Raw genomic sequence first — 57,671 nt, forward strand, 5'->3', positions numbered from 1 at the left:
GTCAAGGCCCTGCGCTCCCTGCTGCTCTGGCGCGGCGGCGGGCGCTGCGCGGGGGACGGTCTCTACGGCCAGCTCGGCGACGTGCCGGCCCTGCGGGGAGCGCACGTGCAGGGCGTCCTCGCCGGGCAGCATCTCCTCGAAGACGACCCGGCCCGCGCCCGCGGCGAGCAGGCCGTCCAGTGCCATCAGTGACAGCGGGCCGGCGAAGTCGACGTACTGGGGCTTGGACGAGCCCTGCCAGCCGCCGGCCGCGCCGTCGGCGGGCCGGGCGTGCACCCGGGCGAAGACCTGCTCGGGCAGCGCGTGCCGGCGCCGCCAGCGCTGCCAGTCCAGGTAGCGTTCGGGCTCGCCGGCCCCGGGCCGCGGCTCGGGCAGCGCGCCGGGCTCGGCCGTCCAGGAGCGCCGGTGCAGGACGAGGCTGCCGTGGCGCAGACGCGGCCGGTGGCTGACACCGTCCGTCGCCGGGCCGGCCGGCACTCCGCGCCAGACCTCGGGGGTGACCCGCGAGGTGGGGGACAACAGCAGCAGGGTCCGGGGGATCTCCGGCAGCACCATCGGGACGAGGTAGCCCAGGTAGAGCGGGACGACCTCGCGGCCGAGCCGTCGTGAGCGCAGGAGCAGCCGGTCCGCCACCGGGTCGTGCTCCACGGAGAGGTCGTCGAGGCTGATCCGGGCGGACTCGGGCGCGGTGCTGGTCTCACCGGGGCAGACGATCTCGTAGTCGGTCAGCCGGGCGTGGAGGTTGAGGTTGGTGGTGGCCGCGCCGGCGGTGACCTCGGCGAAGACGGCGCCGGGCGGGAGCAGGCCGCGCAGCGTCTCCCGGAGCCCGCCGGACAGGCCGGTCGCCGCCGCTGCCCGCACCGCGCCCGCCGCGCCGTCGGGGTGGTCGGGCCCGCCGTCCCCGTCCTGGTCGAAGCAGTGGGTGAAGCGGGTGAAGGGGAAGCAGAGGCCGCCGTACGAGTTGTTGAGGACGAGCAGCGGGTCGGTGTCCCGGCGGGCCAGTTGCAGGAAGTGACTGTACGGCTCGAACCCCCGTGGGAGCGGAGCCAGTTCGGCGGCGACGGCGCGCACCGCGGCGGCGTCCAGTTCGAGCTCCTCGGCGCCCGGGGGCCGGGCGTCCCACAGGGTGTTCATCCGGCGGGTGAGTTCGGCCCGGGCCCGGTCCAGCGCGGTGATCTCCGGCATCCCCAGCCAGTTCTCCTCCGGCGGGTGGGCCTCGCCCGGGCCGGCGGCCGGCCGGGCCGAGGTGAACTGCAGGTACTGGTGGAAGATGTCCTCGTGGAAGTCGTGGACCAGCTTGAGGAGGTCCTCGCAGCGCCCGCCCCGGCCGTACCGGACCAGGAAGAACCCCTTGAGGGTCAGCCGTTGGGCCAGCGCCACGTCGAAGACCGGCAGGATCCCGGTCAGCGACTCCAGGGGGTCGGCCGCCAGCCTCGCCCATTCGGCGGCGTCCGCCTCGACCGGCGGGCCGGTCACGTCCTCGTAGAGCAGGGTCTGCGGGAGCGAGGGCGCCGCCGCTCCCAACTCGCTCTGGACGGCGAGCAGATCGCGGCGCAGGGCGGCGAGCAGGGCGCGCCGGGTGGCGGCGTCGGCCGCCGGGTAGCGGGCCAGGTGCTCGGCGGGGCCGTCCAGCCGGTCGGCGATCGCGGCGGCCCACGGGCGGTCCAAGCCCCGCAGCCCGGCCTGGAACGAGCGCAGCGGGTCGTGGCTGTGCACATCGGTTGCCAGCCAGGGCAGTTGGAGGATGCCGAGGTCCAGCAGCGCGGTCAGGTAGTGCTCGGACTCCGCCGGCTCGGCGCCGGTCCGCGCGGACAGCAGATCGGCGAGCTCCCGGTACCGGATCAGCGGCCTGCTGCGCAGCAGCTCCAGCAGCTGTTCCAGGGCGCCGCTGAGCCGCAGGAAGAACAGGCGGTCCTGGGCGGCGTCGAAGCTGACCGCGGCGCTGTCGTCGCCGGCCGTCACCGAGCGGCGGACGTAGCGGACGCGGTCCTCGTCCAGTGCCCAGCCGGAGGCCAGGGTGACCGGCAGGTCGGGGCGGCGCCGCGGGTCGGCGGCGATCAGCTCGGCCAGTCGGCTCAGGGCGACCACGTTGAGCCGGACGTGGCCGGTCGGCTCACCGCCGAGCCACAGGTCGGCGCCGCTCGGCGAGTCCCCGGCCGCAGCGGGCCGCGGGCCGTCCGCGACCGGCCCGCCGGCCGGTTCGGGCGGACCCGCTACCGGCGGACTCTCCGGGGCGGGCCGGAAGGTGCCCGGGGCCACGGTCGTGAGGGTGCTGAACGGGCTGGTCTTGCAGGCGGTGCGGTAGAGGTAGGAGAGCAGCGAGCGCTCCATCCGTCGGCTGCGCTTGTCGGCGCCGGCGGCGGGGCTCGCGATGAAGGCGTCCAGTCTGCCCTCCAGGGTCGGCGAGGCCAGCAGCAGGCCGAGCCGGAGTACCGGGAGCCGGGCGAGGCGGCGCAACTCGGCCCGGCTGCGGGTGAGTTCGTCCTGGAGGACGGCTCCCCCCAGGGCGTGCAGGTCGGTCAGTCGGTGCCGTGCGCCGAGCCAGTCGGTGAGCAGTTCCCCGGTGGGGGCGTCCACCCGCGCCGCCAGGTCCAGGACGTCGGAGAGGTCGCCGGGGGGCCGGTTGTTGAACACCTCCCGGCGGACGGCCAGTACCCGGCGGCGCAGCCGCTCGTCGGGGGCGGCCCGGACGAGGGCGGCCAGCGGCTCGCTCAGCCGGGCGCCGAGGCCGGCCAGGTGTTCCTCCTCGGCCAGCAGCCGGTCCGCCCACCGGTGGGTGGCCGGGCCGCGCAGGCCGTGCACGGCCTCGACCGGGAGGCCCGCCGCGCGCAGCATGAAGCGGGGGCTCAGGGTGGCCCGGCGCGGGCCGTCCACCGCTGTTCGCTCGTTCACCCGTTCCTCCACCGGCTCAGGCGATCGCATGGCTGAAGTCGGCCGGCTGCGGCCGCTCGTGGCCGATCATCATGATCAGTAAGGGGGTCTCGCCCGGGCCGTCGAGCCCGAGCTCCTCGGCGTAGGAGACGCAGTCGAAGCCGAGTGCGACGCCGCAGGCGAGGCCGAGCGCGGCCGAGGCGGTGTAGACCGCCTGCGAGATCGCGCCGACCGCGGCGTTGACCAGCCGCAGCCCGCGGTCCCCGACGGCGTCCAGCACGGCCGCGGTGGGCACGGCCGGCACGATCACGGCGCCGGCCTGCTCCAGGTTGTAGTTGGACAGGAAGTAGTTGCTCTGCAGGAACGCGCCCGGCGGGCCGGGCTTCAACGGCCGCAGCGAGCCGCTCGGGGCGTCGTACCCGTAGGTTCCGGCGGGGACGCCCTCCACCCGGTTGACGAAGACGTACAGCCCGGCCAGCGGCGGTCCGCCGCTCGGCCGCGGATCGGGTCCGTCGCCGCCGAGGTCGGCGCCGGCCGCGGCGGCGGCCAGGGTCGCCGCGAGGTCCTCCGCGGCGACGGGCCGGGTGCCGGTGAAGCGGCCGAAGCTGCTGCGGCGGGCCCGCAGCGCCTCGCGCACGCCGAGCGCGAGCGGCCGGGCGGGCGGGAGCGGCAGCGGTGCACCGGTGGTCGGGAGGGCCGGGCGCTCCAGGGCTCCGGCGAGTGCGGCGGGGGTCGGGCGGTCGGTCGCGCGCTCCAGGGTGGCCGCGTGGATGCGCCGGACGGTCTCGAAGCCGAACACCCGCCGGGACCGTTCGCGGTCGGTGAGCCGTACCCGGGCGGGCACCGGACTCCCCGAGGGGGCGGCTGCCGGCACGGCGTCCGGTCCGGCGGTCGGCGGCGGGGCGTCGAGCCGGGACTGCCAGCGGAGCGGGACGACGGCGAACACGCCCTCCTCCTCGGGGGAGAACCCCAGCAGGCGTCCGATCCGGGCCTCGTCGAACCAGAGGAGGGGGCCGATCCGCAGGCCCCGGGCGCGCGCCCACAGCCGCCAGGTGCCCAGCAGGGCGCCGATGTCCATCGCCACCACGTGGTAGGAGAAGCTGTTGTACTTGAAGGCGTTCTGCCAGAACTTCACGCCGAGCACCAGGAACTGGTCGCTCTCGGCGGCCACGCCCGGCCGCTCGCCGAGGGCGGCGCGGATCTCGGGGGTGAGGTCGCCGGTGAGCAGCCGCTGCATGGAGTGGTGCGGTGTGGCGTAGTGGTAGATCCCGGGGGTGAGCGGGCCGCTCGGCCCCGCCACCCAGTGGATGCCGATCGGGTAGAGCCCGCCGCCGGACGCGGTGCCGCGCGACCAGTTGGCGTGGGTGTAGTGCGGCAGTGTGCCGAGGTCCGAGTTGGCGTGCACGGCCAGCCGGCGGCCGGTCAGCCCGTAGGAGTCCTGGAGCATCCCGCCGAGCAGGGAGAGGGTGAACCCGCCGTCCGCGGCGGGCCCGAAGAGGCCCTGCTCGACGGTCGCGGTGGGCGGCGCGTCGCTGTCGGGCAGCGGGAAGTCCTCGGCCTGCGGGAAGAACTTGCCCTTGCGCGGGCGGTCGGCCCAGTCGGGCACGAAGTCCGCCGGTTCCATGGGGACTCGGCCCCGCTGCATCACCGCGTTCGCGTAACCGTGGGCGTATCCCATGGCGGTCCTCTCGGGGTCGGGTCCGGAAGGGTCGTGCTCGGGGCCTGGGCCCCGCGCACCGGTCGGGTGCCGGGCCGGTGCGGGCCGGGCGCCCGGGGCGGGGCCGGTCGGCGGCGGGGTCATGGGAACGGGTGCGGCGCCGGGTTGAGCTCGTCCGTCCGCAGGTCCCGGGAGCGCAGCCCGGCCTTCCGCGGCGCCGTGCGCAACCGGGGCATGGTCAGGGCGCGTTGGCGGCTGCGGCCGAAGTCGATCGGCAGCAGGCCCGGCACCAGGACGCTCGCCGTGCACAGGCCGAGGTCCTGTTGTTCGGGCATGGTCTGGTCGACCACGACGACGTCGAACCCGGCGGCGGCCACCGCCTCGACGCAGGCGGAGAGATCCGCCCGCAGGTCGCCGCCGGGCCGGATCATCGGGAGCCCCGACGGGCCGGCGGCGCGCAGGCTGTCGATCCCGGCCGGGCTCCGTCGACCGGCCCCGGGCGCGAGCAGGAAGTCGGCGTACTGCGCCATCTGCGGCATCCCGTACACCAGCGGATGGTCGTGCAGGACCTGGATCCGGTCGAAGTCCTCGGCCATCGCCCGCAGTCGGGGCTCCTCGCGGGCGGTGCGCCGGCGCAGGTTGACGGCGTCGGTGGCGATCTCGCACAGGCCCGCCCAGAGCGCCGCCTCGGGATCGAGGCTCGCGCCCGCGCCGAAGCAGAGCCGGCCGAGACCGCCGTCGATCCGTTCGGCGACCGCGGTGACCACCGGGACGGGGAGGGTGATCCGGGTGTCGAAGAACCGGGCCCGGTAGCCGTACATCTCCAACCGGTCGACCATGGCGAGGATCTCGGGCCGGGCGGCGGTCCGAGGGTCGAGCTCGGGCAGCTCCAGCCGGCCGTACCAGGCCAGCAGGAAGGCGTCGCGCTCGACGGCCTCCATCAGCCCGAAGTAGACGGCCTCCTCCAGGCAGCCGCCGGAGGCGCAGCCATTGGAGCTCTCCTGGACGAACCGGTTCGCCAGCCCGCCGGGTGCGTGGTAGTAGGTGAGGATCTCCGGTACCAGCAGCGGGCGCCGGTCGCGCAGCGAGTACCCCCACACCCACGGGATCGGACGGTCCGGGGCGAACGGTCGCACGCCCGGTTCGCCGTGGTGGAACTCCGGCGGGTAGAGGCCGCAGGTGCGCGGGTCGAGGGCCTGGTCGCCCAGGTCGTCGAAGGCGGCGACCACGGTGGTGCGCCTGCCGCGGGCCCGCATCCCGGCGAACCGCTCCAGGCCCTCCAGCAGGCCGACCCGGGTGCTGGCCCGGTAACCGGCGGTGTGGCCGCCCCAGAAGCACTCGCGCAGGTAGTCGCCGGAGCGCATGGTGAAGCAGCCGACCGTGGCCGAGGTCGAGGCCGACACCAGGTCGGGGACGACCGAGGGCCCGAGCATCCCGGCGACCGGGTTGACGAACGCCTCCAGCGGCAGCTCGTACGCGTCGGCGTCGCGCACCCGGAACACGTCCGGCGCGGGCTTCGGCCGGCTCCGCAGCTCGATCCGGGCACCCTCGGCGGTGTCGTCGGTCCGCCGGTCGCAGCGCGGGCACTCGGCGTCGGGCACCAGCGGGAACCCGCTGACCCGCAGCGTCTCCAGGTCCAGCAGGTCGACCGCGGGGAAGCGCCCGCCCGACCGGCCGGCCGGTGGCCGCTCGCGGCGGGCGGCGACCAGCGCCGCGATGGCGTCGGCGACGAAGGGCAGCGCCCACGGCGGGTTGCCCGCGCCCCGAGTCTCACCGCCCAGCTCCAACGCCTCCCGCAGCGGGCCGGAGCGGACGGCCTGCCAGCGTCGGGCCAGGCAGAGCGGACAGGGCGCCGCCGCCGCGCCGCTCGCCGGGGCGGCGCCGGCCGGGGCGTCCGGGGTGTACGGGGCGTCCGGGGCGTCCGGGGTGTAGGGGCCGATGATCGCGTGGTGCCCGTACAGGTACACCGGGGTGGCCGTCCCGTCCGGGGGCGTGGTCACGGCCAGCTCGTCCCTGGTACCGAGGACGCAGACCTGAAGGCGCAGTTCGGGCGCCAGCCGGGTCAGGGCCTCGGTGAGGCCGGCCGCCAGGGCCTCGCAGAGCTCGGCCCACGGGCCGGTGTACCCCGTCCGCGCGAGCGGCCCCGCCGGGGCGGCCGGGCGGACGAGCAGGTCACCGGGCACCGGTCGGCCCGTCCGTGAGCAGCACCCGGGCGACGGTGATGCCGCCCGCCCGCAGGTCGGCGGCGGCCACCGGCGCGACCAGGGCGTCCCGGCCCCGGGTCCGGAGCCGGTCGAGCACCTGGGGCAGGGTCAGCGCCGTGGCCGGGTCGGTCGGCGCGCCGGTGCCCAGCGGCAGCGCGCCGGCGGCCAGTTCGCGGACCAGCGGGTCGCCGGTGTCGGGCTGCCCGGCCGCCGTGTTCCGGCCGAGCTGGACCGTGCCGAGCAGGTCGCGGGCCGCCTCCAGGGCCGCGCCGCGCAGCCGCAGGCCGGCGGCGACGGCCCAGTCGGTGTGGCCGGTCCCCGGATCGACGGCGCGGGCCAGCGCCACCGGGAGCACCTGGCCGTCGCCGGCGCCGAGTTCGAGGAGTTCGAGCTCCAGCCCGAGGTTCTTCGCGGACCGGGCGAGGAAGACGAGTTCGGCGTCGTCCTGGAACGCGTCCAACCCGATCCGGGCCGCCGGTGCGCCGCGCAGAGTCCGGCGCAGGGCGTCGTGCGCCAGCGCGGAGAGCAGTCCGCGCGCGGTCGCCCCGGCCGGTGAGCCGGCCGCGCCCGTCCCGGCGCCGGTCGACTCGAAGGCCCGGTCGCGGTTGTACGGGCCGAAGGTGCGCAGCGCGGCGGCGGGCACCAGGGCCGGCCCGCCGCCGACCAGCGAGCGGGCGGGGGCCCAGAGCGGGACGTCCTCGGTGCCGGCGCCGGTGCCGGCACCGATGGCCAACTCCCGCGGCCCGACCAGGGGGGACCCTGCGGCCCGGGCGGCCGCGGCCCCCAGCAGCCCGGTCGGGGGCACGACGTGCTCGGCGTAGACCTCCGCCGCCCGGTACAGCGCGCGCAGCCGGGCACCCGCGACGTGGTGCACGTCGAAGGCGGAGATCTCGCGGCGGGCGCCGTGGCCGAGGGAGAGGCCCACCGTGCCGACCTTCAGCGGCGTCTGCTCCCAGCCGTCGTCGGCGTAGGCGGTGAAGACGCCGGCGTTCGGCCGGAGCAGGACGGCGCGGCTGTCGAGCTCGGCGAGCGCGGCCTGGGCGGCGGCCTCCTCGGCGGCGCCGTCGGCGGGCAGCGGTCCGCTCTCCGGGTCGGCCCCGGGAGCGGTCAGGTCGGCGAAGGCCTCGGCGGCGGTGAGCGTTTCCGTGCCGAGCGCGGCGGTGCTGAGCGTTTCCGTGCCGCGCGCGTCGGTGTCCCGGGTGCCGGCCGCCGCTGCGCTGCGGGCGCCCTCGGCGGCGGCGACCGCGGTGTCGCCGCAGCGCGGACAGCGCGGGTGGGGGAGCAGCGGCTCGGCGACCACGTCGAGGGAGTCGAGGTCCTGGATGATCAGCCGGCCGTCGGTCTCGGCGGGCAGCGCCCCGGTGGTGAGGCGGAACACCTCGTAGCCGAGCAGGTTGCCGATCATCGCGGCGAGCGGTCGCCCGATCCGCGGGCCGCCGGGGCTCAGCGGTGCGAGCGGGCCGACCGCGCTCCAGAGGTCCGCGGCGGCGCCCGGGTCGGTGTTCGCGCCCAGCCGCAGGGCCGCGCACGTCCAGCACCCGGTGGTGTCCGCCGACATCAGCGGACCGATGACGGCCCGCTCGCCGATGGTCCAGGCCCCGAGCAGCCGGCGGCCGGCGGGAATCCCGGCCGCGAGCAGGCGGGCGAGGTGGCCGGTCCGGTCCGGTCCGCCGGTGACGACCACCAGGTCGTAGCCGTCCAGGTCGGCCCAGCCGAGCTCGGCCGGGCCGACCCGGTCGGGGCCCTGCGGGTCCGGTCCGGCCGGGCCCTCGGCGCGGCCCAGCCGGGTGATCGAGACCGGGCAGCCGGCCGCGGTGAGGGCGGCCGCCTCCTCCTCGACCTCGCCGAACCCGTTGCCGGGCCGGTCCACCCCGGCCGCGACGCCGATCTCCGCGCAGCCGTTGCGGACCAGGCTGAGCACGCACCAGCGCGCGATCGGATCGTCGCCCAGCACCGCCACCCGGGTCTCCCGGAACCGCTGGAACCGGCTCGCGGCCTCGCCCACGTAGTGGTCGACGTAGTCGATCTGCGCGGCGAACCGGGAGGCGACCTCGGGGGCCGGGCCCGGCGAGCCGGCCGGCACGGCCGGGCCGGCGTCCCGGGCGAAGTCGCGCTTGTAGAGGGCCCGGACGAGTTCGACGACCATGCTCCGCTGGGTGTCACCCAGCCCCTGGCAGATCTCGGCCACGCTGTTGCGGCCGTTCAGGTGCGGCACGATCAGCGAGGCGAAGCGGTACGCCTGCTTCGTGGTGAGGCTGAAACCGCCGTGTGCGTTGTGGAACAGCACGCCGGTCGGCGTTCGGCTGAAGAGCACGTCACGGCGGATCCGTGGACGGGTGTCGGTGATCTCCTCGTACGCGGCCATGGGCCCTCACACCTCTGTCGGACGCAGCGGAGCGGCAGGCTGCCGCGGGGATTCGGTCGGCTCCGGGGCGCCGGCGGGGCGCTCCACGGAATGCTCTGCGGAGTGGTCTGAGCGGTTGGGGTGCTCCGAGTGGTCGGAGCGTTCGGTGCGATGGCCGGGCGGGCGCTCGGCGCGGTGGGGCGGTGGGGCGGGCCGGCGGCCGAGGGTGGCCGCCCGGGTGAAGGTCCGCAGGAGTTCGTGCATCCGGTACCGGCCCTGCGGCCACTCCTCCAGCAGCCCGGCCCGCACCAGGCTGGCCAGCACCAGCTCCCCGCTGGCGGGGGCGCACATCCCGGGGCCGGCTCCCCGGTCGGCGCCGCGCTGGTCGAGCTGGTCGACGCCGTCGAGTCGGTCGAGCTGGTCCGGGAGGCCGGGAGCCTCGGCCGGCTCCGGCCGTCGCGGGTGTGCGGCGGGGCCGAGGAGGGTGAACGCGCCGGGGTCGGCGGACCGGTCGGGGAGGCGGCCGGCCGGCCAGGGTTCGCCGCTCAGCACGATCCCTTCGAGGTGCCGCAGGGCGGGTCCGGGGCCGACCCCGAGTTCGGCCCGCAGGTGCTCCTCGACCCTGCGGTACTCGGCGAGGGCCTCCGCCCGGCGCCCGGTGCGGTGGAGCGCCTCGACCAGCTGCTCCCAGAAGCGCTCGTGCAGCGGGTGGGAGTGGGCCACCGGCCGGAGCTCGGCCAGCGCCTCGCGACATCGCCCCAGCGCGAGTTGGATCTCGAAGATCCGCTCGGTGGTGCGCACCCACTCCTCGGTCAGTCGCGGGACCTCGTCGAGGTGCAGCACGTCGGAGTGCACGTTGCCGAGCACCGGCAGCTGCCAGAGGGCGAGGGCCGAGCGGAGCAGGTCGAGTTCGGCGCCGGGATCGGTCAGCGCGGCGGCCCGGGCGAGCAGCGCGCGGAACTGCAGCAGGTCGAGGGTCCCGGTGTCGGCGGCCATCCGGTAGCCGCCGGGCACCGCCTCGATGGTGTTGCCGGAGATGCCGTACTTGCCGAACAGCCGGCGCAGTCGCAGGACGCAGGTCTGCAGGGCGGCCTTCGCGGTCGCGGGCGTCTCCTCGCCCCAGATCACCCGCTGTAACGACTCGACCGACACGACGGTGTTGGGGCGGACCAGCAGTGCCGCCAGCAGGGCGGCGGGTTTGGAGGGCTGCAGTACCGCGACCTCACGGCTGTCCGCGATGGCCAGCAGCCCGAGGACGGTGAAGCGGGTCGGTCTCTCCCCGTCGGGTACCGGGTCGCCACCGTGTGCTGGTCTCTTCTCGCTGTCGCCCACGGGTCCCCCCACCACGTTGCGTGTGCGCTGCAGAGATACGGGTCCGGTCCATGGTCGGACCGCACCGTCGAGCGAGGGCGAGGCACTGTTTTGACTGAACGGTGCCAACCCCGGGGCCCGAAGTTACGGTGTGACGCTCGGTCAAGTCAACGATGCATTTGGCGATTTGAGCGAACATTGAGGAAAGGGTTGTCTCGCCCCGGCGGCTGCCGACCGCCCCGGGGGGAGCGGTCCGCCGCCGCTGCGGTCGAGGGTGAACGGCCGCACCGGCCCCGTGTCCACGGGGCCGGTGCGGGATGGATCGGTTCACGGGTTCAGGGGGTGGTGTGCCCGCCCGGACCACGTCGGCGGGGTCCGGGCGGGGGTCGGTGGAGGTCAGACGCAGACGACGTCGCTGCCGGGCAGGTCCTGGATGGTCGACTCGGTCAGGGCGCCGCTCTGGTACTCGTAGTAGAGGTACGTGTAAAGGTCGATCCGCACGCCGCAGGCGGAGTCGGCGGCGACCTGGTAGGAGAGCGTCACCGTGGTGCTCGCCCCGGGGGCGACCGGAGCGGTGTAGCCGACGGTGTTGCTGCTCAGCGTGAAGTTCAGGCCGGCGACCTGGGTGGTCTGCCAGGTCGGCTGGACGGACTGGTAGATGAACTGGACGGGCGTGTCGTGGACGTTGGTGAACGTCAGGGAGAGGCTCACCGAGCCGCCGGGCGACACCGTCGAGGCGCTCGCGCTGACCGACAGGGCGGGGGAGTCCGCGTGCGCCGGGGCGGCCATGAACACCAGGCCGAGGACGAGGGACAGGATCGCGGACAGGCCGAAGCGCCTGAAAGTTGTAGTGGGCATGACCTGGAGCCTAGGTGCTGCTCCCGGGCCCGGGCCGGTCCTCCTGTCAGGACCCGTCAGATGACGGATCCGCGCTCGCCGAGCGTGTACGTATAGCCGGTCAGAAAATGCCGGTGGCACAGGATTAACCCGGCCCGGGGTGGTTCCGGAATCGCCCTCGCCGGGCGCCGCACCACTGGCCGCCGGTTGCCGGACCCTACCGTCGCAGGCCCGCTGACCTGCTCCTCTCCGGCCGGGGGCGGCCACGCGGGCCGTGTGGCCACCACGCCGCCGCCCGTCCGGTCGGGTGGGCCGCGGGCCGTCGCGGAGGCACCGCGGTGGGGTCGGACCGCCTCGCATCGGCGCGATCGGTCGGTGGGACCGGTCGGTGGGACCGGTCGGTGGGATCAGTCGTCCGCCGGGAGCTCGGCGAGGGTGGCGATCACGTCGACGAGGGCTTCGCCGCGCAGGGCGGTGAGCGCCAGCGGGCGCCCGATCGCGTCGGCCAGCATGAGCCGTTGCAGCGCCTGGGCGTCGGCGACCGGCTGGCCGGCGGCGGTCAGCAGCAGGTCGCCCGCCCGCAGTCCGGCCCGGGCGGCGGGCGCCCCGGGCACGACCTCCACGACACGCATCCCGTCCTTCCGCCCGGTCCGCGCCCGCAGAGCGGGCGGCAGCGCGGCGGGTACGCCGGCGAGTCCGAGGTAGGCGCGGCGGATGCGCCCGTCGGACAGCAGGGTGGTGATGATCCGACGGCTGGTGGCGTTGATCGGGACGGCCAGGCCGAGTCCGTTTCCGGCCACCGCCGTGGTGATGGCCACCACCTCGCCGGCGGCCGTGGCGAGGGCTCCGCCGGAGTTCCCCGGGTTCAGCGCGGCGTCCGTCTGGATCACGTCGTCGATGATCCGGGTGGCCGTCCCGGTCCGGGCCGGCAGCGAGCGGCCGAGGGCGCTCACCACGCCCGCGGTGACGGTGCCCGCGAGCCCCAGCGGATTGCCCACGGCGACCACGAGCTGTCCCACCAGCAGTGCGGCGGCATCGCCGAGGCGCACCGGCGGCGGGGTCGCCGCGTCCGCCCGGAGCACGGCGAGGTCCGACAGCGGATCGGCGCCGATGGTGTGGAACGGGGCCGTCGTGCCGTCGCCGAAGGCGAGCGTTCCGGCGTCGGCGTGCCCGACCACATGGGCGTTGGTGAGCAGGAACCCGTCCTCGGTGAACACCACGGCCGAGCCCGTCCCGGACGCGAACCAGCCACCCCGGCCGCGCCGCAGGACCTGCAGGGCCGCCACGCGCGGGGTCAGCTCGGCGGCGACCTCGGTCACCGTCCGCGAGTACGGGTCGAGCTCCGGCTGCCCCGCGGCGGAGCGGTCGGGCTCGGGAGGAGTACCGGACACGGCTCGGCCCTTCTGACGTCCCGCGGCGGCCCCGAGGCCCCCGGAGTGCGCTCCGGTCCTCCCCGCTGCCCCGCGCGCCGACGCGCCTTCCTCGCCGCCCCTACCCTGGACAACGCCGCGCCGGCCGGGCTGCTTCCGCGGCCTGCCCGAGGGGCCGCGGCCGCTCGCAGCGGCCGGCACCGGTTCACGGCCGGCCGTCCGCCGGGCCCTCCGGGCCCGCCTCGGGGAGCCACCGGACCTCGCCCGTCCCCAGCGTGATCGTCGCCCGCGGCAGCATCGGCCGCTCGCCCCGGCGCGCGAGCAGCGTCAGCTCCCCGACCGTCGCCGACCGCCCGCCGAGCCTGGCCTCGCACTCCGCCGACAACCGCCGCGGATCGCCGGTCCGGCCCAGCGACAGGTGCGGGGTGAACCCGTGCCCGTGACCGGTGCACCGCGGGAACCGCCCGACCAGCGCCCGGTACAGCGCCGTCCACGGCCGCGGTCCTGCGGCGGCCGGATCCAGCCAGACCGTGGCGTACCGGTGGTGCCGGAAGCTGCGCACCCCCTGCAGCCGCGCGGTGAACGGCGGCGTGCCGGCCGCCACGGCGGCGAGCAGCGGCGCCGCCCGGGCGAAGTCGGACTCGGGCACGAAGCCGAAGAGCAGGTTGACGTGCGGCGGCCAGCGGCGGATCTGCGGGTCGTGCTCCCAGCGGATGTCCTGGATCGGCGGCCAGAGCTCCGCCGGCGGTACCCACGCCACGGCGGTGCGGGGGGTCGGCGCCAGGTCGAGCACCCCGGGGGTGTCGACCGCGCCGCCACCCGCGACTTCCGGCCACCGCTCCACCCGGCCATGGTCCGCGCCACCCGCCGTCGCCGCCACCCCCGCGGCCGGTCCGGACGGCCACGACCGGTCCGGACGGAGCGGGGCCGCGCGACCGTCCGTCCGAGACCGCCGGCGTGCCCGCGGCGTCAGGCCTTCGCCGCCGCCACCGGGAAGTACGCCCCCGTCCAGCGGTCCAGCTCCGCGAAGACCTGGCCGCGCGCCTGCTCGCCGGAGAGCACCAGGTCGTGCATGCCGCCCTCGATCCGGACGGTGGTCACGTGGCGACCCAGCCGCGGGGCGAGGGCGGCGATGTCGTCGGCGCGCAGCACGGCGTCCGTGTGCAGGAGCGCCGGATCCCACCCGGTGGTGACGGTGGAGGCGGTGGACGCCATCAGCAGGACCGGGCAGTCGACGTGCAGGCCGCGGCGGACCTCGCGCTGCCCGCGGTGGATGGCGGCGAGCCAGCCGGCGTACAGCGGGAAGCCCTCGGCCGGCTTCAGGGTGAGGTCGAAGTCCCAGCTGCCCCGGTGGTCGCGGTGCAGGCTGTGCACGTAGTGCGGGTTCAGCGGGGCCGGCAGCTTGCGCAGGGCGGCCAGCCGCCCGAGGGCGTCGATGGCAGGCCCGCCCAGGGTGCGCACGGCGGCGCCGGCCGGCATGGAGAGGAAGGGGCTGTTCAGGAAGAGCCCGTCCACCAGGCCGCGGCCGGCCCGTCGCGAGGCCCAGAGCGCGGCCACCAGGCCACCGGTCGAGTGGCCGTTGACCAGCAGCCGGGTGTGGCCGTCCTGCTCGCGGACGATCCGGACGGCCTCGTCGATCTCCTCGTCGTAGGCGGCCAGGTCGCGGACGAAGTTCGGCGACTGGTGCGGCCGCAGCGAGCGCCCGTACTTGCGCAGGTCCAGGGCGTAGAAGGAGAACCCGGCCGCCGCGAAGTGGTCGGCGAGGTTGGTCTGGAAGAAGTAGTCCGTGTAGCCGTGCAGGTACAGCACGGCCTGCCGGGCCCCCGGAACCAGCCGCCGGACCAGGGTCGCGGTGACCGCGCCCTCCTCGTCGGACTTCAGCGGCAGCTCGGCCGCCTCGTACGGGGCACCCAGGATGTCTTCTCGGAACTCCACGTCGGACCCACCCATCCTCTGCTCTGACCTGCCGCCACGGGATCCACCGATCCGGGGAGCACCGACGATACCGGCCGGTAGCCTCGGGCGCGGCACCGCCTCCGCGGCGGGCGCGGCGCCGCCCGCACCAGGGCGCCTATGCTGCCGTCATGCCGAGAAACAACGACACCGACGGGCTCGCGGAGCCCGTCCCGGTGCAGCGCGCGGTCGACCTCGGCCTCGCCAGACTGATGCCGGACCTCGACCAGGACGGCGGCTGGCTGCTCACCCTCGACGAGACCCCGCAGTCCTACGTCGACCTCGGCGACCCGACCCACCTGGAGTTCGAGTACACCCGGCGGCTCGGCCACCTGGTGGACGCGATCGCCCCGGCCGGCGTGCCGCTGGACGCGCTGCACCTCGGCGGCGGCGCGCTCACCGTGCCCCGCTACCTGGCCGCCACCCGGCCCGGCTCCCGCCAGCGGGTGGCCGAGATCGACGGCCCGCTGCTCGCCCTGGTCGAGGAGCGGCTGCCCTGGCAGGGCCCGGGGGTCGACATCACCACCACCGTCGCGGACGCCCGCACGGCCCTGGCCGCCACCCCGGCGGCCTCGGCCGACCTGGTGATCGCCGACGTCTTCCACGGCTCGCGGACGCCCGCCCACCTCACCTCCGTCGAGTTCCTGCGGCACGCCGCCGCGGCGCTGCGCCCCGGCGGCTGCTACGCCGCCAACCTCGCGGACGGCCCGCCGCTGGCCTTCGCCCGCGCCCAGGCGGCGACCCTGCGGGCGGTGTTCCCGCACACCTGCCTGATCGCCGAGCCCCCGGTGCTGCGCGGGCGCCGCTACGGAAACATCCTGCTGGTCGGCTCCGACCGGCCGCTCCCCGTGCGCGAGCTCAGCCGGCTGCTGGCCGCCGACCCGTTCCCGGCCCGGCTGTGCGACGGGGACGACCTGACGTCCCTGGTCGGCCGCGCCCGGCCGGTCCTGGACGAGCACGCCGAACCGTCCCCGCCGCCGCCCGCCGGCGCGTTCAGCGTGGGCTGACGGCGACCGGCGGGGTCTGCCCGCCGCCCGCGCGCCGCGCCGGGGCCGGGGCCGGCGGCGGTGCAGAATCGGCGGGTCCAGCCACGACGTCCCGAGGAGCGTGACCATGACCGCCCGCCACCCGGCACCGACCGACCGAGCGCCGTCCGACACCGGGCGGTCCGAACCGACGCCGTCCTCGCCGGTCGGGGCCGATCTGACCGGTCTGCCCGAGACCGCCCTGTGGACGCTCCACCAGCGTGCCGTCGAGGCCCGTCGGCCGGATGCCGTGCTCCGCGACCCCAAGGCGGTCGAGCTGGTCGAGCGGATCGACTATCCGTTCGCCGACCGGTTCGGCACGAGCGGCCTCCAGTCCCAGCTGCAGGCGTTGAGGGTGGGGTGCTTCGACCGGGAGGTGGCGGACTTCCTGGCCCGGGAGCCGCGCGGCACGGTGGTCTCTCTGGGGGAGGGGCTGGAGACCACGTTCTGGCGGGTGGACAACGGACGGGCGGAGTGGCTCTCGGTCGACCTGCCGGAGGCGATCGCCCTGCGGGAGCGGCTGCTCCCGGCCGAGCGCCGGCAGCGGCTGCTCGCCTGTTCGGTCACCGATCCGCGCTGGATGGACGAGGTCGACCCGGCCCAGGGTGTCCTGATCACCGCCCAGGGTCTGCTGATGTACCTGCGCCCGCCGGAGGTCCGCGACCTGATCGCCGGCTGCGCCGAGCGGTTCCCGGGGGGCTCCCTGGTGCTGGACGCCGTGCCGCGCTGGTTCGGTCGACTCACCCTGAACGGAAAGGTGCGTACTCGCGGTTACCAGGCGCCCCCGATGCCGTGGGCGATGGACGCGGGCGAGCGGGACAAGCTCCGCACCGCCGGCCCGGCGGTGGCTGCGGTGCGGGACGTCCGGCCGACCGGCGGACGCGGGCTGGTGGGCGCCCTGCTGCCGTTCGCGCTGACCGTCCCACCGCTGTCCACCCGTCGCCCCTCGGTCACCGTCCTGGACTTCACCGAGCGGCCCGAGCGGTCGTGACGGACGAAATGGTGGGACCCACCCCGTGAAGTCCGCCCTGCGGGTGGACACCTGGATACCTGGACACGGGGACTCGGGGACACGGGGACAGGTGAGCCCGGCGGGGTCGCGGGACCGGGTGAAGCGGGACCGCGCCGATCGGGGTGAGAGCGGTCCCGGCGAGCCGACCGGCGCCGAGCGCGGGGAGCTCATTCCGCTGCGTCGGCACAATCCCGCGCGGCGGAGGACGATCGAGATCCTCCGCGCGGCGGCCGCCTACTTGGCGGCCGGGACGACACGGTGATCCGCATCCGTTGCGTCGATTACCACCACGGCGGTTTGACGCCGGGTCACCTGGAGCGAACCTTCCTGCCGGGGGTGTGCCGACGCGCGACGGTGGCGCCGACGGGCCGCGCCCCGACGGGCGGCCACCGGGCCGCGCAGCACCGGGTGGCCGCCGCTCGCCCGTGAAACCGCCGGCGGCGGCCGGGGCGTTCCCGTCCGATCGGGCCCGCCCGGCCGCCGGGGTGGCCGGAATTGAACGTTCCATTCGAATTGACGGCGTACTGGCGTATGGTCTGAGCGCCGCGGGAAATCGAACCCTTGATCCCGCCGACAGCGCCGCCCTATGATCCACATGAAATGTCATCATGAAATGTCATATGGCAATGGAGCCGTCGTGGGGGATCGCACCGTTCCGAACCGGGGTACCGCCACACGCGGCCTGCCCAGGCCGTTCTACTGGCTCGCCGTCGGGGACGCCGTCTCCAGCTACGGCAGCCAGCTCAACATGGTCGCGCTCAGCCTGTTCGCCTACGAGGCCGCGGGCAACGCCCTCGGCACGGCCGGGTATCTGACGCTACGTCTTCTCGGCGGCTTCGGTGCCGGCATGCTCGCCGGGCGCGTCGTCGGCCGCCTCGACCGCCGCCTCCTGATGGTCGGCTGCGCCTTCGCCCAGGCCACCGGCCTGGTGGCACTCGCGATCGTCCCCGACCACCTGCGGATCCCGGTGCTCTACCCGCTGGCCCTGCTCTTCGGCGCGGCCGGCACGCTCAGCGGCGTCGCCCTGCGCAGCAGCGTGCCCGAGATGGTCGGCCCGGACCACAGGGCTCGAGCCAACGGCGTTCTGGTGACCGGGCGTTCGACGGCGATGGTGCTCGGGTTCGCCTCCGCCGGGGTGCTGGTGGCCTGGGCCGGCTTCCACGCCGCGCTGCTCACCGACGCGGCCAGCTTCGTCGTGTTCGGCACAGTCGTGCTGCGGCTGCCGCTGCGCACCCGGGCCGCGCGCGACGCCGGCCCCGGGCAGGCTGCGGCGGAGCCGGGTGGGCGCCTCGCCGGGTTGGTGCTGCTGCGCTCCCTGCCGGTGATCGGTGCGATGGTCGCCATCCGGCTGGTCGACGCCTTCGGCTCGGCCGCGCACAACATCGGCCTGCCGGTGTTCGCCACCCGGACGTCGCCGGACAACCCGGCCGCGGTGCTGGGCCTGTTCTGGGCCACCTGGGCGGTCGGCAGTCTGGGGGCCCACCAGCTCGTCTCCCGACTGTTGGTCAAACGCGGCCGGGAGCCCGGCGAACGGGCCTTCGCGGTGGGCACCGCGCTGATGTCGGCCTGCTTCATCCTCGCCTTCACCGGGCTGCCGACCCCCCTCTTCCTCGTCGTCGCACTCGGTGCCGGGCTCGCGGACGGCTTCACCGAGATCTCCTACACCACCCGGATCCAGGCGGTCGACGACGACCGGCGCGGCCAGGCGTTCGGGCTGGTGGCCAGTGCCGAGAGCCTCGGCATGGGCGTCGGCATGCTTCTCAGCGCCGGGCTGCTGGAGCGGTTCAGCCCGCTCACCGTGGTCGGCTTCTCGCACGCCGTACCGATCGCGCTGGCCGCCGGGTTCCTGCTGACGGTGGGGATCGGTGCCCGCCGGCGGCGCGGGCCGGCCGCCGTCCCCGTGCCCACGGACTGTTAGCCGGCACCGTCTCCGGCACCCCTGCCCCACTCCCTGCGGCGCGCCCACCGCCGGCGCGCCCCGGCCCGCCGGCAGCGCCTCCGCTCCCGCCCGTCGTACCTCGTTCCCGCCCGCAGAGCCCAGGAAGGTACCGTATGAGCGTCCACGGCCCCGCCCGCCCCCGACTCGACGTGGTGGAGGGCCGCCTGCTGCACCACGCCGGTCTGGCCGACTGTGCCCTCGTCCCCGGCGGCGCACAGGGCGGCGCCGAGCTGGTCGCCTATCTGGTGCCCGCCGACGACCGGGACCGGGCCGGGCTGCGCCGCTGGGCCGCGGCGCAGCTGCTGGAGGACGCCCCCGGTGCCGAGATCCGTCTGGTGGACGGCATACCGCGCACCGCCGACGGCAGGCCGGACACCGCGGCCCTGGCCGCCGCCCGCGATCCGCAGGAGCACCCCCGGCCCACCCGGCAGCATCTGAGCCAACTCTCCGGCCGGTGGCGCCCGTTCGGTGCTGCTGCTGCCACTGCTGGTGCCGCCCCCGCCCCCGGGCCCGCGGCGCAGCCGGAGCCGCTCTCCGGCGCCCCGGCCGTCGCCGCCGGGCCGCCCCTGCTGGCGCTGCCCGACGGCCCCGCCGACCTGCCCGACGCGCTGCTGCGCGCCGCCCGGCTCCACCCCGAGCGCGGTCTGCACCTGGTGCGCGCCGACGGCGGCACCACCACCCTGCGCTACCCCGAACTGCTGGACCGGGCGCTGCGCGTGCTCGGCACCCTCACCGCGGCGGGCCTGCGCCCCGGCGATCGAGCGATCCTCCAAGTACCCGACCTGGAGCATTACTTCCCAGCTCTGTGGGCCTGCCTGCTGGGCGGCGTGCTGCCCGTCACGGTGGCCCGCCCGCCCGGCTACGACCACCCGGGCCCGGTGCTGGAGAAGCTGGTCAACGCGTGGGAGACACTGGAGCACCCGCCCGTGCTGGCCGCCGGTGAGGCGGTGTCCGGGCTCGCGGGCATCGGCGCGCTCCACCCGCAGGCGGCCGGGCTGCGGGTGGTCCCGGTCGACCGCTCCGCCGCGCAGCCGCCCGCCACGCCGCACGGCGCGAGCGGGGACGTCGCGATCCTGCAGCTGTCCTCCGGCTCCACCGGGCGGTCCAAGGCGATCCAGGTCAGCCACCGGGGCATCCTGGAGTACGTCGCGGGGGCGTGCGAAGAGGGCTACACGCCCGGCGACGCGACCGTGAACTGGCTGCCGCTCGACCATGTCGCGGGCCTGCTGATGTTCCACCTGCGGGACGTCGTGGCGGCCTGCGACCAGACCCACATCCCCACCGAACTCGTCCTCGCCGAGCCGCTGTTGTGGCTGGACACCCTGGAGCGCCGGCGCGCCGCGCACTCCTGGTCGCCCAACTTCGGCTACCGCCTGGTCGCCGAGGCACTGCGGGTCGCCCCCGAGCGGCGCTGGGACCTCTCGGCCGTCAAGTCCCTGATCAACGCGGGCGAGCAGTGCACCGAGACCGTCGCCGACGAGTTCCTGGCCCGGTTGGCCCCCTCCGGGCTGCGGCCCGAACACCTGCTGCTCGGCTGGGGCATGGCCGAGACCTGCACCATCGTCACCTACAAGCGCTACGGGGAGGCCGGCGCCGTCCAGGTCCTGGCCACCGACTCGCTCACCGGAGACCTCCGGCCGCTGCCCGAGGGCTCGGCCGAGCCCGCCACCCGCTTCCTCTCGATGGGCCGCCCGGCCGCCGGGGCTCGGCTGCGAGTCGCCGACGACGGGGGCACCGTGCTGCCCGAACTGCGGATCGGGCGTCTGCAGGTCTCCTCCGGCCGGGTCACCCCCGGCTATCTCAACAACCCGCAGGCGGACCGCGAATCCGCCACCGCCGACGGCTGGTTCGACACCGGGGACCTCGCCTACCTGCGTGGCGGGGAGGTGATCCTCACCGGGCGCCGCAAGGAGATCATCATCATCAACGGCGTCCACCACTTCTGCCACGACCTGGAGGACGTGGTCTCCGCCGTCGACGGGGTGCTCTCCGGTCACGTCGCCGCGTGCGGCGTGCCCGACGAGCGCAGCGGCAGCGAGCAGTTGGCGGTCTTCTTCGTGCCCGCCCCGGAGACGGGCGAGCCGCACCGGGTGGCCGGCGCCGTGCGGGCCGCGCTGGCCGAACGCTTCGCTCTCTCGGCCGCGCTGGTGCTCCCGGTGCCGGCCGCCGAGTTCCCCCGCACCACCAGCGGCAAGATCCAACGCACCGCGATCCGCGCCCGGTTACTCGACGGGGGCTTCGACGCGCTGGTCGCCCGGCTGGACCTCGCCGAGGGCAACGCCCGCACGCTGCCGGACATCGTGCGCCGCCCGGCCTGGGAGCCCAGGCCCGCCCCGGCCCTCCCCGCCCCGGCACCGCCGGAGAGCGTCCTGCTGCTCGGTCCCGTCGGGCCCGGCACCCTGTCGGACGCGCTGACCGCCCTGCTGCCGGGCGCCGTCCAGGTGTCGCAGGCGGACTCCCACACCCGGCTCGGCGACGGCTACGCACTCGACCAGCGGCGCTCCGAGAGCTGGCCACGGTTGCTGGACGACCTGGAGGCCGCCGGCCGCCGCCCGCAGCGGGTGCTGCACCTGTGGGCGCAGGCCGCCGAGACCGACGAGGTGCTGTGCGGCGAGGCCCTGCTCGGCCTGGTCCGCACGCTCACCCACCGCTACGGCAGCAGCGGTCCGGGGGCCGTCGAGCTCACCACCGTCAGCGCCGGGCTGCACGCTCTCGCCGACGGTGACGTACCGCGCCCGGTCGCCGCGCTGACCGCAGCCCTGACCGCCGGGGTCCGGGCCGAGCAACTGCTCGCCGGTGCCCGCCACCTCGACCTGCCCGCCGGGGCACCGCCCGACCCGCAGGCCGTGCTGGCCTTCCTCGCCGACCCGCGGCGCGAACCGGAGGCCGCCTGGCGCGACGGACGCGCGTACGTGCCCCGGCTCGGCCCGCTCGCCCCGCCCGACGACACCGCACCGGCCTGCACCCTGCTCTCCCCCGGGGCCCGCTGGCTGGTGACCGGTGGGCTGGGCGGGCTCGCAGGCGAGCTGCTCCCGGAGCTGCTCCGCCGGTACGGCCCGCACCTGCTGCTCGTCGGGCGCACCGACCCGTACGCGGACGGGCCGGTGCCGGCCCTGCGGCGCGCCGCGCTGGAACGGCTGGTGCGGGCCGGCGGCCGGGTCGAGTACCGGACGGCGGACGTCACGGACCGCCGGGCCCTGGCAGCTGCCGTCGCCGAGGCCGAGCAGGCGTGGGGCGCACCGCTGGACGGTGTCCTGCACCTCGCCGGCGACTACCGGATCGGCCTGCTGGAGGAGTTGGGCCCCGAGCGGTGGGAACAGGCCGTCCGGGCCAAGACCGCGGGCACCGACGCGCTGGCCGAGCTGGTGGCGGCCCGCCCCGGCGCCCAGTTCGTCGGCTACTCCTCGATGATCGGCTTTCAGGAGGTGGTCGGCTCGGCCGGGTACGCGGCCGCCAACCGCTACCTGGAGGCGGCCGTCGAGCGGCTGCGCCGGGAGCACCGGGTGCCCGCCTGGACGGTCTCCTGGGGCCTGTGGCGCGGGGTCGGGATGAACCGGGAGACCTCCCACCACGAGGCCGCCGCCGAGCGCGGGATCGCCGTGCTCGACGCCGCGCAGGGCCGGCAGCTGGCCACCGCGCTGCTGGCGGCTCCGCCCGGTCACTACTACGCCGGTCCCGACACCACCCGCGCCGCCGCCCGGCGCCGGCTGCTGGCGGGCGAGCCGCGGCTGGTCGCCGAGGCGGAGGAACCGCCCGCCGCCGAGGCCGCCCGCCGACCCGTCGCGGCGGAGTCCGCGCCCACCGAGCTGCGCCGCGCCGTACTGGACACCTTCGAAGCCGTCCTCGGCGAGCCGGTCGACCCCGGCCGGGCGTTCCACGAACTCGGCCTCGGGTCCGTTCAGTTGATGCGGGTCCAGGCCGCGCTGGCGGCCGGCCCCGCGCCCGGGCTGGGGCCGATCGCACTGTTCCGCCATCCCACCGTGGACGCACTGGTGGCCCACCTGGCCGGCGATCCCCGGGAGCAGGTACGGGCCGCCCCCGACGCGGCGCAGGTGGTGCCCGCCGACCGGCGGGTGGCGGTGATCGGCCTGGCGCTGCGCCTGCCCGGCGCGGACACCCCCGAGCAGTACTGGCGCAACATCGTGGACGGCGTGGTCAGCACCACCCGGTACACCCCCGAGCAGCTCGCCGCCGCCGGCATCCGACCCGAGGAGTACGACCACCCCGACTTCGTCCCGGTCACCGCGCCGATCGCCGACATCGGCCACTTCGACGCCGAGGCCTTCGGGATCAGCGCCGCCGAGGCCGCCCTGATGGACCCCCAGCAACGGCTGCTGCTGGAGACCTGCGCCCGGGCCCTGGACGACGGCGGCTACGGCGACAACGCGCCCGACACCCGGATCGGCGTCTTCGCCGGCACCGGAATGACGCTGTACTCGCTGCGCACCTACCTCCAGCACGCCGTCGGCACGGCCGTCGACCCGGCGCGGCCGGTCGAGGCGCTGCAGGTCGCGATCGGCAACCAGGCCGACTTCGCCGCCACCCGGGTCGCCTACCGGCTCGGCCTCACCGGGCCCGCCGTCGGTGTGCAGACGGCCTGCTCCACCTCGTTGGTCGCCGTCCACCTGGCCGTCCAGTCACTGCTGACCGGCGACAGCGACCTCGCCCTCGCGGGAGCCGCCGCCCTGCACATCCCGCAGGCTGCCGGCTACCGCTACCAGGAGGGCTCGATCCTGGCGCCCGACGGCGTCTGCCGGGCCTTCGACGAGCGGGCCGGCGGCACCGTCGGCGGCAACGGCGTCGCCGCCGTCCTGCTCAAGCGCCTCGACCGGGCGCTGGCCGACGGCGACACCGTGCACGCGGTCATCCTCGGCTCGGCCGTCAACAACGACGGCGCGGGCAAGGTCGGTTACACCGCGCCCAGCGTGGACGGCCAGGCCGCCGTGGTCGGCCGGGCCCTCGACGTGGCGGGCGTGCCGGCGAGAAGCATCGGCTACATCGAGGCGCACGGCACCGGCACCCCGCTCGGCGACCCGATCGAGGTCCAGGCCCTCACCCGGGCCTACCGGGCCCGTACCGAGGCGGTGGGCTTCTGCGCCCTCGGCTCGGTCAAGCCGAACATCGGCCACCTGGACACCTGCGCCGGAATGGCGGGTCTGATCAAGGCCGTCCTCGCGCTGCGCCACCGGGCGATCCCGCCGGTGGCGCACCTGACCCGGCCCAACCCGGCCCTGGGACTGGCCGGCAGTCCCTTCGTCCTCCCCACCGGGGTCATGGACTGGCCCGCCGGGGACGCCCCGCGTCGGGCCGGGGTCAGCGCGCTGGGCGTCGGCGGCACCAACGCCCACCTGATCCTGGAGGAGGCACCGGCGGCCCTGGCGGCAGCGCCGGCCACCGCCGACGCCGCCGGGCCGCCCGTCGCCCTGCTACCGCTGTCCGCCCGGAGCCCGCAGGCGCTGACCGAGCTCGCGGCCACCGTGCTCGACCGGCTGCGCGACGACGACGCGCCGCGCCCGGCCGACCTGCTGCTCACCCTCGGCGCGGGGCGTCGCCCGCTGCGCCACCGGTTCACCGCCACCGGCGCCGGTCCCGCCGAACTCGCCGAGACGCTCGCCGCGTTCGTCGGCGGACGCGCCACCGGACCGGCGCACTCGGCTCGGGACGCCGGGCGCGGCGCACCGGCGCCCGTCCTGCTGTACACCGGGCAGGGCGCACAGTACCGGGGCATGGCCGCCGGGCTGTACCAGGCGTACCCGGTGTTCCGGGACGTGCTGGACACCTGCGACCGGCTGCACCGCGAGGCCTGGGGCGAGGCGCTGCTGCCCCTGCTGCTGGAGCCGGCCCCCGACGGCGAGGCGCAGGCCTGGAGCACGGAGGCCGCGCAGCCGGCGCTGTTCGCCGTGCAGGCCGCGTACACCGCGCTCTGGGAGGAGTTCGGGCTGCGGCCGGCGGCGGTGGCCGGGCACAGTGCGGGCGAGTACGCGGCGGCGTACGCGGCCGGGGCGTACTCGCTGGCCGACGGGCTCTTCCTGGCGGGGGTGCGCGGACGGCTGATGCACCGTTCGACCGAGCCCGGTGCGATGACGGTGGCCGGCGCGTCCGCCGAACGGCTGGGTGCGCTCGCCGAGCGGCTTCCCGGAGTCGACCTGGCCGTGGTGAACGGCACCGGGCAGTGCGTGCTGGCCGGGCGGCCGGGGGACGTGGCCGCGGCGGAGGCGGTGCTGGCCCTGGAGGGGGTGGAGACCGAGCGGCTGGCCGCCGACCGGGCGTTCCACTCCCGGCTGATGGAACCGGTGCTGGAACCCTTCCGGGGCCGGCTGGAACAGCTCGCCCTCCGCCCGCTGCGGGTACCGCTGGTGAGCAACCTCGACGGTGCGGTGCTGGCACCCGGCACGGTGCCCGACCCCGGGCACTTCGTCCGCCAGACCCGGGAGACCGCGCGCTTCGACCGGGTGCTCGCGACGCTGGACGGGCTCGGCCACGGGCTGTTCCTGGAGGTCGGTCCGCACGACACGCTGAGCGGGCTGGGCCGGCGCGAACTCGCACAGGCGGTGTTCGTGCCGAGCGGCCGGCGCGGGCGCGGGCCGGAGCGCCAACTGCTCACCGCACTGGGCACCCTGTGGACCCACGGAGTGCCGGTGGACTGGGCCGCGGCCGCGGCCGCCCGGCGGTGGCCGGACGGGCCCGCTCGGCGCGTACCGCTGCCGGGCCGGCCGTTCCACCGCACGTACCACTGGTTCACGCCTCCCGGGGACGACGCCGGGCCCGTCCCGCCGCCGGAGGCCGGAGCCCGGACGGGCTCCGGATCGCCGGCCGTACCCGTACCCGAAGCCGTACCCGAAGCCGATCGCACCGTTCTGGAGGAGCCAGTCATGACCGACACCCCCGCGCCGGACCCGGTGGAGCAGGCGGCCGCCGTGGTCCTGAGCCGGGTCGTCGCGCAGACCGCGCGTCAGCTCGGCGTCGGCGAGGAGGCGGTGGGTGCCGAGGATCCCTTCTTCGACCTCGGGGCCGACTCGCTGTCGATGATCAACATGATCCGGGACCTGGAGCGGGCCTTCGGGGTGCGAGTCCCGATGCGCGAACTGTTCGAGGACGCGGACACCCCGGCGCGGCTGGCCGGACTGATCGCGGGGCGGATGACCGCCGAAGCGCTGGCGGGCCTGGTGCCCGCGCCGGCGCCGGCCGCGGTACCGGCACCTGTCGCGGTACCGATTCCTGTCGCGGTACCGGTTGCCGCGGTGGCACCGGCGATACCCGAGCCGGTCGCCGCACCCGCACCCGCACCCGCACCCGCACCCGTACCCGCACCTGTGCCGGTGCCGGTGCCCGTGCAGGCCACCGCCGTCGGCCCGGCCCCCGTCGGCCCCGTGACCGTGCCCGCCGGGCCGACCGTCGCCGTCCCGGCGCCCGTCGACGCGTCGGCACAGGGCGGGGCAGCCGCGGTGATCGAGCGCCAGCTCGCCCTGATGGGCCAGTTCTCCCAGCTGATGACCGACCAGCTCGGCCTGCTCGCCGGCACGCCCGCGGCATCGGCGCCTCTCCACTCGCCGGCACTCCCCGCCGCTGCCGTGGCGGACCAGCCCGCCGCGGCGCTGGTCGTACCGGCTCCCGCACAGGACGCTCCGGCCCAGCCCGCGGCGCTGGTCGTGCCGGCTCCCGCTCAGGACGCTCCCGCCCGGCCCGCCGCGCTGCTCGTGCCGGCTCCCGCTCAGGACGCTCCCGCCCGGCCCGCCGCCGCGCCGCAGGTGCACGGCCCGCGCGTCACGGTGTCCCGGGACTCCGGGATGGCCGGCGGCGGCCTGAGCGGTGAACAGCGCCGTCACCTGGACGAGTTGGTCGAGCGTTTCACCGCCCGTACCGCCGCCTCCAAGGCGCTCACCCAGCGCCACCGCCGGGTGCTCGCCGACAGTCGGGCCGTGGTCGGCTTCCGGTCGGCGACCAAGGAGATGCTCTACCCGCTCGCCGCCCGCCGCGCACAGGGCTCGCGCCTGGAGGACGTCGACGGCAACTCCTACGTCGACATCACGATGGGCTTCGGGGTGCTGCTCTTCGGCCACGAGCCCGCCTTCGTCCAGGAGGCCGTCCGAGAGCACCTGGCCGGTGGGCTGCGGCTGGGCCCGCGCGGCGAGGAGACCGGCGAGGCCGCCGAGCTGCTGGCGGAGCTGACCGGCACCGAGCGCGTCGCGTTCGCGAACTCCGGGACGGAGGCCAACGCCGGGGCGATCCGGCTGGCCCGGGCGTACACCGGGCGGGACAAGATCGTGATGTTCGAGGGCTCGTACCACGGGCACTTCGACCACACACTGGGCCGCCCCGTGGGCCACGGGGCCGACCGCGAGACGGTGCCCGTCTCGATCGGCATCCCCGGCAGCGCGGTCGCCGACCTGATCGTCCTCCAGTACGGGGCCCCGGAGAGCCTGCAGATCATCGACGAGCTGGGGGACCGGATCGCCGCCGTGCTCGTCGAGCCGGTGCAGAGCCGCCACCCCTCCCGGCAGCCGGCCGACTTCGTGCGCGAGCTGCGCGAACTGACCACCCGCCGCGGCATCGTGCTGATCTTCGACGAGATGCTCACCGGCTTCCGCCCGCACCTGCGCGGTGCCCGCGGCTTCTGGGGCGTGGAGCCCGACCTGTCGACGTACGGCAAGGTGCTCGGCGGCGGCTTCCCGATCGGCGCCATCGCGGGGCGTGCCGCCGTGATGGACGGCATCGACGGCGGCTTCTGGCAGTACGGGGACGCCAGTCACCCGCCGAACGAGACGACCTTCTTCGGCGGCACCTACATCCAGCACCCGCTGTCGATGGCCGCCTGCCGCGCCGTGCTGCGGCACTTCAAGGAGCAGGGGCCGGGCCTGCAGGAGCGGCTGAACGCCCGTACGGGGGAGCTGGCCGCCGGCCTCAACGGCTTCTTCGAGGAGGAGGAGTTCCCGCTCCGGCTGGCACACTTCGGCTCGCTCTTCCGCTTCGAGCCGCGCGCCGACATGGAGCTGCTCTTCCACCACCTGCTGGTGAAGGGCGTCTACGTCTGGGAGTGGCGCAACTTCTTCCTCTCCACCGCGCACTCCGACGGCGACGTCGAGTTCGTGGCCGACGCCGTCCGGGAGTCCCTGCGGGACATGCGGCGCGGCGGCTTCTTCCCGTCCACGCGCGTGGTCGCCGTCCCGTCCGTCCCCGCGTCGCGCCGCGAGCTGGCGGCACCGGCGGCCCGGCCGGAGCCGTCCGCACCGGTCCAGGCACCGGCACCGGCGCCCGCACCGGTACCGGCACTGACATCGGCGCCCACACCGGCACCAGCGCCGACGTCCGCCCCGGCGCCGGCCGGTGATCCGGACCGCAAGGTCGACTTCAGTCTCTACTTCTTCGGCGACTACCCGCTCGACACCCGGCCCGAGGACCGCTACCGGATCGTCCTGGAGAGCGCCCGGTTCGCGGACCGCAACGGCTTCCACGCCGTCTGGCTTCCCGAGCGGCACTTCCACTCCTTCGGCGGCATCTTCCCCAACCCCTCGGTGCTGGCCGCCGCCCTGGCCCGGGAGACCGAGCGCGTCCGGCTGAACGCGGGCTGCGCCGTGCTGCCGCTGCACCACCCCGTCCGGGTCGCCGAGGAGTGGTCGGTGGTCGACAACCTGTCCGGCGGGCGGGTCGGCCTCGGCTTCGCCAGCGGCTGGCACCCCAACGACTTCCTCTTCTTCCCCGACCGCTACGGCACCCACAAGCAGCTGATGCACCAGCAGGTCGACACGATCCGGGCGCTGTGGCGCGGCGAGCCCTACCGGGGCCGCAGCGGCAACGGCGAGGAGATCGAGGTGCACCTGCACCCGCGGCCGCTCCAGGACCTGCCGCCGATGTACACGGCGATCGTCGGCAACCCGGACAGCTTCCGCGAGGCCGCCCGCCGTGACCTCGGCGTGATCACCAACCTGATGACCCAGAGCGTCGAGGAGCTGGCCGCCAACGTCGCCCTCTACCGGCGCACCCGGGCCGAGCACGGCCTGGACCCCGAGGCCGGGCGGGTGGTGGTGCTGGTGCACACCTACCTCGGCGCCGACCTCGCCACCGCCCGCGAGCAGGCCTACCGCCCGTTCTGCGGCTACCTGCGCTCCTCGCTCTCCCTCTTCGGGCAGGTCGCCAACAGCCTCGGCCTCACCCTGGACTTCGAGAACACCCCGGAGGAGGACCTGGAGTTCGTCCTGGAGCGCGCCTACGAGCGGTACTGCGCCTCGCGCGCGCTGATCGGCACCTCCGAGAGCGTGCAGACCGTCCTGGACTCGCTGCGCGCCGCCGGCGCCGACGAGATCGCCGCCTTCGTCGACTTCGGCCTCTCGCCCGACCTGGTCGCCGCCGGCCTGCCACACCTGGACGAGCTGCGCCGCACCGCCCAGCAGCCGCGCGAGCGGCGCGCCCCGCTGTCGTACGCCCAGCAGCGGATGTGGTTCCTGCACCGGATGCTGCCCGACAGCTCCCGCTACAACGAGGTCAAGGCCATCGCCCTGGACGGTCCGCTCGACCACCGCGCGCTGGCCGGAGCCCTGCACGCCCTGGCCGAACGGCACCCGGCGCTGCGCACCGTCTTCCGCGAGCAGGACGGCGAGCCGTACCAGGTGGTGCTGGCGGCCGCCGGCACACCGCTGGTGGTCGAGGACGCCCCGGCCGGTCGGGACGGCGAGGAGGCCGTCCGCGCGCTGGTCGCCGAGGAGGGCGCCCACTGCTTCGACCTGGCCGCCGGTCCGCTGCTGCGCACCCGGCTGCTGCGCCTGGGCGAGGAGCGCCACGTGCTCGTCCTCGCCATGCACCACATCGTCATCGACACCCTGTCCGCCGTGGTGATCACCCGCGAGCTGGGCGAGCTCTACCGAGCCGCGCAGTCGGGCCGCCGTCCCGACCTGCCGCACCTGCCCACCAGCTACGCCGAGTTCGCGGCCCGCGAGCGGGCCCTGGTGGCGGAGGGCGCGCACACGGCGAGCCTGGAGCACTGGCGGACGGTCCTCGGCGGCGAACTGCCGGTACTGGCCCTGCCCACCGACCGGCCGCGCCCGGCCCTGCCGGACGGCCGGGGCCGCGCCTTCGTCCGCCTGCTGGACGGCGAACTCTCCGGCCGGGTAAGGGAGCTGGCCCGATCCCGGCGCTCCACCCTGTTCATGGTGCTGCTCACCGCGTTCGCAGGCGTGCTGCACCGCTTCAGCGGCCAGGACGAGATCGTGCTCGGCACGCCCGTCGCCAACCGCGACGAGGGCACCGAGGACCTGGTCGGGTTCTTCGTCAACACCCTCGCCCTGCGCCTCGACCTGTCCGGGGAGCCGGACTTCGAACGGCTGCTGGCCCGTGTCCGGAGCACCGCACTGGACGCCTACGAGCACCAGCGGCTCCCGTTCGAGGTGCTGGTGCAGGAGCTGAACCCGACCCGCGACACCAGTCGCAACCCGCTCTTCCAGGTGATGGTGGAGTTCGAGAACCACGCGCTCTTCGAACTCGACCTGCCGGGCCTCGACGCCCGCCCGCTGGACGACGTCGTCGACAAGGCCGGCTTCGACCTCACCCTCTTCCTCACCAACCTGCCCGACGGCATCCGCTGCCATGTCGAGTACGCCACCGCACTGTTCGACCAGGAGACCGTCGAGCGCCTGCTGACCGCCTTCGAGCAGCTGCTCGCCGCCGCGGTCACCGACCCCGCCCGACCGGTGGCCGAACTGCTGTCCGGCGGGCGGGAGACGGCCACCCCCGCCCTGACCGGCACCGTACCGCTGCGCGAGCGGCTGGCCCGTACGGCGGCTGAGCACCCCGACCGCACCGCCGTCCTCACCCCGGACGGAACCTCCGTCAGCTTCCGTGAAATCACCGACCGGGCCGAACAGTTGGCGGCGCGCCTGGCCGCCGCCGGGGTCACCGCCGGCACCCCCGTCGCCACCCTGCTGCCCCGCTCCGCCGACCAGGTGGCCGCGCTGCTCGCGGTGATCCGGCTGGGCGCGGTCCACGTGCCGATCGACCCGGTGAACGGCGTCGAGCGCTGCCGGCTGATCGCGGTCGACAGCGGCGCGCCCCTCCTGCTCACCCGCACCGGCACCGACCGCCTCGGCATCACCCTGCCCGCCGTCCTGGCCGACGACGACAGCCCGGTGCCGCCCGCGCCGCCCGCCGTCGACCCCGACCCCGAGTCGCCCGCGTACTGCCTCTACACCTCCGGCACCACCGGCCGGCCCAAGGGCGTCCTGATGCCCTACCGCGGCCTGCAGACGATGGTCGACTGGAACATCGACCAGCACGGCCCGCTGCGCACCCTGCAGTACGCCTCCTGCGGGTTCGACGTCTCCATCCAGGAGGCCCTCACCGCCCTCGCCGGCGGCGGCACCCTCGTCCTCGTCGACGAGGAGACCCGCTATGACGCCCGCGCGCTGGCCGAGTACCTCCGGCACACCCGCACCGAACGGATCCACCTTCCCCACACCACGCTGACCAGCCTGCTCGGCGCCCTCGCCGAGACCCCGGTGCCCGACCTGCGCGAGATCGTCTCCGGCGGCGAGCAGTTGCTGTTCACCCCGGCGCTGCGCGCGTTCCTGCGCGACAACCCGCAGTGCCGGCTGTTCAACCACTACGGGCCCACCGAGACCCATGCGATGACCAGCATCGAGCTGTCCGCCGACAGCCCCGACCACGCCCCGATCGGCCGTCCGGTGCCCGGCAGCCGCGTCCAACTGCTCGACCCGCACGGGCGTCCGGTGCCGGACGGCGCGGTCGGCGAGATCCACGTGCTCGGCGACTCGGTCGGCCTCGGCTACCTCAACCGCCCGGAGGAGACCGCAGCCGCCTTCATCCCCACCCCCCAGGGCCTGCGCTACCGCAGCGGTGACCTGGGCCGGCTGCGGCCGGACGGCACGCTGGACTTCCTCGGCCGGGTCGACGAGCAGGTGAAGATCCGCGGCTACCGGATCGAACCCGGCGAGGTGGAGAACGTGCTGCGCACCCTCCCCGGGGTGCGGAGCGCGGCCGTCGTCGCCCAGTACGGCCCGCAGGGCACCGCTCTCGCCGCGTACGTCGTGCTCGCCGGGGCTGCGGACCTCGCCGGGCGCACGGACGGCGGACCGGCCTCCGACGCCGGGCTCGCCCCGGTGCGCGACGAGCTCGCCGACCGGCTGCCCGAGCACATGGTGCCCCGGCTCTGGGCCCGCGTGCAGCACCTGCCGCTGACCCGCAACGGCAAGCTGGACCGCGCCGCGCTGCCGCCGGCAGCACCGATCGGGGTCGCCGACACCGCCCCCTCCACCGCGCTGGAGGAGCTCCTCCAGCGGCTCTGGGCCAAGGAGTTGGATGTCCCCGCCCCCGGCGTGGAGACCTCCTTCTTCGATCTGGGCGGGCACTCGCTGGCCGCCACCCGGCTGCTCAACCTGGTCCGTGAGGAGACCGGACTGGAGATCGGCATCCTCGACTTCTTCCGCCGCCCCACCATCCGCGGCATGGCCGACCGCGCCCGCACCGCCGAGCCGGCCGAGACCTTCGAGCGAGGGACGCTGTGACCACCCCGCCTCCTGCATCCGCCGTGCCTCCCGCACCCGCCACGACCGCCGGGCCGCCCGCGACCGAGGACTGGAAGCAGCTCGTCCGGCTGCTGGACGAACGGGAGATCGTCCTCTCCACCGAGGGCGACCGGCTGGAGTACCTCGCCCCGCCCGGGGCGATGGACGCCCACCTCGTCGCCCTGATCAAGGGGGAGCGGCAGCGGCTGCTCGCCGTCCTGACCGGTGACGGCGCGGCCGAGGCCGCCGCGCCGGCCGGCATCGCGCAGTCCCGGATGCACCGCAGCCACGGCCGGGTGTCCGACCCGAGCCTGTGGAACATCACCCAGCGGATCACCCTGCGCGGCCCGCTCGACCCCGACCGCCTGCAACGGGCCCTCACCGCCCTGACGGCCCGCCACCGCAGCCTGCGCACCCGCTACACGCCCACCGACCTCGGTCTGCTCCAGCAGGTGCTGCCCGCCCCCGACGCCCTGCCGCTGCCGGTCGCCGCGGTGGGCGACAGCGGGGAGGCGGTGGCCGCCGCCACCCGGGAGGAGACCGCCACCCCGTTCGACCTCGGCGCACCGCCCCTGCTGCGGGCCCGACTGCTGCAACTGGCCCCCGAGCATCACGTCCTCCTGTTGACGATCCATCACATCGTGCTGGACGGCTGGTCGCTGGCCACCCTGCTCGCGGACTTCGGCGCGCTGTACGGGAACCACCTGGCCGTGCTGCCCGAGCCGGGGTCGATGATCGAACACGCCTGCTGGGAGAGGACGGTGGTGACCCGCGAGGCGGTCCGCCGGGCCACCGCCCGCTTCGCCGAGCGCCTCGACGGGCTGCCGCTCACGGTGCCGTTGCCCACCGACCGCCCCCGCCCGGAGCGGCGTTCCGGACACGGCGGCGTGCAGCACTTCGCGCTGACGCCCGAACTCACCGCGGCGCTCAACCGTTGCGCGGCCCGCCGCTCGACCACCCCGGCGGCCGTGGTCCTGGCCGCCCTGGGCGATCTGCTGGGTGAACTCACCGGCGACGACGAGACCCTGGTGATGCTCTCGACCGCCAACCGGCGGCGCCGGGAGCACGAGCAACTGGTCGGGCTGCTGACCACCAACCTGCCGGTGCGGCTTCCCAACCGTGCGCCGGGCGGCTTCGCCGCTCTGATCGACCGGGCGGGTGAGGCCCTGGCGACCACGCTCGACCAGGCGGACGTCCCGTTCGGCCTGGTCACGGAGAACCTGCGGGCGCTGGGACTGGCCCTTCCCCCGTCCTTCCCCCAGCTGATGCTGGTCGTGCAGACCACCCCGGCGCCGGTCCTGGAGCTGACCGGCCTGGACGTGTCGGTCGAGGACGTCCCGGGCAGCAGCGCACGGTCGGACCTGCTGCTGATGCTCACCCCCGAGGGGGGCGGCCTGGCCGGCCTGGCCGAGTACGACGCCGACCTCTTCGACGAGGCCACCGTCCGCGGCTGGCTGGACCGCCTGGTGCGGCGGCTGGCCGAGCAGGTGCCGTTGCTGGCGTGACGCCCGCGAGGTCCGGCCCCGCCCCGGGGCCGAGACCTCGTCGGGGCCTCGTCAGGCGGCCGGCGGGTGCCGCCGTCGAGGCCGACGCGTGCACCGGCTCGCAGGGGCGCTGCTCGGTGCACTCCGGCTGCCCGCCACCGCGTCCACTGAGGGGTGGGCCTGCCCGTGATCCCGGCGCAGCTGCCGTCGGTGGTGGCGCCGAGGTCCGTCGGGCGCCGGCTCTGGGCCGGGCCGCGGGGCGGCGCGGCGCGGAGCAGGGGTCGTCCGGCGGCGGGAGCGGGGAACGCCCGGCGACCTGGGAGCGGAACCGCCCGCGGCCGGCGCAGGGACCGTCCCGCGGCCGGGCACGGAGTCGGTGGCCCAAGGAAAACCCAAGAGATCATCAAGGAACCGCCAAGCCGGTCGGTGTGTCCTCAGCCACGGGCGCTCTTCGGGGTATCGGCCTCCGGGGGATTAGGCTGCCCTTTCGGGGGACGCCACCCCGATCGACCCGCACCCGCCCCGCCCTGCTCCGCCCCGCCCTGACCCACTCTGACCCGCCGCAGTCTTGAGACGGCGAGATCTCGGTCTCGTCCTGCCACGGAGGTAACCGGCCTTGCACATCGACGCCTGGATCGAGAGCGTCCCACCTGGCTGGGTGTACGCCCTGATCGCGCTGATCATCGGCCTGGAGAGCCTCGGCATCCCGCTGCCGGGTGAGATCGCACTGGTCTCGGCGGCCCTGCTGGCCTCGCGCGGCGTGGTCAGCCCCTGGTGGATCGCGATCTGCGCGATCCTCGGCGCCATCATCGGGGACTCGATCGGCTACTCGATCGGGCGCCGGGGAGGCAAGCCGCTGTTCGAGAAGCTGGGCCGGAGGTTCCCCCGGCACTTCGGGCCGGAACATCTGGCGAGCGCCGAGCGGTCCTTCCAAAAGTGGGGCATGTGGGCGGTCTTCTTCGGCCGGTTCATCGCCCTGCTGCGGATCTTCGCCGGGCCGCTCGCGGGCGCGCTGCGGATGCCGTACTGGAAGTTCCTGATCGCCAACGTGCTGGGGGGCGTGGCCTGGGCCGGTGGCACCACGCTGCTCGTCTACCACGTCGGCAAGGTCGTCGAGCAGTGGCTGAAGGGCTTCTCCTGGGTCGGGCTGGTCCTCGCCGCGCTGGGCGGTGCGTTCTCCGCCTGGCTGCTGAAGCGCCGCGCCGGCAAGGCCAGGGCGGAGGCCGAGGCGCAGGGGCTGACCGGTGGGGCGCCGGAGTCCGCGGCGCCCGGTGCGCCCGGTGCGGACGAGCCCGTCGCCGTCCCGACCGGCCAGGAGGCCGCCGGCCCCGGGGCGCACGTGACGCCGACGCCTGCCGTGGCGCCCGCGGCGGACTGAACCGCGCTGACCCCGGAAGCGTCGACCCCGGAAGCGTCGACCCGGGCCGCGTCGACCCGGGCCGTGAGACCCGGCCGGCACGCGGTAGCATCGGCGGGAATCCCGGCGGTGACGAAGCGGCGTGTGGAGGCCCGGTGAGCCAGCAGCAGTGGGACGCGGTCGACGAGTACTTCTCCGAGACCCTGATCGGTCCCGATCCCGTCCTGGAGGCCGCCACGGCCGGCGCGGACGCGGCCGGGCTGCCGCAGATCGCGGTGGCGCCGAACCAGGGCAAGCTGCTGCACCTGCTGGCCCTCACCCAGGGCGCCCGCCGGATCCTGGAGGTCGGCACGCTCGGCGGCTACAGCGCGATCTGGCTGGGCCGTGCGCTGCCCGCCGACGGCACCCTGATCACGTTGGAGATCGACCCGAAGCACGCCGAGGTGGCCCGCGCCAACCTGGAGCGGGCCGGACTCGGCAAGATCGCCGAAGTCCGGCTGGGCCGGGCCGCGGACTCCCTCGCCGAGCTGGAGCGCGAGGGTGTGGAGCCCTTCGACCTGGTCTTCATCGACGCGGACAAGCCGAGCAACCCGGAGTACTTCGCCCGGGCGCTGCGGCTGACCCGGCCCGGCTCGTTGATCATCGTCGACAACGTGGTGCGCGGTGGGGCGGTCGCCGACGCGCGGAGCGCCGACCCGAGCGTGGTCGGCACCCGCCGCCTGCACGACCTGATCGCCGCCGAGCCCCGGGTCTCGGCGACCTCCGTCCAGACGGTCGGGGCGAAGGGCTACGACGGATTCGCGCTGGCCCGCGTACAGGGCTGAACCATCTGAGGAGCGAACGTTGCGGATCGGACTGCTTGGCACCGGGCCCTGGGCGGAGCGCGTGCACGCGCCGGTGCTCGCGGAGCACCCGGGGATCGAGTTCACCGGAGTGTGGGGGCGCCGGCCGGAGGCGGCCGAGGCGCTGGCCGACACCCACGGCGTCCGCGCCTACGGGGAGCTGGACCACCTCCTGGCGGACGTGGACGCGGTCTCCATCGCGCTGCCGCCCGGCGTGCAGCCCGACCTCGCGGTGCGCGCGGCCGAGGCCGGCTGCCACCTGCTGCTGGACAAGCCGGTCGCGCTGACGGTGCCCGACGCCCGACGGCTCGCCGACGCGACCGTGCGCCACCGGGTCGCCTCGGTGGTGTTCTTCACCGTCCGGTTCGGCGGCGAGCAGGCGCCCTGGCTGGAGAAGCAGGCGGCGGTCGGCGGCTGGTTCACCGCCCGCTCGGACTGGCTGGGCTCGGTCTTCGCCCCCGGCAGCAGCAGCCCGTACGCGGCCTCGCCCTGGCGGGAGGAGAAGGGGGCGCTCTGGGACGTCGGCCCGCACGCGCTGTCCGTCCTGCTGCCGGTGCTCGGCGACGCCACCCGGGTGACGGCCGCCGCCGGCCCCCGCGACACCGTGCACCTGGTGCTGCGGCACGAGGGCGGCGCCTCCAGCACCCTGGCGCTGAGCCTGACCGCCCCCGTCGAGGCCGGCGGTACCAGCCTGGAACTGCGCGGCAGCGCGGGCGTGGCGCACCTGCCCGAGCGCGGCGAGGGCCCGATCCGGGCCCTGCACCGCGCGGTGGACGCGCTGCTCGACTCGGCCCGCACCGGCGAGCCGCACGCCTGCGACGCGGCCTTCGGCCTGCGGGTGGTGGAGATCCTGGCCGGGGCCGAGCGGTCCCTGGCGAACGGCGGACCGGTGGACGTCTAGGGCCCGCCGGACGGACCCGGGGGGCGCGGCCGGCCCGGCCCGGCCCGTGCCGCTCGGCCGGGCCCGGCCGCCGCGGATCCGCCGCGGCCGGGCGCCCGTTCCCGCCGGCTCAGGGCTGTGATCCGAGGATCACCTCCCGGAGTTCGGCGGTGCACATCATGTAGCCGGCCGGGGTCGGCACGTGCGCCAGGTAGTGGGCGAGGTCCGCGCCGAGGGCGAACACCCGCACCGGGGTGCCGGTGGCGCGCCCGGACTCCACCACCGTGCGCAGCCCGTCCATGACGGCCGGGTGCCGGGTCTGGTAGGACTCGGCCACCAGGTGGTTGCCCCGGTCCGCGGCCAGGTAGAACTGCACCAGGTCCTTCACCCCGACGAACAGTTCGCTGGCGCCCGCGGCGCAGATCGCCGGGGAGGCGTGCACCGCCGCGGGGGTCTCGACGAAGGCGGACAGCGGCACCTCGGCCGGCAGCTCCAGGTGCGCCCTGAGCTGGGCGAACTCCTCGGCGTCGTTGACGAACGGGACGGAGAGGTGCACCCGGCCGGCCTCCTCGCCGAGCCGCTCGCGCAGGGAGCGCAGGACGGCGTGCAGCGCGTCCCGGTAGGCCGCCGAACCCAGCAGCCAGCGGGCGCCGTGCAGGCCCAGCTCGGGGTTCGGTTCGATGGCCACCGGCGCCTGCTCGGTGACGCCGGCGGCGTGGTCGGAGCGGAGGTCGAGCATCCGCAGGACCAGCCGCTGATCGGGCAGCAGTGCCTCGACGAAGGTGCACAGCCGGTCCGCGACCGCCTCGCCGTAGGCCGCGACGGCCGCGGGGCCGCCGCTCAGGGCGTCGAGCGGGCGCAGGCCCGCCGCCAGACAGAGGAACTCCTCCCGGATGAAGAAGGACTCGACCCGTTTCGCGTTCGGCCCGCAGGAGTTGATCGTCCGGATGTCCTGCAGGTCCGCGATGACGGCACAGGCCGAACCGAGGTCGTCCAGCGAGGGACTCCCGGCCTCCCGGCCGGGCGCCCCGGTTCCGGTGTCCGGCCCGAGGACGATCGACTGGCTCTCCAGGTGCAGGGTGATCTCGCCGACCAGGTCGGCGAGATCGGCCTGGTCGACGCGGAGCACGGGAATCCCCCGGCCGCGGCAGAGCGACTGCATGTGGCCGGTCAGCCCACCGGAACCGCAGACGACGGCACTCGACGCCACGATCGCCTCGTACAGGCCGGCTTCGAGTGAGGGGGCGACGAGGATGGATCCCTCAAGTGGACTTCTTGTGCGGTTACAGGTGCCCCGCAACACGCTCTGTGTACCACCGGTCAAAAGGGATCCCTGAATCCGTCGCCCGTTCACCTAGTCCTCCAGATCCTCGGCGTTCGCTATTCCCAGGCTCCGGCGCAGCTGCCGTGGTGTGACGGTGACGTCGGTGAGCCGCTCGACGGCGACCCGGTTGACCACCGCCCTCAGCAGGCGTGCGCGCCGGGAATCATCCTCGGGGAGGGTCGGAAGTTCGCCCACGGACCGAATGCAGGCGTCCAGTCGTGAATCCAGCAGTTCGCGCTCACTTCGGGCTCGTGTGGCCATCCTTCTCACCTCCAGGGTCACAGCCTCTTCGAATCCGGCGCGGGTCGCTTCCTCGATATTGCTGACATGTCCACCGTATCGAGCCATGTTTTGAGCCAACTCGTCTTCGTGCAGTTCCAGTTGCTCGATCGCGCGGGCGGCGACCGCGATCGAGTGGTTCTTGATGGCGGCGAGGTTGAAGGTGAACGCGCCGGTGCGGCCGTTGCGTACGATCTCGTCGCCCTCCCGCAGGACGCCGACCGCGGAGACCGGGCCGGCGGGCTGCCCGTCGGCGCCCAGCAGCGCCCCCCGTTCGTCGACCTCCAGGCCGCGCCCGGTGCGCGCGTGCGGCACCGCGATCCCCCGGGTGAGGAGGTTGCGCCAGAGCGGTTGCCCGACTCTGCTGTAGTCCGACTCCCGGCCGAAGTTGGACACCACCAGGTCGGCCTCGATGGCGTGGTTCTCCTCCGGGGCCGCGACCGAGACGACCAGCCGCCCGGACTCCGTCGGCGTGATCTCCTCCACCTTGCCGACGACCAGCTTCACGGGCCCGTCCACCGGGTGCATCGCGCGCTCGATGACCGCCATCGTGTACTCCACCGCGCCGACCCGGAAGGCCGCCAGGGCGGTGCCGAACTCGTCCAGCAGGCGCCGCAGTTCCGCGGAGGGAATCTGCTCGATGGCCTTCGGGAGGTGTGGCTCCCACGCCTTGGTCACCCGCTCCGCGACCACCACCGGATCGATGTCCGGGTGCTCGCGCGTGACCGTCGAGCACGCGTCCTCCCACTCGGCGCGGACCCGGGCGATGAACTCCTCGCGGTTCCGGTACGGCTCCAGCAGTGTTTTCGGACACGGCAGTTGGACGACCCCGTGCTCGTGGCCGCCGGGGTACGTCCGGAACATCGTCCCGGTCCGGGAGATCAGGTGGATCCGTCCGGTGTGGCCCCGGCGCAGCAGGAGGCCGGCCGAGTCGTACGCGCTCAGTACGGAACCGACGATCGCCACCGTCGCCTCCGGCGGGAGCGCAACCAGCTTCTCGACGCCGGCCGCGGAGTACGGGTTGCGCACGAAGGACGCGTGCGCGCCCACCGCCGTGGCGAACGGCGGGTCCCGGAGTTCGAGGCCGGTCGCCAGGATCACGTGGTCGGCCCGCAGGGCGGTCGGCCCCTCGCCCGGCCCGGCCCCGAGCCCGCTCGCGGACAGCCGGAGCACCGTCACCTCGACCCCCGCGGCGGACACCGCGAGGTCCACCGCCTCGCCGTCCGCCTCGACCAGCACCACGCCGGGCGCCGCCTCCCGGCGGGCCTCGGCCAGCCGGTCGACCAGGTAGTCCTGGAAGATCCGGCGGGGCGCCGGGCCCTGCTCGACGAACTCGAACCCGGCCCAGGGCGCCGGCCAGTCGCGGCGGTCGGCCTCCCGGTTGGCCCAGCGGACGAAGTCGAGGACGTCCTCCCGGAACGCCGACATCCGGCCCGCCTGGATGTTGAACACGTGGTCCCAGGGGTTGCCCTCCCGGTGGTAGGCGACCCCGGCGTACCGGTAGTCGGGGCGCCGTTCGAGGAGGACGACCTCCAGCGGGTCGCGCGCGAAGCGGAGCAGTCGAATCGCCGTGGCGGTGCCGGCCAGGCCCGCCCCGACTACGAGTACTCGTGGACACGTGCCTGTTCGACTCATGTGAAGCCTCCCCGTTGGGTGATGGGAACCCGGCTTGTGTGCTCTCACCCCGTGCGCAAGGGCTGCTGGCGGGAGTGTCGGCTCGAAGGACGACGTGCTGCCGGTGCCGGCCGCCGGACCCCTCCCCGAGGCCGGGCGCCGGCAGTGCGGACGCGGACCGTCCGTGCAGGACCGTCCGTGCACCAGGCTAGGGGTACCGCCGGTGACTTTCGGTCGTCTTTCGCCGGGTGGCCGGTTCTGGCCGTGCCCTGCGGTGCGCCGGGCGCCCGTGCGCGTGCGGCGGGTGGACGGCGGGCCCGGCCGCGGCGCACCGAGGCCGGCCAGGGCGTTGACAGGCGCCCGCTTCGGCTGAATGCTAAGCAAGCGCTTAGTCACCCGGTGGGGCCTCCGCCGGGCGGAACACCGAACGCTTGGGAGCGAGCCGATGTCCGACACCCCCGCCGACCCGCCCGGCCTGGACCTGGTGCGGCTGCGCGCCCGCCTGGACGCCGAGCTGCCGGGGGCCGTCCGGGGCCCGCTGCGGGCCGAGCTGATCGAGGGCGGCCGCTCCAACCTGACCTACGTCCTCTCCGACGGCCGCTCGACCTGGGTGCTGCGCCGGCCGCCGCTCGGCCACGTCCTGGCCACCGCCCACGACATGGGCCGCGAGTACCGGGTGATGACGGCGCTCCGCGGCACCCCGGTACCCGTGCCGGACACCCTGCTGCTGGTCGAGGACACCGAGGTGACCGGGTCGGCCTGGTACCTGATGTCCTACGTACCCGGCGTGGCCCACCGTGACGCCGCCGCGCTCACCGCACTCGGGCCGCAGCGCGTCCGGGCCCTCGGTCTCGACCTGGCCGGGACTCTCGTCCGGCTGCACGCCATCGACCCGGCCGCCGTCGGACTCGCCGACTTCGGCCGCCCGGAGGGCTTCCTGGCCCGGCAGCTGCGCCGCTGGAGCACCCAGCTGGCCGCCTCGCGCAGTCGCGAGCTGCCGGGGATCGACGACCTGCACGCACGGCTCACCGAGCGACTGCCGGACTCCCCGCCGCCCACCCTGGTGCACGGCGACTACCGGCTGGACAACGTCCTGGTCGACGGGACGGACCGGATCACGGCCGTGCTCGACTGGGAGATGTCCACCCTCGGCGATCCGCTCACCGACCTCGGCCTGCTGGTGATGTACACCGAACTCGCCGGCGCCGGCGGCGGGATCATCCCGGCCGCCGCCACCGCACCCGGCTACCCGACCGCCGCGGAACTCGTCGCCCACTACGCCGCGCACTCCGGCCGGGACGTCACCGCGCTCGGCTGGTACGTCGCCTTCGCCTCGTTCAAGCTCGCCGTGGTCGCCGAAGGCATCCACTACCGCTACCAGCAGGGCAAGACCCTCGGCGCCGGCTTCGAGCGCGCCGGTGAGATGGGCCCGATCCTGGTGGACCACGGCCTCGCGGCCCTCAAGGAGCACTGACATGGACTTCTCGTACGACGCCCGGACCCTGGAGCTGCGGGAGCGGCTGCTCGCCTTCATGGACGAGCACGTCTACCCGGCCGAAGCCGTCCTGGAGGAGCAACTCGCCGACCCCGCGAGGGAGTACTGGGACATCCCGCCGGTGGTCGCCGAACTCCAGGCGCAGGCGCGGCGGCTGGGGCTGTGGAACCTCTTCCTCCCCGGGGAGGGCGGGGCCGGCCTGACCAACCTGCAGTACGCGCCGCTGGCCGAGATCACCGGCCGCAGCCCGCACCTCGCCCCGGCCGCGCTCAACTGCGCCGCGCCCGACACCGGCAACATGGAGCTGCTGGCCCAGTTCGCCGACGCCGACCAGCGCAAGCAGTGGCTGGAGCCGCTGCTGAACGCCGAGATCCGCTCCGCCTTCGCGATGACCGAGCCCGAGGTGGCCTCCTCGGACGCCTCCAACATCGCCACCCGGATCGAGCGCGACGGCGACGAGTACGTGGTCAACGGCCGCAAGTGGTACATCACCGGGGCGATGAACCCGGCCTGCAGGATCTTCATCGTGATGGGCAAGACCGACCCGACCGCCGAGCCGCACCGGCAGCAGAGCATGATCCTGGTGCCCCGCGACACCCCCGGCGTCACCGTGAAGCGCGGCATGCGGGTGTTCGGCTACGACGACGCGGACCACGGCGGCCACGCCGAGATCCTCTTCGAGGACGTCCGGGTCCCGGCCGGCAACCTGATCGGCGAGGAGGGCTCCGGCTTCGCCATCGCGCAGGCCCGGCTCGGCCCCGGCCGGATCCACCACTGCATGCGCGCGATCGGGATCGCCGAGCGCGCCCTGGAGCTGATGTGCCGCCGCACCCTGGAGCGGGTCGCCTTCGGGCGCCCGCTGGCCGAACAGGGCGTGGTCCAGGACTGGATCGCGGAGTCCCGGGTGCGGATCGAGCAGTCCCGGCTGCTGGTGCTGAAGACCGCCTGGCTGATGGACACCGTCGGCAACCGCGGCGCCCACACCGAGATCCAGGCCATCAAGATCTCCACCCCCCTCACGGTGGAGTGGATCCTCGACAAGGCCGTCCAGGCGCACGGCGCGGCCGGCGTCAGCCAGGACACCCCGCTGGCCCAGCTCTGGGCCGGCAACCGCACCCTGCGGCTGGCCGACGGCCCGGACGAGGTGCACAAGCGCTCGCTGGCCCGACGCGAGCTGAAGCGCCACCGGGAGGCCGGACGATGACCACCGCCGAAGAACTCCTCGGGCGCACCGCCGAGTTGCTGGCGGCCCACGACCCGGCCACGACCCGGCCACTGGACTTCCTGCGGGCCCGCTTCGACGCCGGCCTGGCCTGGGTGCACTTCCCGCCCGGCCTCGGCGGCCTCGGCGCGCCCCGGGCCCTCCAGGCCGTGGTCGACGCCGAACTCGCCGCCGCCGGCGCCCCCGACAACGACCCCCGGCGGATCGGCATCGGCCTGGGCATGGCCGCCCCCACCATCCTGCGCTACGGCACCGAGGAGCAGAAGCAGCGCTTCCTGCGCCCGCTGTGGACCGGCGAGGAGGTCTGGTGCCAGCTCTTCAGCGAGCCCGGAGCCGGCTCCGACCTGGCCGCGCTCGCCACCCGCGCGGTCCGCGCGGGCGACGACCCCGACGCCGACTGGACGGTGGACGGCCAGAAGGTGTGGACCTCCAGCGCCCACCTCGCCCGCTGGGCCATCCTGCTCGCCCGCACCGACCCGGACGTCCCCAAGCACCAGGGCATCAGCTACTTCGTCTGTGACATGACGGACCCGGGCGTGGACGTCCGCCCGCTGCGCCAACTCACCGGCGAGGCCGAGTTCAACGAGGTCTTCCTGACCGGCGTGCGGATCCCCGACGCGAACCGGCTCGGTGAGGTGGGCGAGGGCTGGCGGATCGCCCAGACCACCCTCAACAACGAGCGGGTGGCGATCGGCGGCCAGCGCACCCCGCGCGAGGGCGGCCAGATCGGCATCCTCGCCGAGACCTGGCGGCAGCGGCCCGAGTTGCGCACCCACGAGCTGCACCAGCGGCTGCTCAGGGGCTGGGTGGACGCCGAGGTGCTGCGGCTCACCGCCGAGCGGCTGCGCCAGCAGCTCGCGGTCGGCCAGCCGGGCCCCGAGGGCGCCGCCGCCAAGCTCGCCTTCGCCCGCCTCGCCCAGGAACTCACCGGACTCGAAGTCGAGTTGCTCGGCGAGGAGGGGCTCGGCTACGGCGACTGGGAGATGACGCGGCCCGAACTGGTCGACTTCACCGGCCGCGACGCCGGCTACCGCTACCTGCGCGCCAAGGGCAACTCGATCGAGGGCGGCAGCTCCGAGATCCTGCGCAACATCATCGCCGAACGCGTGCTCGGCCTGCCCGCCGAGCCCCGCTCGGACAAGGACGTGCCCTGGAAGGAGTCGTCCCGATGACCGAACTCGACCTGCTGTACTCGGAGGTGGAGGAGGACCTGGCCTCCGCCGTCCGTGCGGTCCTCGCCGACCGCTGCCCGCCGCAGGCCGTGCTGGCCCGCTGCGAGGGGCCCGAGCCGTACGACGCCGGACTCTGGCGGGTGCTGGCCCGGGAGGTCGGCGTGGCCGCCCTCGCGGTGCCGGAGGCGCTCGGCGGAGCCGGGGCCTCGTGGCGGGAGGCCGCCGTGGTGATGGAGGAGGCGGGCCGCGCCTGCGCGCCCGTTCCGTTCCTCGGCAGTGCGGTGCTGGCCACCTCGGTCCTGCTCGACGCCCGTGACCGCGGGGCGGACGAACTGGCCGCGCTGGCCGCCGGCGAGCGCAGCGCGACCCTGGCCGTGCCGCTCTCCACCGCTCCCGACGCGCCCTTCCCCTCCGGGGTACGGGCCACCGGGGAGGGGGAGTTGACCGGGAGCGTCCGCTCGGTGGCCGACGCGCTCACCGCCGACCTGCTGATCGTCCCCGCGGACGGCCCGGACGGGCCCGGCCTGTACGCGGTGGAGGCCGCCGCCGCCACGGTGGCCGCCCGCGGCTCGCTGGACCTCACCCGCCCACTCGCCGACCTCGAACTGACCGGCGCGCCGGGCCGGTTGCTGATCGGACCGGACCAGGCCGACGCGGTGCTCTTCGACGCCCTGCTGACCGGCGCCGGGCTGCTGGCCTCCGAGCAGCTCGGGGTCGCCGAGTGGTGCCTGACCACCACCGTGGCGTACCTGCGGGAGCGCCGCCAGTTCGGCCGGGTGGTCGGCTCGTTCCAGGCGCTCAAGCACCGGCTGGCCGACCTCTGGCTGGACGTCGCGGGCGCCCGCGCCGCCGCCCGGGCGGCGGCCGACGCCCTGGCCGCCGGCAGTGCGGACGCCGCGGTCCTGGTCGCGGTGGCCGCCTCGCACTGCGGGTCGGTGGCCGTCCGGGCGGCGGAGGAGGCGGTGCAGCTGCACGGCGGGATCGGGATGACCTGGGAGCACCCCGTCCACCTCTACCTCAAGCGCGCCAAGGCGGACCAGCTGGCCCTCGGCACCCCCGGCCGCCACCGGGCGACCCTGGCCACTCTGGCCGCCCTGCCGGCCCCGGGAGGAGCGGGCCGGCTGCCGCGCGTGCCGCACACCTGAGCGGGCCGGGGCCCGCACGCCGAACCCGGCCCCGCCGCAGACCGCGAGGGCCGGGGCGGAACCGGGCGGGCCCCGGCGCCTACCATGGCGGACCATGAGCACAGTGACCCCGCCGGCGGCCTACCGCGTCATCACCCCGGAAGAGGCCGAACGTCACTTCGACGTCTCCGAGGAGGTCGAGTACCCCTACCGGGAGTTCGCCGCCGAGCAGGAGATCCGGCTCTACCCGGCGGGCCTGGCCGTCGACGGGGACTGGGAGCCGGAGCCCGACGGTGACCAGGTGCCCTACAACGTGATCGTGGACGGTGACCTGACGGTCGACGGCGACCTCGACTGGTGGGACTCCGCCGGCGGGAACTTCCTGCTGGTCACCGGCGACCTGCGGGCCCGCAACCTGCTGCTGTCCGGCTGCCCGAACGTGGTCGTCCGGGGCGACCTCGACGTCCGCGGCGGCATCCAGGGCAGCTACGGCGACGACGGCGGCTACCTGACCGTCGGCGGACGCACCCGGGCGAGCGTGGTCGTCAACACCCTCTACTTCCGGATGTACTTCGCCCACCCGCCGCAGGCGCTGCTGATCGGTGACTCCCACCGCACCGACTGCCCGGTGGACTTCACCGACGACGAGCTGGACGACATCCTGCGCCCGGAGCTGCTGGGCGCCGACGGCACCGCCGACCTGCGCGCCGTAACGGCAGCGCTGCGCGCGGGGCTCCCGCTCCTGCGACCGGAGGTCCGCCCCGCGCACGAGGTGGCGCTCGACCAGCTCCGGGCGCTGCTCCCACGCGCGGCGGAGGTCACCGAACTGGACCTCTCCGAAGCGAAGTTGCGGGCACTGCCGGAGGAGCTCTTCGCCTTCACCGCCCTGCGCCGGCTCTCCCTCGCGGGCAACGCCGACCTGACGGAGCTGGACGCCAGGCTCGGCACGCTGACCGCCCTGGAGGAACTGGACCTCGCCGGTCTGGAACTGGCCACCCTGCCCGCGGAGATCGGCGACCTGCACCGGCTGCGGGTCCTGGACGTCTCGGGCAACGCCTTCGAGGCGCTGCCCGACCGGATCGGTGAGCTCACCCGGCTGGAGACCCTGCGCGCGAGCGGCCTGACCTGCCCCGTACCGGACGCCGTGGGCCGGCTCACCGCGCTGCGCACCCTGGGCCTGTCCGGGCTCCAACCGGGCGCGTACCACGACCGGGTACGGTTCCCGCGCGCGGTGACGGCACTGACCGGCCTGCGCTCGCTGCGCCTCGCCCGCATCTGGCTCGACGAGCTCCCGGACGAACTGCTGGGCCTCGCCGAGTTGGAGGAGCTGGACCTGCGCGGCTCGCTCAGCGCCGACCTGCCCCGACTGCCCGACCTGGCCCGACTGGAGCACCTGCGGGTCCTGCGGCTGAGCGGCCACACGCCGTGGGCCTTCCAGCCCGAGCCGCCGCCCGAACTGCTGGACGGGATCTGGGAGATCACCACCCTGGAGCACCTGGAGATCGACCGCTGGGGTGCCAGGAGCAGCGGCGGCGAGGTCACCCGTCCGGCCCTCGGCCCGCTGCCGGAGCACGCCTTCGACCGGATGCCGGGCCTGCGGAGCCTGGACCTGTCCTTCAACGACCTGACCGCGCTGCCCGGTTCGCTGTTCCGGCTGCCCCGGCTGGAGGCACTCGACCTCACCCACACCCCGCTCGCCGCCCCGGTCACCGAACGCCTGCGGGCGGTCTTCCCGGACCTGCGACCGGACCTGCGACCGGCCCCGACGGGTTCCTGACGGCGGGCCGGGGGTTCAGCGGATGCCGGAGTCCGGATGCAGCGCGTCCCACTGCCGTCGGGACTCGGCGATCCCGGCCCGATGGTCGGCCGACCAGTCGGCCAGCGCGCGGACGAGGTGGGTGAGGCTCTGCCCCGTCTCGGTCAACTCGTAGTCGACCTGCGGCGGGACGGTGGCGTGCACGGTCCTGGTGACCAGGCCGTCGCGCTCCAGCCGGCGGACGGTGAGGGTCAGCATCCGCTGCGAGATGCCGTGCACCGCCCGCTGGAGCTCCCTGAACCGCCGTACCCCCTGGGCGAGTTCGACCACCACCAGGACGGACCACTTGTCGCCGATCCGGTCCAGGACCTCGCGGATGCCGCAGTCGTCCTGGTAGCCGTCGGCTCCGCAGGCCTCCACCACGGGCGCGGTGGTTACCGCCGTGTGCCCCACTGACATCGAAGTGCCTCCTTATGCAGGCGGCCCAGGTTACCGAGGATGGTGCCGGTTACCACACAGAACCACCTCGGAGGACCTCATGCTTCTTGTCACCGGCGCCACCGGCGGCCTCGGCAGTCTCGTGCTCGACCGGCTCGCCGGTCGTGCGGACCTGGTCGCGGGCACCCGTGACCTCGCCCGGGCGCGGCCCGGCGTCCCCGCCCGGCGCGTCGACTTCGACGATCCCGCCGCCCTGCCCGAGGCCTTCGCCGGGGTCGACACCCTGCTGTTCGTCTCCGCCGGCTACGGCGAGGACGACGTGGTGATCGCCCGGCACGACGCGGCGGTCTCGGCGGCGGAGCAGGCGGGCGTGCGGCACCTCGTCTACACCAGCCTGACCGCGGCCGGCGACCACCTGCCCTACGCGGCGCCCCACCGCTGGACCGAACGCCGGCTGCGGGACTCCTCCGTCGACTGGACGGTGCTGCGCAACGGCCTGTACGCCGAACTGCTCGGCCTGCTGGCGGCCCCGGACCCGGACGGCCGGATCACGGCGCCGCTCGGCGCCGGCCGGCTGGCCGCGGTCGCTCGGGAGGACCTCGCGGACGTCGCGGCGAGGGTGCTGACCGAGGTCTCCGCCGGCGCCACCGACCACCGCGGCCGGACCTACGAGCTGGTGGGGGAGCGGGCCGTCGGCGGTGCGGACGTCGCCCGCGCGCTGTCGGGGCCCGGGCGGCCCGCCGTCCGCTACGAGCCGGGCACCCTGGCCGGGGCACGGGCCGCGGTGGCCGCGTCCGGGGCGCAGCCGTTCCAGGTGCCGATGCTGGTCGGCACCCTCTCCGCGGTGGCCGCCGGCTTCCTGGACGGCACGGGCGGCGACCTGGGGGCGCTCCTCGGCCGCCCGTCCCGTCCGGCCCTGGACGTGATCGCCGGGGCGGCGGACGCGCAGTCACCGGCGGCGCGCCCCCGGGGGTAGCCCGCCCGGAGCCGACGTCCCCGGGCGGGCCCGTGCTGTCAGGACTTCGGCGCGGTCTGCGGGTCGGCGGCGCTCACGGGCACGTCGGGGTGCCGGAACCAGGAGCCCTGGACGGCCCACTGGATCAGCATCAGGACGACACCGATCAGCAGGGCGCCGATGCCGATGACCGTCACCCCGCCGGTCTCGCCGAACAGCGGCAGGTCGACCGAGGTGGAGCCGTAGTCCGGCTGGGCGTAGACGTCGAAGGCCGCGTAGCAGAAGAAGTACAGCAGCATCAGGCCGCCGAGCACCGGCAGCACGCCCTTGAAGACGAAGTCCTTGGCGCTGCGGGTGAGGACCCGGCGGTAGTACCAGACGCAGGCGAACCCGGTGAGGCCGTAGTAGAAGGCGATGCCGAGGCCCACCGAGGCGATCGAGTCGGCCAGCACGTTGTCGCTGATCGAGGTGAGCAGCACGTAGAAGGCGATGGAGGCGATGCCCATGCCGATCGTCGACCAGGTCGGGGTGAGGTGGCGGGGGTGCACCCGGGCGAACTGCGACGGGATGGCCTTGTGGGCGGCCATCGAGAAGGTGGTGCGGGCGGTCGGCAGGATGGTGGTCTGGGTGGAGGCGGCCGAGGAGGTGAGCACCATGAAGATCAGCAGTTTGGTGAGGAACCAGCCGAAGCCCTGGTCGCCGAAGACCGCCCCGCCGAGGCTGGAGAGCACGTCGTCGGAGTTGTCGGGGTTGCCGAGTCCGACGCCCTCGGTGCCGATGCCCGCGAAGGCCTGCGAGGAGGTGGTGACCAGGGCGTAGATGGCCAGCAGCAGGACGGTCGAGATGACGGCGGCGCGCCCGGGGGTGCGGGCGCTGTCGGCCGTCTCCTCGTTGACCGACACGGCGGTGTCCCAGCCCCAGTAGATGAAGACCGCGGCGAGGATGCCTGAGGTCAGGGCACTGGAGGAGGCGACCTCGAAGGGGTTGAACCAGGAGGCGGAGACGTGGATCGCCGTCTCGGGCGGGTTCGAGCCGTAGGCCTTGACCAGGGCGGTGACCGAGAGCAGCACCAGCATGACCACCTCGATGGTCAGCAGCCAGCGCTGCAGGGCGGCGGAGATCTCGATGCCGATGTAGCAGATCCAGGTCATCACGATGATCCAGACCACTCCGGCCACCGTCGTCCAGACGGTGTTCGTGGCCAGCGAGTCCAGCCCGAACAGCCGGAACCCGTAGACGCCGGCGATCTGGGCCAGGTTGGCCATCACGATCACGTCCGCGACCACGATGCCCCAGCCGCCGAGCCATCCGGTGCGCGGGCCGAAGGCGCGCGCGGCCCAGGTGAAGGTGGTGCCGCAGTCGGGGTCGGAGGCGTTGAGCTCCTTGTAGGCGTAGGCGATCAGCAGCATCGGGATGAAGGCGAGGATGGTGATGATCGGCGCCTGCAGGCCGACGCCGGCCACGATGATGCCGAGGGTGGCGGCCAGGCTGTAGGCGGGCGCGGTGGAGGCGAGGCCGATCGCCACCGAGGACACCAGGCCGAGTGCGCCGTTCTTGAGTCCCTTCTCACCGGAACCGGAGCCGGTGACCAGGGGCGCCGCGGGCGGATTGGGCCGGCCGGCGGGAGTGGACACTGGTCCCACCCTCTTCCTCGTCGGGTACTGGGGACGGCCTGCCGCGGGGCGGCCGGCGCGCTGCGCCGGGCCGGGTCCGCGCCCGGCTCCGGTCGCCGGTGGGCGAGGGGAGGGGCGCCCGGGTGGGCAGGCGCCTCACATCTTCCTCCGGCGGTCGGGACGGTGCCAGAGGTCGTGGCCCGAACGAGGTCGGCCCGGCCGCGGTGAGGCCGGGATCACCCGAACGGCCCTGTCGGATGAGCGCATTCGGCCGTCCTGGATAGCAGCCCGGCGCGGGCGGCCGGAGACTCGGATCCCGGGGGGTGTTCTCCACTCTGAGAGGCATTCCAGTGAAGCCAGGTCCTTCCCGCATCGTCATCGCCGCCGCGGCGGTCACCGTCGCGCTCACGCTCGCCTCGTGCGGCAGCGCGAAGCAGTCCACCGGATCCTCGGGTGGTGGCGCCTCGGGCAGCGCCAGCGGGGCGATCAAGATCGGTCTGCTGCTGCCCGAGACCAAGACGACGCGCTACGAGCAGTTCGACAAGCCGTTGATCGAGGCGCAGATCAAGGCCATCGCCCCGAACGCGCAGATCGACTACTACAACGCCAACCAGGACGCGACGACCCAGCAGACCCAGGTCGACACCGCCCTCACCAAGGGCAACCAGGTCCTGATCCTGGACGCGGTGGACGCCAAGTCGATCCAGTCCTCCGTCCAGAAGGCGCACGACGCCGGCGTCAAGGTGGTGGCGTACGACCGCCTCGCGCAGGGGCCGGTGGACGCGTACGTCTCCTTCGACAACCGCAAGGTCGGCGTGCTGCAGGGCGAGGCCCTGGTCAAGGCGGTCGGCGACAAGGCCTCGGCCGGCAAGATCATCATGATCAACGGTTCGCCGACCGACCCGAACGCCGCCGAGTTCAAGGCCGGCGCGCACAGCGCCATGGACGGCAAGCTCACCATCGGCAAGGAGTACGACACCCCCAACTGGGACCCGAACAACGCCAACCAGGAGGCCGCCGCCGCGATCACCGCGCTGGGCGCGCCGAACGTGGTCGGCGTCTACTCCGCCAACGACGGCATGGCGGCGGGCATCGCGACCGCGCTCAAGGCCGCGAACCTCTCCGTCCCGCTGACCGGGCAGGACGCCCAGCTCGACGCGGTGCAGCGGATCCTGGTCGGCACCCAGACCATGTCCATCTACAAGCCCTACAAGCCCGAGGCCACCGCCGCCGCCGACATCGCGGTCGCGCTCGCCACGGGCAAGGGCGTGCCCACCGACAAGGCGACCGCCACCTCCACCAGCGGCAGCGACCACAAGGTGCCCTCGGTGCTGATCACCCCGACCGTCCTGGTGAAGGACAACATCAAGGACACCGTGGTCGCCGACGGCCTCTACACCGCCGCTCAGATCTGCACCCCGGACTACGCCGCGGCCTGCGCCGAGATCGGGCTGTCCTGACCGGAGCCCGGCCAGTGCGGCCGGGCCGGGCTTCGTGCGCGACGGCCCGGGTGAACAAGGGAGTTGATAACTGTGGCAGCTGAGCCCGTACTCGCGCTGCGCGGTGTCTCCAAACGGTTCGGCGCCGTGCAGGCGCTGACCGACGTGGAGCTGGAGGTACGCCCGGGCGAGGTCGTCGCCCTGGTGGGGGACAACGGCGCGGGCAAGTCCACGCTGGTCAAGACGATCGCCGGGGTGAACCAGCCGGACGAGGGCGTGATCGAGTGGGAGGGCAGGCCGGTCTCCATCCACCGGCCGCAGGACGCCCAGTCCCTCGGCGTCGCCACCGTCTACCAGGACCTCGCGCTCTGCGACAACCTGGACGTGGTCGGGAACCTCTTCCTCGGCCGCGAGATGCGCCACTTCACCATCCTCGACGAGGTCGGCATGGAGAAGCGCTCCCGGGAGTTGCTCAGCACCCTGTCGATCCGCATCCCCAGCGTCCGGATCCCGATCGCCTCGCTCTCCGGCGGCCAGCGCCAGACCGTCGCCATCGCCCGCGCGCTGGTCGGCGAACCCAAGGTGGTCATCCTCGACGAACCGACCGCCGCCCTCGGCGTGGAGCAGACCGCCCAGGTCCTCGACCTGGTCGAGCGGCTCCGCGACCGGGGCCTGGGCGTCATCCTGATCAGCCACAACATGGCCGACGTTATGGCCGTCGCGGACCGGATCGCGGTACTTCGGCTCGGGCGCAACAACGGGTTCTTCGACCGCCGGTACACCAACCAGGAAGAGATCATCTCCGCCATCACCGGCGCCACGGACAACGCCGTGACCCGCCGTCAGGCGCGCGGTACGGAGGGGCAAGCGTGAGCAGCGACAACAACCCGCAGCCGGGTGACGGTGAGTTCCACCGCGCGCCGTTGCCCGAGGACAGCATGCCGAAGGGCGGCGTCAACGCACCCGTGCCGGTGGCCCACGACGCCGTCCCGGTAGTCGACCCCCGGCTGATCGTCCGGGAACAGGGCGTGACCGGGTACCTGGGCGAGTTCAAACGCCGCCTGGGCAGCGGGGAGCTGGGCTCGCTGCCGGTGGTGCTGGCCCTGATCATCATCTGGGCCGTCTTCGGCAGCCTGGACAGCACCTTCCTGTCCGCCCAGAACCTCTCCAACCTGTCCCAGCAGATCGTCGGCACCGGGATGATCGCCATCGGCGTGGTGTTCGTCCTGCTGCTCGGCGAGATCGACCTCTCCGTCGGCTCGGTCAGCGGGCTCTGCGCCGCGATCTTCGCGGTCATGAACGTCACCCACGGGGTCAACCAGTGGGTGGCACTGGTGTCCGCGCTCGTCGGCGGCGCGCTCGTCGGGCTGATCCAGGGCCTGTTCTTCGCCAAGGTCGGGGTGCCCGCCTTCGTCGTCACCCTCGCCGGAAACCTGGCCTGGAACGGCCTGATGCTGCAGATCCTGGGCTCCTCCGGCACCGTCAACCTCTCCGGAAAGGACATCGTCTCCCGGCTCTACACCACCATCTACAGCCAGACCATCGCGGCCTACCTGGTCGCGGCGATCGGCGTGCTGCTCTTCCTGACCGCCAACCTGCTGGACGCCCGCCGCCGGCGCGCGGCCGGCGTGCCGTTCCGCCCGCCCGTCGACATCGCGTTGCGGACGATCGTGCTGGCGGTCATCGCCTTCGTGGTGGCGTACACCCTCAACCAGTACAAGGGGCTGCCGCTGGCCCTGCTGATCTTCCTGATCTTCATCGTGGTGCTGGACTTCGTGCTCCGCCGCACCGCCTACGGCCGGCAGATCTTCGCGCTGGGCGGCAACATCGAGGGCGCCCGGCGCGCCGGCATCAACGTCTCGTGGATCCGGATCTCGGTCTTCATGATCTGCTCCACCATGGCGGCGGTGGGCGGCCTCTTCCTGGCGGCCCAGATCCAGTCGGCCAGCCAGACCTCCGGCGGCGGCAACCTGCTGATGAACTGCATCGCGGCGGCCGTCATCGGCGGTACCAGCCTCTTCGGCGGACGCGGCAGCACCTGGTCCGCGCTGCTCGGTGCGCTGGTGATCGGCTCGATCCAGTCCGGCATGAACATCATGGGCGTGAGCAACGCCATCCAGTTCATGATCACCGGTGCGGTGCTGCTCGCCGCGGTCGTCGTCGACTCGCTCTCCCGGCGGACCCAGAAGGCCGCCGGCCGCGCCTGACGCGCTGCGGGCACACCCTACGGGGGCCGGCGACCACCGTCGCCGGCCCCCGAGGGCTGCCCGGCCGGGCCGACCCGTCGGCCCTCGGCCGTCCGTCCGGCCGGGTCCCGCCCGTCAGTCGCCGAGCACGACCACCCGGCCGGTGCTGCGCCCGTCGGCGACCAGCTGGACGCCCGCGGCGGCCTCGGCCAGCGGCAGCCGGGCACTCACCAGCGGGCGGACCACGCCCTGTTCGGCCAGCTTGCAGAGTTCCTCGTGGGCGGCCCGGACGGCCTGCGGGTCGCGGGTGTTGTAGAGGCCCCAGTGCAGCCCGAGGATCGAGTAGTTCTTCACCAGCGCGTGGTTGAGGGCGGGCGCGGGGATCGCACCGGCGGCGAAGCCGACGACCACGATCCGGCCCTCGAAGGCGACGCAGCGGGTCGATCCGGTGTAGGCGTCGCCGCCCACCGGGTCGAAGACCACGTCGGCGCCGAGTCCGCCGGTGGCCTCCTTGACCGCCGCCACGAAGTCCTCGGTGGTGCGGTCGACCACCAGGTCGGCGCCGAGCTCCCGGGCGACCGCCGCCTTGTCGGCGCCGCCGACCACGCCGATCACCCGCGCGCCGGCCGCCCGGCCGAGCTGCACGGCGGCGCTGCCGACGCCACCGGCCGCCGCGTGCACCAGCAGCGTCTCGCCGGGGCGCAGGGCCGCCCGGCGGTGCAGCGCGAACCAGGCGGTCTGGTAACCGATGTGCAGGGCGGCCGCCTCGGCGTCGTCCAGCGGGTCCGGCGCCCGGAACGCGGCGGCGGCGTCCAGCAGGGCGTACTCGGCGAAGGCGCCGCCGGGCAGCACCGGGTTGCCGATCACCCGCTCGCCCGCGGCGAATCCGGTCACGCCCTCGCCCAGCGCCTCGACCACGCCGCAGAGCTCGACGCCGGGGGTGAACGGCAGCGGCGGGCGGACCTGGTACAGGCCGCGGACCATCAGGGCGTCGGGGAAGTTCACCGCCGCCGCGCGGACCCGCACCAGCAGCCGGCCGGGGCCGGGCTCGGGGCGGGCCAGCCCCTCGCGCAGGCGCATCACCTCGCGCGGCTCGCCCAGTTCGTCGACCTGCCAGGCCCTCATGCGGCCCCACCCTTCTCCAGTGTGCGCTGCAGCTTGTTCATCCCGCCGATCCAGCGGTCCGGAGCGGTGGCCCGGACGGCGTAGTAGTCGGCGACCTCGGGATGCGGAAGGATCAGGAAGCGCTCCTCGCGCAGGCCGGCGAGCACCGCCTCGGCGACCTCCTCGGCCTCGATCGCGGACGGGGCGAGCAGGACGCGGCCCATCTCGCCGGCGGAGGTCAGCATGTCGGTGCGCACGCCCTGCGGGCAGACGGCGTGCACCCGCAGGCCGCGGTGCCGGTAGGTGGCCGAGAGCCACTCGGCGAAGGCCAGGGCGCCGTGCTTGGAGACGGCGTACGGGGCCGAGCCGAGGCTGGTGAGCAGCCCGGCGGCGGAGACGGTGGCGACGAAGCGCCCGCCGCCGCGTTCCAGCCAGCGGGGGAGCAGCAGGTCCGCGGCCCGGACGTGGGCGAGCACGTTGACCTCCCAGGCCAGCGCCCAGGCGGCGGCCGGGGCGTCGGCCCCGCCGGTCGGCGCGACGCCGGCGTTGGCGCACCAGACGTCGATCTCGCCGAGCACCTCGCGGGCCCGCCCGACCAGGGCCGCCACGCCGTCCTCGCTCGCGGCGTCGCCCGGCGCGGCCACGCCGCCGCACTCCTTCGCCACGGCGCCGGCGGCCTCCGCGTCCAGGTCGTTGACCACCACCCGGGCGCCGGCGGCGGCGAAGGCCCGGGCGAGTGCGGCGCCGATGCCGCGGCCGGCGCCGGTCACCACGACGCCCCGGCCGGTCAGGTCCGGGTCCGCCGGGCCGCTGCCCGGCGGCTCGGGGCTCACAGCCCGCCGCCGAGGGTGACGCCGCCGTCGACGACCAGGGTCTGCCCGGTGATCCAGGCCGCGTCGGAGGAGAGCAGGAAGGCCACGGCGCCCGCGACGTCCTCGGGCACGCCGAGCCGGCCGAGCGGGTAGGCGGCGGCGACCTGCTCCTCGCGGCCCTCGTACAGGGCCTGCGCGAACTTCGTCTTCACCACGGCGGGCGCGACGGCGTTGACCCGGATGCCCGGGCCGAGGTCGGCGGCCAGCTCCATGGTGAGGCGGATCAGCGCGGCCTTGCTGACCCCGTACATGCCGATGCCCTCGGAGGAGCGGATGCCGGCGATCGAGGCGACGTTGACCACCGAGCCGCCGTGCTCGCCCATCCAGGCGGCGTGCGCGCGGCGGGTCCAGGCGAGCGGGGCCAGCACGTTGACCGCGAGGATCTTGGCGGCGACCGCGTCGTCGGTGCCGAGCACCGGGCCGTAGGCCGGGTTGATGCCGGTGTTGTTGACGAGGTGGTCGAGCCGCCCGAAGGCCTCGACGGTGCGGGCGACGGCCTCCTCCTGGTGCGCGGGGTCGTCCGCCTTGCCGGCCACGCCGATGGCGACCTCGGGGCCGCCGAGGTCCTGGACGGCGTCGGCCAGCGCCTCGGCGCCCCGGGCCGTGACGCAGACCCTGGCGCCCCGGGATACCAGCTCGCGGGCGATGCCGAGGCCGATGCCGCGGCTGGCTCCGGTGACGACGGCCACCTGGCCCTTGAAGGAGTGCACCACTGAGGGTCCTTTCGCGTCCGGCGGGGCCGTGGGGGGTGCGGCGTCCGCGGAGGGTGTGCGGAGTGGAACAGGAGTGACTAAGCGCTTGCTTAGCATGCTGTCGGTGCGGGACGCTGTCAACAGCCCCGGTGGCCCTCGGGCCCGCACGACAGTTCTGGGAGGATGGCGCCATGACCAGCACGCCGATCGCCGACCTCTGGACCACCCCGCCCGGCGGGGCGGGCCCCCGTCCCGAGGCCGCGCACCGGTTGCTGCAGGCCGCCGTCGAGGCCTTCGCCGAGCGCGGCTACCACGCCACCACCACGCGCGACATCGCCACCGCGGCCGGGATGAGCCCCGCCGCGCTCTACATCCACTACCCCTCCAAGGCGGCGCTGCTCGCCGAGATCAGCCGGGCCGGCCACGCCGCCACCCTGGCGCTGGTCCGGGCCGCCGCCACCGGCGGCTCCGATCCGGTGCAGCGGATGCGCAGACTCGTCGAGGACTTCACCAGCTGGCACGCGCGGGGCCGCACCGTGGGGCGGGTGGTCAACTACGAGCTGCACGCCCTGCCGGCGGAGGACTACGCGGTGGTCGCGGGGCTGCGCCTGGACATCGAGCGCGAGGTGAGCGGCGTCATCGCGGACGGCGTCGCGGACGGCGTCTTCGAGGTCGCGGAGGTGAAGACGGCGGCCCGCGCGGTCACCTCGCTCGGCATCGACGTGACCCGCTGGTACACCGAGCGCAGCAGCGAGTCGCCGCAGGAGCTGGGCCGGCGCTACGGCGAGCTGGTGCTGCGGATGCTCGGGGCCCGGATCTGAGCACGGCGCACACCCGGTGCGGCGGGCTGGGTGCGGCGGGCGCGGGCGCCGGCGCGGCGAGAGGCGGCCCGGCGCGTGGTCCGCGCCGGGCCGCCTCCGCACGGGCCGGGTTCAGCCGTTCGCGAGGGCCTGGATCCGGTCGTACGCCCCGTTGAACCAGTTCTGGTCACCGGGGAGGGTGCCGGAGTCGGCGTACTGCCAGATGGTCTGGTAGCTCCAGCCGGCCGGCAGGGTGCCGACGGCGCCGGCGTACCGCGCGATCCAGAGCGGGTTGGTGGCGCCGAAGCCGGCGTTGTCGCCGGTGCAGGTGCTCCACCAGTTGGTGGTGGTGTAGATCGTCGGGTAGCGCCCCGTCCGGCTGTGGACGGTGTTGCTGAAGTCCCGGATCCAGCTGACCATCGCGCTCTGGCTCAGGCCGTAGCAGGTCGCGCCGTACGGGTTGTACTCGATGTCGAGGGCGGGCGGCAGGGTTTTGCCGTCCTTCGACCACCCGCCGCCGTGACCGACGAACCAGTTCGCCTGCGCCGCACCGCTGGAGACGTTCGGCAGGGCGAAGTGGTAGGCGCCGCGGATCAGGCCCGCCGTGTAGGAGCCGTTGTACTGCTGGGCGAAGTACGGGTTGGTGTACGTGGTGCCCTCGGTGGCCTTCACGTACGCGAACCGGGCGCCGTTCGCGGCGGCCGAGCTCCAGTTGACGTTGCCCTGGTAGCTGGAGACGTCCATGCCCCTGGTCTGGGTGGCCAGGGATCGGGTGTCCGGCAGGCCCGCTCTCCCCTCGTGGGCCGCCACCGTCGAGCCGGCGAAGTCCTGCTCGGGGTGGAGGACGGGCTGGGGTCGGGCGGCGTGTGCCGGGGCGCTCGCGCCGGCCAGCAGGGCGGTCGCGGCGAGGGCGGCGGCGGCCAGTCGGGGCAGGCGCCGGGGGCCGCGGGTCACCGTCTCGGGGGCGACGGCGACCGGGGTGACTGTGC

35 protein-coding genes (2 of these 35 cut by a window edge) are annotated in these 57,671 nt (G+C 74.8%); 18 read left to right on the forward strand and 17 right to left on the reverse strand.

The genetic code is table 11. The annotated features are described in order from the left end of the window. From ACFTWP_RS23375 to ACFTWP_RS23415, 9 genes are all read right to left on the reverse strand, one after another. Positions 1-2,892: the 5' portion of a lantibiotic dehydratase gene (locus ACFTWP_RS23375; protein WP_380266618.1), read on the reverse strand. The gene continues 3 nt to the left of window position 1, outside the view; the window shows 2,892 of its 2,895 coding nt (coding positions 1-2,892); its start codon is at positions 2,890-2,892; the stop codon falls past the left edge of the window. A 16-nt stretch (positions 2,893-2,908) separates the two neighbouring features. After that, positions 2,909-4,549: a nitroreductase family protein gene (locus tag ACFTWP_RS23380; RefSeq protein ID WP_380266619.1), complete on the reverse strand. Its 1,641-nt coding sequence runs from the start codon at positions 4,547-4,549 to the stop codon at positions 2,909-2,911. A 119-nt stretch (positions 4,550-4,668) separates the two neighbouring features. Continuing rightward, entirely contained in the window at positions 4,669-6,711 is a 2,043-nt protein-coding gene (locus tag ACFTWP_RS23385; RefSeq protein WP_380266620.1) for a TOMM precursor leader peptide-binding protein, read from the reverse strand. Then, positions 6,701-9,097, reverse strand: coding sequence for a TOMM precursor leader peptide-binding protein (locus ACFTWP_RS23390; protein WP_380266621.1), 2,397 nt, complete (start codon positions 9,095-9,097; stop codon positions 6,701-6,703). Before ACFTWP_RS23390 ends, ACFTWP_RS23385 begins: the two co-directional genes overlap by 11 nt. 6 nt (positions 9,098-9,103) lie before the next feature. Continuing rightward, positions 9,104-10,408 (reverse strand): BTAD domain-containing putative transcriptional regulator, encoded by a 1,305-nt coding sequence (locus tag ACFTWP_RS23395; RefSeq protein ID WP_380266622.1) that lies wholly within the window; start codon positions 10,406-10,408, stop codon positions 9,104-9,106. 375 nt (positions 10,409-10,783) lie between these two features. Next, entirely contained in the window at positions 10,784-11,245 is a 462-nt protein-coding gene (locus tag ACFTWP_RS23400) for a hypothetical protein (protein WP_380266623.1), read from the reverse strand. Positions 11,246-11,631: 386 nt separating this feature from the next. Then, complete coding sequence (locus tag ACFTWP_RS23405) at positions 11,632-12,615, reverse strand: S1C family serine protease (RefSeq protein ID WP_380266624.1); 984 nt, start codon at positions 12,613-12,615, stop codon at positions 11,632-11,634. Positions 12,616-12,799: 184 nt separating this feature from the next. Beyond that, the gene (locus ACFTWP_RS23410; RefSeq protein ID WP_380266626.1) at positions 12,800-13,438 is read right to left on the reverse strand and encodes a 2'-5' RNA ligase family protein; all 639 of its coding nucleotides are present in this window, start codon (positions 13,436-13,438) and stop codon (positions 12,800-12,802) included. 125 nt (positions 13,439-13,563) lie between these two features. Next, on the reverse strand, positions 13,564-14,529 hold the full coding sequence (locus ACFTWP_RS23415) for an alpha/beta hydrolase (protein ID WP_380266627.1): 966 nt from the start codon (positions 14,527-14,529) through the stop codon (positions 13,564-13,566). Between the two features lie 149 nt (positions 14,530-14,678). On the opposite strand from ACFTWP_RS23415, the gene ACFTWP_RS23420 reads away from it, so the two are divergent. The 8 genes from ACFTWP_RS23420 (at position 14,679) to ACFTWP_RS23455 (ending at position 36,618) form a co-directional block, all read left to right on the forward strand. After that, positions 14,679-15,554 carry a spermidine synthase gene (locus ACFTWP_RS23420; RefSeq protein WP_380266628.1) on the forward strand — a complete coding sequence of 292 codons (876 nt, stop codon included), beginning with the start codon at positions 14,679-14,681 and terminating at the stop codon, positions 15,552-15,554. Between the two features lie 106 nt (positions 15,555-15,660). Beyond that, positions 15,661-16,563 (forward strand): class I SAM-dependent methyltransferase, encoded by a 903-nt coding sequence (locus ACFTWP_RS23425; RefSeq protein WP_380266630.1) that lies wholly within the window; start codon positions 15,661-15,663, stop codon positions 16,561-16,563. 658 nt (positions 16,564-17,221) lie between these two features. Then, the gene (locus tag ACFTWP_RS23430) at positions 17,222-18,502 is read left to right on the forward strand and encodes an MFS transporter (protein WP_380266631.1); all 1,281 of its coding nucleotides are present in this window, start codon (positions 17,222-17,224) and stop codon (positions 18,500-18,502) included. Between the two features lie 134 nt (positions 18,503-18,636). After that, positions 18,637-32,034, forward strand: coding sequence for a MupA/Atu3671 family FMN-dependent luciferase-like monooxygenase (locus ACFTWP_RS23435; protein WP_380266632.1), 13,398 nt, complete (start codon positions 18,637-18,639; stop codon positions 32,032-32,034). Between the two features lie 23 nt (positions 32,035-32,057). Further along, on the forward strand, positions 32,058-33,539 hold the full coding sequence (locus ACFTWP_RS23440) for a condensation domain-containing protein (protein WP_380266633.1): 1,482 nt from the start codon (positions 32,058-32,060) through the stop codon (positions 33,537-33,539). A 595-nt stretch (positions 33,540-34,134) separates the two neighbouring features. After that, the gene (locus ACFTWP_RS23445) at positions 34,135-34,896 is read left to right on the forward strand and encodes a VTT domain-containing protein (RefSeq protein WP_380266634.1); all 762 of its coding nucleotides are present in this window, start codon (positions 34,135-34,137) and stop codon (positions 34,894-34,896) included. 134 nt (positions 34,897-35,030) lie between these two features. Next, positions 35,031-35,699 carry an O-methyltransferase gene (locus ACFTWP_RS23450; protein WP_380266635.1) on the forward strand — a complete coding sequence of 223 codons (669 nt, stop codon included), beginning with the start codon at positions 35,031-35,033 and terminating at the stop codon, positions 35,697-35,699. A gap of 19 nt (positions 35,700-35,718) precedes the next feature. Beyond that, the gene (locus tag ACFTWP_RS23455) at positions 35,719-36,618 is read left to right on the forward strand and encodes a Gfo/Idh/MocA family protein (RefSeq protein ID WP_380266636.1); all 900 of its coding nucleotides are present in this window, start codon (positions 35,719-35,721) and stop codon (positions 36,616-36,618) included. Positions 36,619-36,727: 109 nt separating this feature from the next. Here the strand turns inward: ACFTWP_RS23455 and ACFTWP_RS23460 are convergent, their stop codons facing one another. Together ACFTWP_RS23460 and ACFTWP_RS23465 are read right to left on the reverse strand one after the other, a co-directional pair. Beyond that, positions 36,728-37,900 (reverse strand): putative PEP-binding protein, encoded by a 1,173-nt coding sequence (locus ACFTWP_RS23460; RefSeq protein WP_380266670.1) that lies wholly within the window; start codon positions 37,898-37,900, stop codon positions 36,728-36,730. Positions 37,901-37,951: 51 nt separating this feature from the next. Beyond that, entirely contained in the window at positions 37,952-39,835 is a 1,884-nt protein-coding gene (locus tag ACFTWP_RS23465; RefSeq protein ID WP_380266637.1) for an FAD/NAD(P)-binding protein, read from the reverse strand. 424 nt (positions 39,836-40,259) lie between these two features. Here ACFTWP_RS23465 and ACFTWP_RS23470 point away from each other — a divergent pair, with 424 nt between their 5' ends. The 5 genes from ACFTWP_RS23470 to ACFTWP_RS23490 all read left to right on the forward strand — a co-directional run bounded on the left by ACFTWP_RS23470 (position 40,260) and on the right by ACFTWP_RS23490 (position 46,604). Beyond that, entirely contained in the window at positions 40,260-41,288 is a 1,029-nt protein-coding gene (locus tag ACFTWP_RS23470; RefSeq protein WP_380266638.1) for a phosphotransferase family protein, read from the forward strand. Position 41,289: 1 nt separating this feature from the next. Next, entirely contained in the window at positions 41,290-42,513 is a 1,224-nt protein-coding gene (locus tag ACFTWP_RS23475; protein ID WP_380266639.1) for an acyl-CoA dehydrogenase family protein, read from the forward strand. Further along, a complete protein-coding gene (locus ACFTWP_RS23480; protein ID WP_380266640.1) occupies positions 42,510-43,703 on the forward strand; it encodes an acyl-CoA dehydrogenase family protein in 1,194 nt (397 codons plus the stop codon). Before ACFTWP_RS23475 ends, ACFTWP_RS23480 begins: the two co-directional genes overlap by 4 nt. Then, the gene (locus tag ACFTWP_RS23485) at positions 43,700-44,848 is read left to right on the forward strand and encodes an acyl-CoA dehydrogenase family protein (protein ID WP_380266641.1); all 1,149 of its coding nucleotides are present in this window, start codon (positions 43,700-43,702) and stop codon (positions 44,846-44,848) included. The genes ACFTWP_RS23480 and ACFTWP_RS23485 overlap by 4 nt, the downstream gene beginning before the upstream one ends. A 94-nt stretch (positions 44,849-44,942) precedes the next feature. Continuing rightward, positions 44,943-46,604, forward strand: coding sequence for a leucine-rich repeat domain-containing protein (locus ACFTWP_RS23490; protein WP_380266642.1), 1,662 nt, complete (start codon positions 44,943-44,945; stop codon positions 46,602-46,604). Positions 46,605-46,619: 15 nt separating this feature from the next. Here ACFTWP_RS23490 and ACFTWP_RS23495 read toward each other — a convergent pair whose 3' ends face one another. After that, entirely contained in the window at positions 46,620-47,042 is a 423-nt protein-coding gene (locus ACFTWP_RS23495) for a winged helix-turn-helix transcriptional regulator (RefSeq protein ID WP_380266643.1), read from the reverse strand. Between the two features lie 79 nt (positions 47,043-47,121). On the opposite strand from ACFTWP_RS23495, the gene ACFTWP_RS23500 reads away from it, so the two are divergent. Next, complete coding sequence (locus tag ACFTWP_RS23500; protein ID WP_380266644.1) at positions 47,122-47,997, forward strand: NAD(P)H-binding protein; 876 nt, start codon at positions 47,122-47,124, stop codon at positions 47,995-47,997. 38 nt (positions 47,998-48,035) lie between these two features. Here the strand turns inward: ACFTWP_RS23500 and ACFTWP_RS23505 are convergent, their stop codons facing one another. Beyond that, a complete protein-coding gene (locus ACFTWP_RS23505) occupies positions 48,036-49,610 on the reverse strand; it encodes an APC family permease (RefSeq protein WP_380266645.1) in 1,575 nt (524 codons plus the stop codon). 329 nt (positions 49,611-49,939) lie between these two features. Between ACFTWP_RS23505 and ACFTWP_RS23510 the strand changes: the two genes are divergently transcribed. From ACFTWP_RS23510 to ACFTWP_RS23520, 3 genes are all read left to right on the forward strand, one after another. Further along, complete coding sequence (locus tag ACFTWP_RS23510; protein ID WP_380266646.1) at positions 49,940-51,049, forward strand: sugar ABC transporter substrate-binding protein; 1,110 nt, start codon at positions 49,940-49,942, stop codon at positions 51,047-51,049. 72 nt (positions 51,050-51,121) lie between these two features. Next, positions 51,122-51,901, forward strand: coding sequence for an ATP-binding cassette domain-containing protein (locus ACFTWP_RS23515; protein WP_380266647.1), 780 nt, complete (start codon positions 51,122-51,124; stop codon positions 51,899-51,901). 65 nt (positions 51,902-51,966) lie between these two features. Further along, entirely contained in the window at positions 51,967-53,235 is a 1,269-nt protein-coding gene (locus ACFTWP_RS23520; protein WP_380266672.1) for a sugar ABC transporter permease, read from the forward strand. A gap of 114 nt (positions 53,236-53,349) precedes the next feature. On the opposite strand, the gene ACFTWP_RS23525 is transcribed toward ACFTWP_RS23520, so the two are convergent. Genes ACFTWP_RS23525 through ACFTWP_RS23535 form a run of 3 tightly spaced genes read right to left on the reverse strand, consistent with a single transcriptional unit; the run spans position 53,350 to position 55,903 of the window. Beyond that, positions 53,350-54,339, reverse strand: coding sequence for an NADPH:quinone oxidoreductase family protein (locus ACFTWP_RS23525; RefSeq protein WP_380266648.1), 990 nt, complete (start codon positions 54,337-54,339; stop codon positions 53,350-53,352). Next, the gene (locus ACFTWP_RS23530; RefSeq protein WP_380266649.1) at positions 54,336-55,151 is read right to left on the reverse strand and encodes an SDR family oxidoreductase; all 816 of its coding nucleotides are present in this window, start codon (positions 55,149-55,151) and stop codon (positions 54,336-54,338) included. Before ACFTWP_RS23530 ends, ACFTWP_RS23525 begins: the two co-directional genes overlap by 4 nt. Next, a complete protein-coding gene (locus ACFTWP_RS23535; protein ID WP_380266651.1) occupies positions 55,148-55,903 on the reverse strand; it encodes an SDR family oxidoreductase in 756 nt (251 codons plus the stop codon). Before ACFTWP_RS23535 ends, ACFTWP_RS23530 begins: the two co-directional genes overlap by 4 nt. Before the next feature lie 170 nt (positions 55,904-56,073). Between ACFTWP_RS23535 and ACFTWP_RS23540 the strand changes: the two genes are divergently transcribed. Beyond that, positions 56,074-56,703 carry a TetR/AcrR family transcriptional regulator gene (locus ACFTWP_RS23540; RefSeq protein WP_380266652.1) on the forward strand — a complete coding sequence of 210 codons (630 nt, stop codon included), beginning with the start codon at positions 56,074-56,076 and terminating at the stop codon, positions 56,701-56,703. A 111-nt stretch (positions 56,704-56,814) separates the two neighbouring features. Here ACFTWP_RS23540 and ACFTWP_RS23545 read toward each other — a convergent pair whose 3' ends face one another. Beyond that, on the reverse strand, positions 56,815-57,671 hold the 3' portion of the coding sequence (locus tag ACFTWP_RS23545) for a lysozyme (RefSeq protein ID WP_380266653.1). Its footprint extends 25 nt past the window's final position; the window shows 857 of its 882 coding nt (coding positions 26-882); the start codon falls outside the window, past its right edge — the gene reads right to left on this strand; it ends in the stop codon at positions 56,815-56,817.

The organism is Kitasatospora sp. NPDC057015, from assembly GCF_042673745.1.
Taxonomy (GTDB): domain Bacteria; phylum Actinomycetota; class Actinomycetes; order Streptomycetales; family Streptomycetaceae; genus Kitasatospora.

Coding starts and splice junctions, on each gene's coding strand:
- ACFTWP_RS23380 (WP_380266619.1), bottom strand. CDS start 4,549: ATGGGATACGCCCACGGTTACGCGAACGCGGTGATGCAGCGGGGCCGA.
- ACFTWP_RS23390 (WP_380266621.1), bottom strand. CDS start 9,097: ATGGCCGCGTACGAGGAGATCACCGACACCCGTCCACGGATCCGCCGT.
- ACFTWP_RS23400 (WP_380266623.1), bottom strand. CDS start 11,245: ATGCCCACTACAACTTTCAGGCGCTTCGGCCTGTCCGCGATCCTGTCC.
- ACFTWP_RS23420 (WP_380266628.1), top strand. CDS start 14,679: ATGCCGAGAAACAACGACACCGACGGGCTCGCGGAGCCCGTCCCGGTG.
- ACFTWP_RS23425 (WP_380266630.1), top strand. CDS start 15,661: ATGACCGCCCGCCACCCGGCACCGACCGACCGAGCGCCGTCCGACACC.
- ACFTWP_RS23435 (WP_380266632.1), top strand. CDS start 18,637: ATGAGCGTCCACGGCCCCGCCCGCCCCCGACTCGACGTGGTGGAGGGC.
- ACFTWP_RS23465 (WP_380266637.1), bottom strand. CDS start 39,835: ATGAGTCGAACAGGCACGTGTCCACGAGTACTCGTAGTCGGGGCGGGC.
- ACFTWP_RS23470 (WP_380266638.1), top strand. CDS start 40,260: ATGTCCGACACCCCCGCCGACCCGCCCGGCCTGGACCTGGTGCGGCTG.
- ACFTWP_RS23475 (WP_380266639.1), top strand. CDS start 41,290: ATGGACTTCTCGTACGACGCCCGGACCCTGGAGCTGCGGGAGCGGCTG.
- ACFTWP_RS23480 (WP_380266640.1), top strand. CDS start 42,510: ATGACCACCGCCGAAGAACTCCTCGGGCGCACCGCCGAGTTGCTGGCG.
- ACFTWP_RS23485 (WP_380266641.1), top strand. CDS start 43,700: ATGACCGAACTCGACCTGCTGTACTCGGAGGTGGAGGAGGACCTGGCC.
- ACFTWP_RS23490 (WP_380266642.1), top strand. CDS start 44,943: ATGAGCACAGTGACCCCGCCGGCGGCCTACCGCGTCATCACCCCGGAA.
- ACFTWP_RS23495 (WP_380266643.1), bottom strand. CDS start 47,042: ATGTCAGTGGGGCACACGGCGGTAACCACCGCGCCCGTGGTGGAGGCC.
- ACFTWP_RS23500 (WP_380266644.1), top strand. CDS start 47,122: ATGCTTCTTGTCACCGGCGCCACCGGCGGCCTCGGCAGTCTCGTGCTC.
- ACFTWP_RS23520 (WP_380266672.1), top strand. CDS start 51,967: ATGCCGAAGGGCGGCGTCAACGCACCCGTGCCGGTGGCCCACGACGCC.
- ACFTWP_RS23525 (WP_380266648.1), bottom strand. CDS start 54,339: ATGAGGGCCTGGCAGGTCGACGAACTGGGCGAGCCGCGCGAGGTGATG.
- ACFTWP_RS23540 (WP_380266652.1), top strand. CDS start 56,074: ATGACCAGCACGCCGATCGCCGACCTCTGGACCACCCCGCCCGGCGGG.